The sequence below is a fragment of the Roseimicrobium gellanilyticum genome, from assembly GCF_003315205.1.
GTDB classification, from domain to species: Bacteria; Verrucomicrobiota; Verrucomicrobiia; order Verrucomicrobiales; family Verrucomicrobiaceae; genus Roseimicrobium; species Roseimicrobium gellanilyticum.
In genome coordinates this window covers 669,240-726,910 of record NZ_QNRR01000002.1, presented here as the reverse complement: position 1 = coordinate 726,910, position 57,671 = coordinate 669,240, and the positions used below count along the sequence as shown (strand labels likewise).

Sequence of the window (57,671 nt, the reverse complement as noted above, 5' to 3'; positions counted from 1 at the left end):
CATGTGAGTAACATCATGCAAAAACTCCAGGCGCAAGATCGAGCCCACGCAGTGACAGAGGCCATCCGGCTGGGATTGCTGGAGGTGTAGCGCGGACAATTTTTAGGGGAAATCGGTCATCCATGGTGTCCGACTTTCCCCCTTGCCAAGGCAAACAGCGCGTGACAGCATCGCGTCCCGGAAAAAACGCAACCGAACCTTTCCACTACACTTCACTCACAATGGCCAGACCCGTTACTCTTTTCACCGGTCAGTGGGCAGACCTGCCCCTGGACACCATGCTTCAGAAAGCCAAGACCTTCGGGTATGACGGCGTGGAACTCGCCTGCTGGGGTGACCATTTCGAAGTCGCCAAGGCCGACCAGGCCTACTGCGATGCCAAGCGCGCCGCCGTAGAAAAGGCCGGCCTGAAGTGCTTCGCCATCTCCGCCCACCTCGTGGGTCAAGCCGTGTGCGACAACATCGATGCGCGTCACAAGCAAATCCTCCCCGACTACATCTACGGCGATGGCGATCCGGAAGGCGTGCGTCAGCGCGCTGCGGAAGAACTCATCAAGACCGCCCAGGCTGCAAAGCGCTTTGGCGTGAGCGTGGTGAACGGCTTCACCGGCAGCAGCATCTGGCACCTCGTGTACAGCTTCCCACCGAACCTGCCGAACCAGATCGAAGACGGCTACAAGGACTTCGGCAAGCGCTTCAAGCCCATCCTTGATGCCTTCCAGAAGGAAGGCGTGAAGTTCGCCCTCGAAGTGCACCCCACGGAGATCGCGTTCGACATCGCCTCTGCGGAGCGCGCGCTTCAGGCGGTGGATTACCATCCTGCCTTCGGCTTCAACTACGACCCGTCCCACTTCGGCTACCAGGGCGTGGACTATGTGAAGTTCATCTACAAGTTCTCCGACCGCATCTTCCATGCGCACATGAAGGACGTGGCCTGGAACCTCTCCAATGACACCGGTGTCTTCGGTGGCCATGTGGACTTCCACCGTCCGAACCGCTACTGGGACTTCAAGTCCGTGGGCCGTGGCATGATCAACTTCGAGAAGATCATCCGTGCCCTCAACGACATCTCCTACGCCGGTCCGCTGAGCGTGGAATGGGAAGACGGCGGTATGGACCGCGAGTTCGGCGCGGCCGAGTCCGCAGCTTTTGTGAAGAAGCTCGACTTCCCAACTTCGAAGATCATCTTCGACGCACAGTTCGCCGAGAAGTAATCGCGACTCTATTCGTATTCTCACCCCGCTCTCTGGGAGGCAACTTCCGGGCAGCGGGGTGATTCATTTTGTACCTCGACGCTTTCGCTTCAAGCATCCATGTCCAGACCTGTCACCCTTGTCACCGGCCAGTGGGCAGATCTGCCCCTGGATGTCATGCTACAGAAGGCAAAGTCCTTCGGCTACGATGGCGTGGAGCTGTGCTGCTGGGGTGACCACTTCGAAGTAGCCAAGGCAGACCAAACATATTGCGATACGAAGCGCGCAAAATTGAACCTGGCAGGGCTCCAATGCTTCGCCATCTCCGCGCATCTGGTGGATCAGGCGGTCTGCGACAACATCGACGCGCGCCACAAGCAAATCCTCCCCGGCTACATCTACGGCGATGGCAATCCCGAAGGCGTGCGCCAGCGCGCTGCGGAGGAACTCATCAAGACGGCGCAAGCCGCGAAGCGTTTCGGCATCGACATCGTGACCGGCTTTACCGGAAGCAGCATCTGGCACCTCGTCTACAGCTTTCCGCCGAACCTGCCAAACCAGATCGAAGACGGCTACAAGGATTTCGCGAAACGTTTCACGCCAATCCTCGACGCCTTCCACAAAGAAGGCGTGAAGTTTGCCTTGGAAGTGCACCCTACCGAGATTGCATTCGACATCGCCTCCGCGGAGCGCGCGCTTCAGGCGGTGGATTACCATCCGGCGTTTGGCTTCAACTATGACCCGTCCCACTTCGGCTATCAGGGCGTGGACTATGTGAAGTTCATCCACAAGTTCTCCGACCGCATCTTCCACGCGCATATGAAGGACGTGGCCTGGAACCTGGCGAACGACACCGGCGTGTTCGGAGGCCATGTAGACTTCCACCGTTCCAACCGCTACTGGGACTTCAAGTCCGTGGGCCGTGGCATGATTAACTTCGAGAAGATCATCCGTGCTCTAAATGACATCTCCTACACCGGTCCGCTCAGTGTGGAGTGGGAAGACGGCGGGATGGACCGTGAGTTCGGCGCGACGGAATCATGCGCCTTCGTGAAGAAGCTGGACTTCCCGGCTTCGAAGATTGTGTTCGATGCGCAGTTCGCGGAGAAGTAAGTGCGAGGGCTGCTACTGCCTGGTATTTCCATTCTCTGTAAGGCAGTTCCGGGTGGCGAGGTGATTTTTGGCGAACCACGCATGAATCTCTCTGCGGAAGTTGCAATGCCTCCGCGACAACTTCAGTATCCCTTTGGCTTCATGCGGTCTGGCAATTTTCTCTCAGAAACCACCCGACCGTTTTGGAAGGCCAGTAGGTACAATTGTGCCGTGGTGTTGTCGCCGTCGTGGTCAGGTCGTTTCTGGAGCAACACCTCACGCATACGTACTCCCCCTTTGCGATCCAGATGCAGGAAAGCCATCTGCACCCTATAGGTCGTTTCCATACGCTTGCTGTCCTCAAGCCACGGACCAAGGGCCTTGCTATCCTCCATGTTTGGCGCGGTGTCCTTCCGGTGAATTTCAGAGAACATCACTCTAACCTCATCATCGATCCGCTCTGAAACGACGCAACCCCACACCGGGAGTAGCAACCCGAGCAGCAAAGCCCGCGCTCCAGTCTTGAAATGCCGCCGCCAAAGCAATGCGACACTCGCGATGACAACAAAGACAGACATGGCTACACACCCCATAACCGCCGGCACCTGATACTCAGGAACGAGTACCGCAAATCCCCCCAAGCCAACAGCCGCGCTGACCCAGAGCCGGAGCTGACGCTCTTCTCTGGCGCGGCGGACCTCATCATGGGAAGCCATACGAGGAATTGTCTCCAAGGCATCCCCTAATGTCAACAACGGTAATCAGGGCGGTGTCGCGCTACTTGCAGCGACTTCAAAAACACCACGATGTCAGCAATCGCCGCGCGTGGCGGCCTAACGACTGGCGTTTATGCACGTGGGAGCCGGTCATCCAACTCACTCCCTTTAAGTATCTCATGGCTGTGGCAGCTTCAGCGTCACGCCAGGCAATTGTTCACGGAAACGGGCGAGAACCTCCGGTGACCTCCACTCCTTCTCACCAGGGCCATACATGTCCCCGATCTCAAGCGTGTCCAAATTGGGTAGTGACTTCAGTGTGCGCAGAACGTCAGGGGTCAGGAATTCGCTGTAGGAGATGTTCAGTTTCTTAAGCTTGGAGTGCCCTGCCAGGGATGCGATGGCATCGTCATTGATCTGCGGGCCTCCCAACTCAAGCTCTTCCAGATTGCGCAACCGTCTGAGGCTCTCGCACAGCAGCTTGTAATCACCCTTGTGTGAGCTGTTTTCGAAGATCTCAAGCTTCTTCAACTCTGGGAAACGGAGCAACGCCGCGCCCAAGTCATTGCGAAACCCCTCGTGATAGTAAATGCCCATCTCCCTGATGCTTCCCCGGAAAATGCCGCGGACACGCTCCCCGTAAACGATTTCGGGATTGTACCGCTTCCAGGTCTCTCGCTTGCCAACCAGATATCGTTGCACGGCACTATCCAATGCCTCAGGCATCCCGAACGGCCGAGGCTCTCCGAAGGAAATTTCATAGTCCCGACTCAACGCGTCCTGCACCGCCGCAATACGGTAGTAACGCCACGCTGCCAGTGACCAGCAAAGCAGAATGACGGCCAGCGCTGCAAAGTAGTGCCAGCGGGGGCGGTGCCCGCGGGACTTCTTCTCAAGCAAGTCGTTGGAGTCGGACATGGTCTTGGAGGACATCCACGTGCTCCTCTATGGTTGCGGAAGTGTCAATGTTACCCCTGGCAAAGCTTCACGAAACTGTGCGTGTAGCGCGGGAGATTTCCACTCCTCCTCAGCTGGGCCATAAATGTCTTCTATTTCGAGTGTGGCAAGAGCGGGAAGTGTCTTGAATGTCTCAAGGACATCGACGGTAAGGCGGTAACTGCCTGAAATATTCAGCCTTCTCAGCTTCGGGTGCCCTGCCAGAGGAGCCAGGGCATCACTGGTGATTTGGCCACCTCCTAGTTCCAACTCTTCCAGGTTCTTCGAGCTCCGAAGCCGCTGGCACAGCAACTTGTAGGAAGCTTCCGCGGGAAGGTGTTCCTCATTCTCGAACACAACCAGTTTCCTCAACTCCCCAAACTTGAGCAGAGCCGCACCGAGGTCTCCCCGAATGTCCTCAGGATAGTAAATGTGGATCTCGTCGATGCGTCCGCGAAACATGGCCCGTACACGCTCTCGAAAAACGACGCAGGGAATCTGCTCTCCCCACCTGTTTTCCGTATGTCCCAACAGTTCTTGTACCTTGTCATCCAGAAACTTCGGCATCGCATCCGGTTTCCCATCTTTCTCGAACCTGATTTCCCAGTTCCGTTGAAGCGCATTTTGTACTGCCGCCACTCGGTAGTAGTTCCAACCGGGGGGCACGCAGGAGAGAGCCAGCACGAGTAGCGAAGCAAGTACCAGCAAGCGGCTACGCTTCCGGGTCTTCGATGCCTGTGACTCAAGCTCGGGCATACTGATTCAGGTGAGTAGACGGTATCCGTGCTGAAGTCTTCAAGGAATTCAGACGATTCCCGAATACACAGAATGAAGAAGACCATGCTGAAGGTCTACATGGGTTGGCGGTGGTCACCATCGCCACAGCAGGCTGTGGACTCTGGAAAGCGGCAGCAGGCTGCGCGCAGTCCAAGGTGGCTTCGCCACACAAGTTTCCCCGTGGGCAAAGTTTTGATGACAAGGGTCCTGTAATATCTATCTCTGAGCCACTTACAGGGACTTCAAATACGCCACGATGTCCGCGATGGCCTGCGCATCGAGTCCCAGCAACTGGGGCTCATACATGAGGGAGCGCGTCATCTTGTTCACGGAGGCGATCTTGGAGCGTGGGATGGTTTGCACCATGCCGCCCATGCATTTCATGATCAGCGGATCGCCATCGGAGAGGACCATGCCGGTGATGGTGAGGCCGTCCTTGGTCTTTACTTCCCGACCTTCGAAGCCGTGGGAGATATCGGCGGAGGGTTTGGCGATGCCGGTGATGATGACTTCCGCGGGCTGCAGTTTCCCGAAAGCGGTGAGGTCTGGGCCAAACTCCACGCCGCCCTTGTCCACCTTGTGGCAGGTATAGCACACGGCCACCCGGGCCTGGCCACTCGCGACATCGCCCTTGAGCTTCACGATTTCTGACACCTCTGGCAGCTTCGGACCGTCCTTCGGCTCAGGCGGCATTTCCACGGCAGTGAGTTTCACCTTGTCTGGATCGTAGAGGCCAAGGGCCTTGAGGCCACCTTCCACGTCGAAGCCTTTCCAGTCGCTATTCTTGCGATTCATGGCCCACCACATGGTTTGCTCCTTGAACGGGAAATCCTTCGTGTGGGTCAGCTCGATCATCGCACCTGCGGCCTCGCGGGTCTTCACGAAGGCCAGCGCGGTGATCATGAGCTTGCGTTGCTCATCGCTCAGGGTGGTCATGAGGGCGCGAGCCTTGAAGGCGTGCACGGCTTCCGCAGGATGGAGTCTCCAGGCCAGCCAGGCAAAGGCATCGGTCCACTCAGCTGCGGTGCCACCGAGGGCGAGTTGCAAGGCTTCGAAAGCTGCCTTTTCATTTCCTGTGCAGCCGAGACCAATGGCTTCAAGATAGCTGCGGTCCTTGCCATCGAACTGCTTGGCAATGTTCGTGAGCGCTTCCGCCTGCTTCGGTCCCCAGGAACCGCGCAGTGAGAGCGCGACCTCACGGCGCACCGCGGGAGACTTGTCATTGCTGAACTTCACCACATCAAGAGGATAACCCACGCGGCGCAGGGCACGATAGGCCACGAGTCGACGATAAGAATCCGGCAGCACGAGTTGCTTGGCCACGTTCTTCTTTCCGTCCTCACCCATCTGCGCGAGCAGCCAGATAGCGCGCGCCACGATGTAGGGATTCTCGTCCTTCAGCAGGGCGGTCACCGCTGGCACGGCCTTCGCGCCTTGCGCCTTCAAGCGGGTGAAGCCACCGTAGCGCACATTCACCGCAGGGCTCTTCAGCGCGGCGATCTGACCTTCCGTGGTGTTGAGATCAAACTTGGGAACAACCGGTTTGAATCCCTTCGGTGCGATGCGGTAAATGGATCCGGTGAAGGCATCATCCAGAGTGCCGTGCCCGCCCACGCGAGCATCGAACCAGTCTGCCACGTAAATGGCGCCATCCGGACCGACGCAGACATCGCTGGGGCGGAACTTGGTTTTCAGCTCGAAGCTGGGCTTGCCACCCTGGAAGTCGGAACCGGCAAATTCCTTCTCCTTATTCGAGGTGACGAAATCGAAACGTTCCAGCTTGAAGCCTGCACCATCCTGCTGCGGGAGGTAACCGTAGATCACGTTCTTGCCCGCCTCACAGGCGAGAAGAAGGCCACGCCATTTGTTGTCCAAAACGCCATTCTCATAGAAGGCCACACCCGTTGGTGAGCCGCCGCCGTACACATCACCCGAAGGCATGGTGCCGGGGTCTTCCTGACGCCACTCTGCGGTGGGTGTGTCCTGGCCAGGGCGTTTGTCAGCTCCCCAGGAGCGCAGGCCGTCTGCGGAGGCGAAGCCGGCGTTGCCTCCCTCCATGACTTCCGTCACGCGGCAGGCGGGCGGGTCATCGTTGTCGCTCTGGAAGATGTCACCGAAAGAGGTGATGGCCTGCTCGTAGCTGTTGCGGAAGTTGTGGCCGAGGATGGTCACGTTCGAGCCATCCGGATTCATACGTGCGAGGAAACCGCCGATCCACACATTGCCGTCATCGCTCTTCTTACCTGCGATCTCCGGCAGCATGTACGGGCTGCCCATGTAGAAGGTCTTGCCCGACTTGTCCGTGAACTGTGCCCCCGTGTTGCCCTGGTTCCAATACCACTGGCCATCGGGCCCCGCGGTTGTGCTGTGCAGGCTGTGGTCATGCTGCCTGCCATTGAAGCCCGTGAGAAGTACCTCGCGCTTGTCCACGGCTGGGTCGAACTTGCCATCGCCATTCACATCCGTGTATTGAATCAGGTCAGGTGGCTGGGAGACGATGTACTTGTTCTCGAATACTGCGACACCCAATGGCGAAGCGAGCGCAGGCTCCTGGACAAATGTGGTCACCTTGTCGGCCTTCCCCTCGCCCTTGGTGTCCTCCAGGATCACGATGCGATCGCCTTCCTTCAGGCGTCCACCTTTGCTGCGGTAATTCACACCTTCCGCGATCACCATGCGGCCCTGCGCATCAAAGTCGATGTTGGTGGGGTTGCGGAGCATCGGCGAACTGGCCCAAAGGGTGACTTCCAGCCCCTCCGGCACGGCAAATAGATCCGTGGGCACCAGCGACGGGCCTGTGTCCGGCTTGGGCAGCTCGGCAGGTTTTTCCGCATACACGTAGAACTTCATCCTGGCGTTGCTGGGTTTCCCGCCGCGCTCCATGCCACCGTCATCAATCGCTACCTTCGCGGTGAAACGCTCCGCCCCTTCTGGCAGTGCAAACACCACATTTGCCGGTGCGTGGGCACCGATGGCTTTTTCGTACGATTTGCCCTCCACGAGGATCGGCGTGCCGCTGTAGGCCTTGCCCACCTGAGCCTTGCCATGCGCGGACTCCGCCGACTTCCAGGGGATCTCCGCGAGGCTCTTCACCGATCCGTCCGCCATGATGAGCTGCGGCTCAATCCAGTCGGCCCAGTCGCAGCTGTCGCTGCCTTCATCCGAAACGATGAGGTGCAGCTCTTTCAAACCCTTCACCGGGATGTCGATGGGAACCAGACGCGGCTTGGCTTCACTGGTAAGCTCGGGGCTCTGGAAGAGAGGCTTGGGGGCTTCGGCGGCAGAGAGGTTGGCAGCACTGAGCACCAGAGAGCCGACGAGCAGGGTGACGGGGAAAGAACGGGTGAGCATTGGGACGAACTGAGTGAGCGAGAGCAAAGGGGAGAAACAAACGCGCGTCGGGCGTGGGATATTCAGGCGGCGGGATACTTTGCCATTCGATGGAATGTGGTGGATGACTTGGCCAAGTGCTCGGAACAGACCCGGCATCGTTCTCCTGGACCCCTTCAGGGTCCGAGTATTTTTACGTCTACCCAGGGTGTCGGTCGCTAAGGCTCCCTAACCCTGGGCTGGGCTGCCGCAGTCCTTCAGACTGCAACTTCGAGCCGGATTCAGATTAAAGGCCAGAGACATGTTTATAGCTGCTGGTTTGCTCGCACCAGGGCGCGAAGAGCCGGCGGCTAAAGCCGCCGCTCCTTGGGGGCAGCATTCGCATCAGATCACCCGGTCATTCCCGCCATCCACCGGAATCTGGGCGCCGGTGACCTTGAGGAAGAGCGGCGAGGCCATGGCGGAGACCATGTTGCCGATGTCCTTGCTCTTGATTTCCACCTTCATGAGGTTCTTCGTCTTGTACTCCTCCACGGTCATGCCGTAGCGCTCGGCGCTGCGCTGCAGGGCCTCGGGAGTCCAGAGCTTCGTGTCGAAGACGGCATCGGGGTGGATGATGTTCACGCGCACCTTGTTGGGGGCGAGTTCCAAGGAAGCCACCCGGCAGAGCTGGGTGAGCGCTGCCTTGGAGCACGAGTAGCTGGCCGCGCCAGGACCGGGGGCTTTCACATTGCGGCTGCCTACGAAGATGAAGGAGCTGTCCACCCCGAGCTTGAGATACGGAATGGTCTCGCGCATCAGCTTCTGCGCGCTGGTCAGGTTCACAGCGAGGGCCTTGTCCCAGTTCCCCTGCTCCAGATCTTCGAGGTACTGGCCGGCGGTGAAGATACCTGCGTTGGACACCACGATGTCCAGTCCACCGAAGCGGCGCACGGTGTCCTCCACCGCATCACGCACCGCGGCGTCATCGGTGAGGTTCACCACTTTTCCAAGGCCGCCAATCTTCGCCATGATGTCGGCGATTTCCGGGTTGAGATCGAGGCCCACGACGACGGCGCCCTGCTCCGCGAGGCTCTCCGCGCACGCAAAGCCGATGCCTGCCGCGCAGCCAGTCACCAAAGCCACCTTGCCCTGATGCACCTTGCGGGCCGGGCCCTTGCGCAGCTTGGCCTGCTCCAGTTCCCAGTATTCGATTTCGAAAATGTCCTTCTCAGGGAGCGGCTCCCATCCACCAGCCACTTCCCCAAGCTGCACAGTGGCAGCCGTGTGGGTGGCGATGTCGTGGACGATGCCAGCATCCTTCACCGTGTCACCGAAGCTCACGATGCCGCGTCCTGCCCAGATGGCGAAACGTGGGGCGGGATCCAGCATGGTGTGGTCCTTGGCATTGCGCTTGAAGTAGGCGGTGTATGCCTCCGCGTAGGACTTCAGTGCGGCGTCCATATCGTCGCCAATGAACACCGGAGCGCGCTTCGTGCGGATGCTGTGGTCCGGTGTGAGCGGACCCTTGGTGCCATAGGCGGCCACATCTTTGTTCAGGGTATATCCCACCGCTTCGGGGGAGGCGTTCAACCTGGCAAGCTGCGGATAACCGCGCAGACGGCTCACAGCCTGGCGCATCTTGGCGAGTCCCTTCAGGTCCTCGGCTGCCTGGGCCAGTTCCTGCACCTGCTTGCCTGAGACTTTCTTCGCGAGCCATTCCTCCGCCTGAGTCACCATCTCGATGTGCAGTTCGTAGCTCTTCCGCGCGTCATCCGCGAAGGTGAAAAGGCCGTGCTTCAGCAGGACCATACCCTCGATGCCTTCCGCGCGGAGGTCGCGTCCCTTGATGAGTTCGCACACCGTCTTCGCGAGAATGAAGCCGGGCATCACATACGGCACCACGAGCACCCGCTTGCCGAAGACTTCCTTCACGCGCTTCTCGCCATCTTTGCTACCAGTCAGCGCGGCGATGGCGTTGGCATGGGAGTGGTCCACAAACTTGAAGGGCAGGATGGCATGCAGGATGGCCTCAATGCTCGCCGCGGGCGCATTCGGATTTGTCATCGCCGCGCGCTGCTGCAGAACCATGTCCGGATCGCTCATGGTGGGCAGCTCGGCCATTTTCAACAGGGCGCTCATGCGCACGGGAGCAAAGCCTTCCCGCTCGATGGTGGCGAGGTCCCAGCCGGAGCCTTTCACGTAGCAGAGGCTCACCGGCTCGCCGTAGAAATCCTTCTCCTCCACCTTCACCGAGGTATTGCCGCCGCCGTGGAGCACGAGCGCGGGATTCCGGCCGAGCAGGCGGGAGGTGTAGACACGCTGTCCCAGCGGGTCAGTTCCGAAGGTGGCGGCTTCCTGGTCGTTCCAAAGGCTTTGCATGGCGGGTAAAATGAGGGCGCTAGGGTGCGGTGATTGAGGCCGCGTGCAAGGTGAAAATGCCTGGCCCGCATGGAACTAGAGTGCCACCCAGCGCCCCCTTCCCTCCCCCGAACGCAGACCGAATGCATGCACGGGGAAAACCGGGCGCGAACCAGAGACGAATGATGCGATTTCGGGTGAGATGCGAACTGGACTACAGCGCGGAAGCGCCGGTGGTATTTCTGTTGAATGTACGGGCCCAGGACAACGGCTGCCAGAAGGTGCTGGAGGAGAATTTTTCCATCTCGCCAAAACTGCCCCACACCTTGCTGACGTGTCCCGTGACCAAGAACCGTTTTGAGCGCATCGATGCGGAGGTGCCCGGCGTGTACAACATCGTCTATGAGGCTGTCGTCGAGACCCGCCTCCAAAAACTTCCTGCCGGAGATTTGAAGGAAACCTCCCCTGCCTCCTTCGGGCTCGATGTGCTGCCCTTCATCTACCCCAGCCGGTACAGCCAGTCCGACCGCATGGGGCGCCTCGCGGCGGATCACTTCGGGAAGGAGAATTCTGCCGTGGAGACCGTGCAGGAGATCGTGGCGTGGATCTCGCGCCACATTGCCTATGTGAGTGGCTCCACAGATGCCAACACCTCATCCGTGGACACCCTGGTGGAGCGTGCAGGTGTTTGCCGGGACTTTGCACACCTGGGCATCGCTTTCTGCCGCGCCATGAACATCCCGGCTCGCTACTTCACGGGGTATGCGTTTGAACTGGAGCCGCCGGACTTCCACGCGTGCTTTGAGACGTGGATCGGTGGGCGCTGGATCCTGTGGGATGCCACCGGCCTGGCCTCGCCGGATGGCGTAGTGCGCATCGGCACGGGACGGGATGCCGCGGATGTCTCTGTCTGCACGGCCTTCGGCAGCCTGAAACTCGAGCGGCAGTCCGTGGAGTGCCTCGCGCTTGACCCCTCCTACAAGAAGATGACTCCTGAGGAACTCGGCACCACCGTGGTGTGTCACGACGCTGCAAATCCCTCAGCTAACCGGGCCGCGTAATTCTCAGGTACTGGGTGATGGATCGCTTCCACATCATGCATCGCACCGTCTACCGGTATAAGGCACCGGTGCAGTTTGGCATGCACCGGCTCGTCCTGCGACCGCGGGAGGGGCATGAAATCACGGTGGTGAAACACCATCTCACCATCGTACCGCAGCCCCGCCTCTACTGGCTGAATGACATCTTTGGCAACAACGTCGCTCTGGCCCAGTTCGATGAAGCCGCAGACCGGCTGGAAATCAGGAACGAAGTCGTCATCGACCGCATGCCACGGGCTGAGGACGCTGCCCCACTAAAAGTGAGCCGTTCCTCGCTCACTCCCCTACCCGTCACCTACCCCCAGATGGAGCTTCCCGTGGTTCAGGGTTACATCGCGTCAGTGTATCCAGACGACCACGCGAAAGTCACCGCTTGGGTGGCTTCCCTGCCTCCTCCGGAGGAAGCTCATCCCACCGCGCTCGAGATGGTGGAGCACGTGGGACGTTGCATCTACGGCACCATCAAATACCGCCGCCGGGAAGAACCCGGCGTCCAGACACCGGTCGGCACCCTTGCATTGGGAACGGGCTCCTGCCGTGATATGGCCGTGCTGATGATGGAAGCCTGCCGCTCCATGGGCATCGCCACACGCTTTGTCAGTGGCTACCTCAGCACCAGTGCCTCGGCTGCGGGTCGGGGAGCCACGCACGCATGGGCGGATGTCTACCTGCCCGACAGCGGCTGGACGGGTTACGACCCCACTATTGGCGAACGCGTCTCTCGCAAACATCTCGCCATCGGCGTAAGTGCTCATCCGCGGGGTGTCATGCCGGTGAGCGGCATTTTCAATGGACCACCGGGCGCTTATGAAGGCATGGAAGTAGCCGTGACGATGAAGCAGGTGCCAATGGAGGAGATGGTGGACGCTGAAGACCTTGCCCAGAATTGATTCCATCGATTCGATTCATCACCGATTGGTGGCAAGAGTTCTTGTTCGCTCCATCGCCAGATGTTTGGATATCGCCCATGAAATCCATGCAGTGCTTTCTCACGATGCTCGGCATCCTCTCCAGTGCCTCCGGCGTCCATGCTGAGCCAGATCTGACCGAGGTATGGTCGACGCAGTGGATTGGACTCCGGATGCCGGTGGTGCAGAAGGGCATGGCCTCGCCATCCACGGATCTGGATGAGAAACATCTGAATCCGAAGGCATCGCGGCCAGCAGATGAAAACAACGATTCCGTCTACTGGACGGGCGCCATGCTCTTGCAGACAGCAGACAAGGCCTTCGAGGTTCCAAAGGCTTTGCGAAAGAAGGAGGTCCTTGAATTCTCCTCCATGGTATGGACAAGCGACAAGGAGGAGTTCCGTGATGTCGTCGGACTTGCTCCCGCAAATACGTTCATTGTCAGTGATGACGAGACCGAAAATGAATTCTGGATCATCGAAGTGTACGGAGATGAGAAAGGAGCCTCCGCCTACCTCAGCGTTGGCTACCACTGCGGTGCCAATCTTTACCAACAAAGGATGGATACCAAGTTCGCCCGCATCACGAATCAGGAGCTCATTCGCTCTCTGATCACATCAGGTAAAGAGACCGCCAAGTAGTCATCGCGCCAGGTCTTTGAGACACGGCGACCGGAATCGCAATCGCATCCACGGCTCAATCTACGAAGAATTTCGTTTACAACCACGAATACTTTCGTAGATAGTGCAGTCATGCCGGAAAATGCGTCGCAAAAGCCGACTCCCTCTGAACTGGTCATCCTGCGCGTCCTATGGGAGCGCGGTCCGAGCACCGTACGGGAGGTGATGGACTCCCTCACGGAGGAGCGTGAAATGGGCTACACCACTGTGCTGAAGTTCCTCCAGATCATGCTGGAAAAGAAGCTGGTCTCCCGGGATGGCTCCGGCAAAACCCACGTGTACAGGGCTGCCATCCCGGCCGAGAAGATGCAGCGCCGCCTGGTGGGCGACCTGCTGGACAAGGTCTTTGCCGGTTCCGTGAGCCGCCTCGTCATGCACGCCCTGGGCTCAAAGAAGGCCAGCGCCGCAGAGCTCCGCGACATCCGTCGCATGCTGGATGAGCTCGACACGGACAAACCGAATTCCACCACCAAGCCAAAGCCATGATCGCGTTGCTTGATCGATTCACGCATTCTGAAACGGCGCATGACGTTTCGCTCGTACTGGTCCATTCGCTATGGCAGGGGACGGTGGTGGCGGTCGCGCTCGCCATTCTGTTGCGTCAGATGCGGCGCTCCTCGGCTCAGGCCCGCTACCTGGCATCCTGCGTGGGCATGCTTGCGCTCGTAGTTTGGCCAGCAGTCACTTTCTGGCAGGTTACTGGAGAGCGGGGCAATGTGGTTCGCGCCCCCTGGCCGCATGCTTTGAATGTGTCTGCTCACGAACAGCCACTCCTGCATCTGAGGGCTCCTCAGGCACCGCCTTCCACGTCAACACCCAGCTTCAGCCCCTCGTGGAAGAATGCCGCCATTCAACCGCGTGCGGCATCGGACTGGCAGAGCTGGGCCACCCTGCTTTGGCTCACCGGCATGGCACTGCTGAGCGTCTGGCACCTCATGGGCTGGCTGAGCTTGCAGCGCTTGCGATATCAGGCTGCCTCCGCACTTACGGGAGAACTCGCGAGCATTTCCGCACGATTGGCCCGACACATGAAGCTCCCCTCCTCCACTCGAGTGCGCTGGTCGTCGCGCGTCACTGGAGCCATCTCCTTTGGCTGGCTTCGGCCCATGGTCCTGCTTCCGGCAGCCATGGCCACGGGATTCTCCACTCGGGAGATTGAGATGATCCTAGCGCATGAGTTCGCCCACCTGCGCCGCCATGACTATCTGGTAAATCTGCTCCAGTCTGCCGTGGAGACCCTGCTGTTCTACCACCCTGCTGTCTGGTGGACCAGTCGTCAGATGCGACGTGAGCGAGAGCATGCATGTGATGACATTGCCATTCGGGTCACTGGAGATGCCAGGAGCTATGCTCATGCCCTCGTCCGGCTTGCTGAGAGCGCCACAGCGTTTTCAGAAGGAACGCCGCGACTCGCCATGGCGGCGGGTGCACAGAGTGGACTGCGTGGCCGCATCGAGCGCCTCATTTGTCCCGCAACCCCATCCACTGCTTTCGTCCTGCGCCCTGCCTCAAGCGTGGTCATCCTCACGCTGGTGCTGCTCGGCGTGGGGATACCAGATGCTTCACGTCCCCTGCAGGCTCAGGACACGACGGCCACTGCCCTGCGCGGCACCATTCGTGATCGCAATGGCGTTCCGCTCGCCATCTCTGATCGGGAGGACAGGCAAATCATCTTCGACCTGGAGAAAGTGGTGGATGCCTGGCGTGCCAAGCCTGGGCGCGAAGTGCCACTCAGAATCTATCGCAAGTCTCCGACAGCCACCGACGATGGCCCTGACGAAGTGGAGGAGCCGGACATTGTCTACATGTTCGAGCAGCTGGCCCCTCCGGCTCTTGAACAACACCAGCTTGCGAGAAGCTTCAATGCCGGAGCGATGCGTCGCCACTACCGACAATACCGCGGGAGCAGGCCTTTTGCTTATGAAAAGGAGCTGTCGGAAGATGAATTCAAGCATGCCGCCTCTGTAAAAGACAAAGTGATAGGTATGGATGTCCGCACTGTCATGCTGCGCCACTATCCCTACAAGGCACTGGCAGGCCACATGCTTGGCTACACCCGCCACTCTGGAAGTGATGAACCCGAAGAGGGTGCCAGTGGACTGGAGAGTTCCCTGCACTCCCTCCTTGAACCTCAACCGCTGGAGGATGAATCCAAACCATCACCGGCACGCGGAGCCGATGTCTACCTGACTCTCGACGCCAGGCATCAGTACATTGCAGAGAGGGCTCTGCGAGACTGCGTGCCGGCCATTGGGAGAGGCACTGCAGTTCTCCTCGATGTGCAAAGTGGCGATGTCCTGGCCATGGCCTCAGTGCCGTCCTTTGATCCAAACGACTTCATCCCCTTCATTCGCAAGGAGAAACTGGAGAACTACAACAATAACACCACCAATCCCCTGCTGAACCGCGCGATACGCAGCTTCGTCCCGGGCGCCACCTTTCTGGTGGCCACCTCGCTTGCGGGCATCTGCGACGGGAAGGAAGGCTTCCAGCACACCTGCACCGGCGGCTCCACCTTTGGCAACAGGTACATGCAGTGCTGGATTGGCCAGAAAGGCAGCACGCATGGCGCGATGGATTTGCGAAAAGGGATACAAGAAAGCTGCAACCCCTACTTCTATAATCTGGGAAACGCGATCAACCCGGACAAGTATGACGCCATCGTCTCGTTGCTCGGCATCGGTCAGGACGTGGGTATTGAACTTCCAGAAAACGATCGCGGCATTTTCCCCAATCGGGCTTGGTGGGCAAAGTACAGGCCTCGCGAACCATACACGGCAGCGACGGTGGCGAATTGGTCCATCGGCCAGGGTGCGATGCAGGTCAGTCCACTGCAACTTGCGTCCCTCATGGTTCCTGTCGCCAATGGAGGGCTGGTCTGGCGTCCCCGTCTGGTGGATCGGATTGCATCAGGTGGAGAAGTTGCTCGCGAAGAAAAGCGTCCCCGGCAGCTCGTGGGCAACCTTCGTGACGAGGGGCTCACGGACACAGGCCTGCAAACCCTGCGCACCGCGATGCGAGCAACGGTGACTGACGGCGTTGCCCAGGCCGCGAATCTGCCAGATCTACCCATGGCAGGAAGGACCGGCACCGCGCAAAACTGGCGGCACGATGAGAAAGGAAACTCGGTGAAAGACAATCACACCATGTTCATCGCATACGCCCCGGTCGAGAGACCCAGGTGGGCCATTTGTGTCCTCGTGCAAGGAGGCAAGGGAGGCGGGACAACCGCCGCTCCCATCGCGGCCCACATTCTTCGCCAAGTGGCCGAGGTCGAGACCGGAAAGCGGAAGGTGGAAGTGCAGCCTGTGGAGCCGATCGAGGGCTCATTCGAGCCCATCGATCACGTGGAGTATCCGTCTGCCTCGAACTAGGCCTACTCTCTTCGCACCGCATCCAGCAATCGACCGCTCAGAGCCAGTCTCGCTGCCAGCCAGCACACGGCCACGCCGAAGGCCAGGATCCCCAGATTCAGCCAGAGCAAGAAGCCCAACGGCAGGGCCCCACCGGACTGCATCACATTCGGCCACACCGCCAGCGCGGCACTCACCAAGCCAAGGACAAGACCGGCAGCAAGCAGCGCAGCATGCTCGCTGAGCACCATGGCACGAAGCCGTCCCGGCAGGAAACCCAGCGCCTGCATGAGCCCGAACTCGCCTTTGCGCTCCAAGATGTTTCGTGCGGCCAGCACGCCGAGACCAGCCGTTCCCAGTAGCACGCCGAGACCACCCAGCACGGTGAAGATACCGATGTACGTATTCTGCACCGCCTGAAAGGCAGCGAGACGGTCCGCTGCAGGCTCCAAGGCGAGGCCACGGGTCTGGACCTGCTTCGTGAGCTGGCCACTGATGGCAGCCGCCGAGTCGGCTGGCGCATCAATGAGGAAGAAGCGGTAGCCCGCCGCATCCGGATAGCGCGCGAGGAAGTTCTCCTCACTGATGATGAGCTTGCCTTGGAGGACGCTTCCCGCGAGCAGAGCCACAAGCTTCACCTGGAATGTCTTCCCACTCGCATCCGTGTAGTCGAGCGTATCCCCCACCCCCTTGCCCAAGCCCCAGAGCGCCGTGGCCTGGTCAGCGATGGCAGGAATCGGCTCGCCTTCCGCCGCCTTGCCAGCAATGAGTGACCATGAACCGGAGGCGAAGGTAAAACGATCCTTCTGTTCTCCAGTCCCGGCCAGACGTGCCGGATTCACGGCTGAAATGACCGGGTTCTGCGCGCGGTTGAGGTTCAAGCAGCTCGCATCATCCCCTTCGCGAATGCGGAAGGGCACAACGCTGGCGTTTTTCATGAGCTTCTCATCCAAAGCAAAGGTATCCCACGCGGCCTCAGAGTTGAGGTCTTCATAAATGGGAAGGGTGCTCTCCCCGAGCAAGGCAAAGCCGCCCGTGCCGGTGTCGCGGCGGGTGGGGTCGTTGTTCGCGGAGAGGCGGAAGGCATTCACGGCAATAACCAGGAAGACACCGCCCGCCATCATGCCAATGACCGAGAGCGAGCGCCCGCGGCGGCGGGTAACGTTGCGAAGTCCAATCGCACCAAGCGAGCTAGCCACAGAGTTCGCGGACACAGACCCATCCGGCTCCAACCCGATGAGCCAGCGTCGGGCGACCAGCATTCCGGCGAGCAAAAGCAAAAATCCGGCGCCAAAGAACATGCCCGCCACTGCTTCTGGACTCCCGGCGGAGCCTCCCGCAAAGGACAATCCAATGGCCAAAATGACACACAAGATCGAGGGCCAATAGGCACCAAGGAATCCCAGCTTGGCATCGGCTTTGCCTGCCTCAAGAGCCTTGCCCTTTTTTCCGGACCTTGTTTCAGAAGCGGCAATCTCACCGGCCAGAAGCTCCCGCGCCGAGGTCTTCAGCAGACGGCGGCTGGCAAGCCAGAGGATGCCCATGCTGGCAAGAATGCTCGACACAAAGGCGATGGCCAGCGTGGCTGGATTGCCGTCATAGATGAGCTTCATGCCCACCGTGGCATCACTCCAAACGCCATTCAGTCCCGCCAATGCAAGCTTGGTATAAGCCACACCGCCGAGCAATCCGAGGGCGGTGCCGAGAAGGGCGATGATGCCAGCCTCGACCAAAAGAGAACGCCTCACCTGCTTCGGGGTCCATCCAATGGCGAGCAGGAGTCCGACCTGAGGCACACGCTTTTCAAGCGTGAAAAGAAAAAGCAGTGCGCTAAAAATGAGCGCTGAAGCAATTAAAAACATGCTCAATCCAACAAAAAGACCACCAAAGTCCACGCTCCCTTTAGCAGCCGCTTCAGCCTCAGAACTAAACTCACGCACAACCAAGCCAATGTCAGAAAGTTGGAGCAGTTTAACAAGCTCTACACGTAACGCTTTCTCATCTTCGCCCGCGTTCGGAAACCGGATCGAGGTCAGACTGCCGAAACGATTACCCCAAAGTTCCTTGCCCGTTTCCAGCGGAATAAATGCCTTGGGAGTTCCGTGGTAGTCGTCCCAGTACTTTTCATCCTTGTCGCGGATGGCATCAAGCTTCACCGGGATGCCAGGTTCCCAATCACGGCAGTTGTCGACATCGGAGACGCCCGGGAAGTTTGGCGTCCAGGTCTTGTTTAGTGCCGGCTGATTCATGGGGACAATGCCCCGCACCGTGAAAGTGCCGGTGCGCTCCTGTAGTTCCCGGCCAAGGCCGACACTGAAATAGCGTAGTTCGAAAGTATCTCCGAGCGCGAGGTTCAGATCTTCCGCCAGCCACTGGCTCACCGCCGCTGGCTTTTCAGACGAGCCTGCATGGTCAGCGCCCATGTTCACACCGAGGGCCGCAAAACGCTCAGCCGGGATTGCGGTGACCATGGAGTATGGCGTCCGTTCCTTGGACTTCGAGGAAGAGAGTCCATTGACCAAGTAAGTGAGCACCCCGTAGGAGTTGGCCCGGGCCTGCAGGACCTTGTCTGCAATCACCTCGTCAAGAAACACTCGATCGGTGCTCAGTTCCCATTCGGGACTGGCACCCTCCACTTTGGTAAGTTTCAGGGCGAAGTCTTCGAGGGTGGCCGCTTCTTCCAACCGGAATGGCGGGACCACATGCTTTGCGTGAGAAGGCACTTCGGGAAGCTCACCTAGAGTGATGTAGGACTTGCTCAAAATGGCATTCACCCTCCCCTTTTTCTCCAGTTCCGCCTGGAGCTCGCCAAGGGGCAGGTAAAGTGTGTCATTCCCCGTCTGCGAAGCGGTGAGTTGGAAATGCCCGAAGTCCTCTGCCGAAATGATGGCCGTTACCGTACGGCGCAAGGTGGTCTCATCGTTGGTGCTACCAGAGAGCGGCGCATCCTTGGAGATGGCGCTGGGGCGCTCCATGCGGACCACGATTGTATCTCCGACTTTCACCCCGAGCTTTCGGGCCAGCGATTCGTTGACGGCAAGAGGAGAGGATTTTTCTGTTTGAGACGGAAAAATCTGCCGACCACTAGGACTCAATTTCCAAAACTCCGTATCGACGCCGAGTACCTGCACCGCATTTACCCTTGCCTGTCCCGACGCCTCACTGACCGAGGCATTCAGAATGATGACCGGCGCCGCCCCATCTTTTCGAGCCAGATCTTCCGTGAACCACCGGTCGCCACCGAGCATTCCCGTCTCGATCTTTCCAAGCCGTTGGGCCGCCGCTTTCCGCAAGCTGGCGCGAACGGAGTCACCCACTACGAGCGATCCACTTAATATAGCGGAAGCGAGAAAAGCCCCAAAGAGGAGGCCCAAATGGCTCTTCCAGTAGTGCCGGACACTCTGCAGGATCAGAGAAGCGCTGTTCATAAGAACTTGTGATTCTGCTTAAGACTCGAGATTGCCGGTGTGCAACTTGAGAACTCGCTTCATCCTCTGGGCCTGAGCGGGTTGGTGGGTGACTAGCACTAAAGATATGCCGATATTCTCCACCAAGTCGATCATCAACTTAGTCAAAGTATCGGCATTTTCCTCGTCGAGTGCCCCGGTGGGTTCGTCCGCCAGGACGAGGTGAGGCGAGTTGATGAGGGCACGCACCACAGCCACGCGCTGACGCTCGCCACCGGAAAGTTGGGCGGGGCGGTAGCCGGCGCGAGGCTCCAGTCCCACCTTGGAAAGGAGGTCCATGGCGTGGTCGCGGACCACCTTGGGATTCGGCGCGGGTTTCAACGCCAACGTCGGAAGAAGGACATTCTCCAACACCGTGCATTGAGGAAGCAGGTGGTGGAGTTGGAATATGAATCCGATGTGTTTGCTCCGGAGCAGACTCAGCTTTTCCACGGATGCGCCTTTTAACGATTCTCCATTAAAAAGGTATTCCCCGCCATCGGGCTCGTCGAGGGTGCCCAGGATGTTCAGCAGCGTGCTCTTGCCACACCCAGACGGTCCGACGATGGCTACCGATTCCCCTTTTTCCAAGGTAAAGCTGATGTCCTTCAGCACCGGCACCGTCGCTCCCGCTGCAGGCTCGACATAAGATTTGGACACATGGCGAAGTTCGAGGAGTGGCATGGGGAAACGGTGCAACGGTGATCGAAGGGACTGTGTGACTGATGGCGACCACAAGATGATGAGACAGAGCTCACCGAAGAACAAGTGACACCATGGTGGTTACGCATCATGGGGCGGAGGAATCGCAGTTTTTGATCGGCGGCTCCTACTTCGCTAACCCGGCGTTTGCCGCAGTCCGCCCGCCGCTTATAATTCACTCATGTCGGCTCCTGAGCGTGATGATTCCAGAGGCGCTCGTATCTCCCGTTTTGGACCTGTGGCCATTTTGACGATCGTTGTCATCGGTCTGGCAGTAGTTCTTTACTACCCCATCGCCATGGAGAAATTCATGGCAAGGTACTCCGGCGTCTCACATGTGGTCGAGCCTGCCTTCGAGATCCAAGTCTTTGCGCAGAAGTATGACTGGCACTTCCACTACGCCGGGCCCGATGGAGTCTTCGGCGCTACGTCATCTTCGCAGGTGGCAAAGGACAATCCAATCGGTTTGGATGCGGGCGACCGGAATGCCCAAGACGATTTCGTCACCAGCGAATTGGTACTGCCCTGCGACATCAACATTCTCCTTAAGACCCATTCGGCGGACGTCATCCACACGCTCGGAGATGTGCACGGGGCTTTCCGAGTGGATGCCATACCGGGTGTAAATACCGATGGCTTGCTAGAGACTCCGGCATCTCCAGCCTCCGGCACCCTCCGATGCCTGACCCCGTGCGGGCCCAACCACAAACATCACCACGCACCGTTCCGGTTCGTCAGCGAAACGGTCTATGAGAGCTGGTTTGAAACTCAGCTGATGGCGGCTCAAGCGAAGAGACCCCCGCCCTCCCCCCAACCGGCCAGGTAGACTCCGCCCTCGTCAGCTTGGAGGGGCCCGTCACAGTCACCGGTGATGTCGACATGCAGTCTGCATCATCATGAATGCTCTTTTCTGTTCTCCGCGCCTTGCTGCCTGTGCCTTCGCCGTGCTGTTCTCCTCTCCCAGCGTGACCTTGGCCGGGGAGAAGAACCATAGCGATTTCGTTGCGGCGGCGCTGAAGCACTCTCGCGAAGTGGCGGCACAGCATCATTTGGTGGCCCAGGTGAACATCACCACACCCGAGGGTCGCACGCTGAAGTTCCAGTATGATCTGTATCCCGAAGTGGAGCGGATCAAGGTCTCTGAAGACGTCTCCTATGCCAGGAAGCGTGGCGCCGCCTGGCTCCTGTCAGACGACTGGGGCAAGACTGGCGAGGCGGTGGGTGCCGAGGAAGGCCTGGACTACGACACGCTGGTGAGCTTCGTCCATGCTCCGCTCAACAGCGTCACGGAGACGCGCGACGCCGCCCAAGGCGGCTCCTTCATGCGGCTCATTCATAGCAGCACGAAGGAAGGGCGCGAGCGCTTTGTATTCGAGCACAGCCGTGAGCAGCCGAAGAGCGGCCATGTGTATCCTTGTTTCCTGTTCGAGCGCTTCAAGGATAGCGAAGTACCTGAGGCATTGCTCTGTGGCTTCGAAGGCCCGCTGTATACGGGTGATCGCATCCTGATGGTTTCCGTCACTTACGATTACCGGCTCAAACACGCCGGAAGAACGAAGGTGCGTTTGGTCAGCTTGAACGCAACGGGCAATCGCGAAATGTAAGGTTCAGGTCGCTAGCGGAAGGTCCCGTCCTCTCCGATGCACCGTTGCATTTTGCCGTAGTGAGGCATGTTGCAGCTCACCATGAAGACACCTCTAGTTTCCATTCTCTGTTTTCTCGCCGCCTCCTTCCTGGGGGCAGCGGGGCAGTTCCTCTATCGAGAGGGAGCGAAGCAGGCCCATGGTGGATTGATGGGATACCTGCTGAATGCACGCATCCTGCTCGGAGTTGCGTGCTACATCGGTGTCATGACGCTTTTCGTAGCTGCGTTCAAGCGTGGTGGCTCATTGACAGTGCTCTATCCCATCTACGCTACGACGTTTATCTGGGCCGCCCTGTTGGCGATGTGCATTGACGGGCAGCCCATCAAATTCGTGAACATAGGTGGCATGGCATTGCTGGTGGGCGGCATGTATCTGATGGGAAAGTAGGTGCATCATTGCATTTCGATTTAAGGGGAATTCTTTTGCGATCAGTGCGCTAAAGAAGTATTTAGGGTGTGTTGAATTTTTTCCTAGACGACCGCTCCGCGGCGTGGAAATTATAATAATTACAACCCACTCCTGCCTATGTCCCTGACAACCAACACGCAGTCGTTTCTCTTTTTGATGGGTTCCCTCAATGATGCCACGGTTCTAGACGCCGCGATTGAATCCCAACATTTGGAATTTCAGAAACTTGGGGTGCTTACTTATTTAGGGCGTTTGGAAGAATCACCCGACGAGTTCTGCAATCGCCTCACGGAAGAGAGCGGCGTAGATTGCGAAATCCACTGGATGCGCCTGCCCTATCCATCCGAGCGCCCGTCGCAACCTCCAGCGATGGAGCTCCCCGAAGAGCCCGTGGAACTGGAGGCCCCGGCCTGTTTCATTGTGAATCATTGAAGCGGCCTTGCAGCTTGCGCGAGTGTTTCTGTCCCCTCGCAAGACCGGGTTTTTATGAGCGCATAAACAGCGCATAGCCCCCATAGAGCGCTCCAGCCGTAGCGAGGCATGCCAGCAGAATCGCGAGCGCCCGCGTCACCCACCCCGATTTCTTCCACCATCGGCGGGCCCAAACAAGCGCCTTGCGAACTTTGACCTCGGACCAGTCGAGAAAGCGCGCCAGAGTAAGGAATTCGCTCCCCAGCATCGAAAGACCTGCCACCGCCACCAGCATCCCGGGGCCCGGAGCCGCGAGCAGGAACACGCCGATGAGGAGCAGCAATGTGCCTCCCACAATGTTCAACCACCGTGCCCAGTGGAAGGCGCCACGATGCTCCTTCTTCCGGCGCTCATAACGTTCCTGAAATCGGCGTCCGGGTCGGCTGCTCTTGAGTTCGTTCCAATGTTCTTTGACGGCGGCAAGCATAGATCGGCATAGCAGATTCGCATTTGCCCGGGATTTTTGTGCGTTGGATTGCTGCCCTGTCTCCGTGGCTTGCACTCAGCTCCGTTTCGCAAAACCCACCGGATCCGCCACAAACTTTAGAATCGCCGCCCGTCCGGCGTCGCTCTCGTCTTGCAACTTGCCAAAGATACTCCCGTGCGTGCGATCTGGCACCACGATGAGCGTGGTATGCTCGTGCTTCTTCACCTTGAGCAACGCGGCAAAATACTGGTTCTCTTCCAGGCGCGCTGGCCAGTCCTTGTCTCCCATGAGCAGGAGCATGGGCGGAGCATCCTTCCGCACGAAATGGATGGGCGCGGCTTCATCCGCGATGACATCGTCCTTGGGCAGTCCCCTCTCCTCGCGCACCGTGAAGTGGGTCATGGTCTGGCCGCTCACGGGGATGAGCCCCGCAATGGAAGCCGGATTGACTCCCACTGCAGTCAGATACTTCGCATCGAGGCCCAACATCATCGAGAGATAGGCCCCTGCGGAATGCCCCCCGACGAATACCCGCTTCGGGTCGCCGCCGTGTGAAGCGATGTTCTTCTGCACCCAGGCAACCGCAGCTGCACCGTCCTCAACGTATGCCGGGAATTTCACCTTGGGGCTCAGGCGGTAGTTCACACTGGCCACCGCGATGCCCTTCTGGACCCAGCTGTGCACGACCTTGGGCGTATCCCCGCCATCCTTGTTGCCTCCAGTGATGCCGCCACCGTGGAACCATACAATCACCGGGAAGTTCTTCACTCGGGTGGGCAGATAGAGGTCGAGTTTGCAACGCTCTTTCTCGTAGTCGCCGAGGTTCTCTCCGGTTTTGTAGGGAAGGTCTGCCGTGAAAGTGAGACCCTTCATCTCAAGGAATTTCACCTTGATGGGCTCTTCTGCGGGAAGTGCCGTGAAGGCAAGGAGGAGTGAGAACAGGGACAACCAGCGAGTCATGGAAGCGCGCGACATGGTTATGGTTATAGCGGATTTTGCATCGTCGTCATGCGCGCGTTTCTGCTGTGCCCCTCGCGACAGAATCGCAAGCCAGACTGCGTCAACACGCCGGCCAGAGGCCAGCGCTCCCAGGGCCGAGTCGCTTTGTTGCAACTACGGGGTATCTTGTGCACCTAGGGAACTGACCCGATCGAGGACACCCTTACTTCATCGGCTCGATGTAGTACATCCCGGTGGTGATGGTCCATGCTTCATTCATGGGCATGCGCTTCAGGGCATGTTCTGCACCCCACGAATCTGAGTAGAGAATCTCCGAGGTCTTCGTATTGTAACCAATGATGAGGCGCATGTGGCCACCGCCGGGCTGCGGGATATCCCCCTCCTTAAAAATTCCGAGCTGCACTCCCCACATGATGGGCACACCGCGCTCAATCATCTCCACGACGGACCTCTGGAACTTGCCATAGCCTGCTTTGTCCTTCTCCGTGCGACTGACCTTGAACGAGCCAGGGTCCATGGAACCATAAACATCGGCAAGCACGATCATCCCACCGCTCGGCAGGTTGATCTCACGTTTGTCATTGCGTTTGGCCTCCCGATTGTAGTCATCGATCATGCTGAAGAATTCTTTCATATCCCATTTCTGGATGGCTCGCACCCGCACGCGCATGCGGCCTTCAATCTTTTCCAAGGCTGCAAACATCTCCGTCGGGCTGGTTCCACTCCCACCGTCAGAGGTATTGGCAATCTGCGCCATCTCATGTTGGTCCACGTTGAGTCCGTAGTAGCGGAAAACACGTTCGGTGGTGGCCACCGCGCAGTAGCCCTTGGGTCCCTGATCTACCATGGGCACGTTCTTGATGACCGCATCCCCATTGGACTCGTGCGTCACATTGGCGGTAAGGGTGGACTTGGCCACAGGCATGTTTCCATTGGCTCCGGGCTGGCTGGAGGCAAGAAGTCCCTGCTGTTTGGGGATCTCCGCCACACGCAGGCGGATGAATTCCGGACGAAAGTCCTGACCTCGAGACTTGAGTTCCTTCACGTAGCTGTACTCCAGCAGGTAGGCCGTGGGCGGCTTGACCCACATCCACCCCACCGCCTTCACTGCACTCTGGCCATCCTTGCCACGTTCGGCGGGCTGCACCCCCAGCATGGTGGTGATCTCCGTTTTGATCTCTTCCACACGCTTCTCAAATGCCTCACGGGTGTCGAGCAAGGCAGCACTGTCACCACGGGTGAACATGGCCAGATTCACCCGCGCCAGCTTCCCCGCCTGGAAGTCTACAATGGCCTCGGTCACCCCCAGATTGGAACTCCACACCGCGTACTTGCCAAAGAAACGCGCCTGCTCCTTGGAAGGAGAGAGCCACTCCATACCCATCGGGCGGAACTTCTGCTCGAACTGCTCGGTTGTCGCCGTCCAGAGCTGGTCACCCGTCACCATATCCGTCAACAGCGTAGCTGCGGGGGCACTGGCCTTTTCGGAGCCACTTTGACCATGCAGCGGGACTGCGGGAATGGTCATGCCCGAAAGCAGCAGGAGTGCAGGGAGGAGCGCGGTTTTCATGCGTGAAGGAAACGATTCAACGTCGAGAATATTGGGATTCTTCCCAGTGTCCAGCCTCCAATCCTTGCCCAGGGACGCCTCTGCCCAATCTTGCAGGACCCGCCCTTGTGGGAGCAAGGCAACAGGAATATGGAGTGTATATTCCTCCCATGAAACCGCCAGACGCGGTGGCACGATGACTCCAGACACTACGCGCAACAGTTCCAACTCATTACCGAGCAACCGGACGGATTCCCAGATACTTGCTCGCGGAGGGATGGCGCGATTCGCCAAGAGCTGGAAACCGTCCCTGCTGGTGATTTTTGCACTCGGCCTCTGCACGGCGTCGTGCCTTCGTGCAGAAGTTGCGCCTTCACCGACACCCGGGAGATCGGGGATGCCGTGGGAGAAGCTCACAAGCGCGTACCATCATGAGCTGTTACTGGGAGCAGGGCTCCTCGCGGGCGTGGTACTGCTCTCCGCCATCATTCTGGTGTTTCTCGTGCGACCCCTCAAGCGCCGTCAAGAATCAGACCTCGACCGAATGAGGACCTCCACACAGCCCGAACTGGGGCGTTCTGGTCTCGCTGGGAATCGGCGTGGAGCCAGGGCGTTTCCACACCGGAGTGCGGGAGGCCTGGAGAAGCCAGCCGCCTCCGGCGATACCACACGGCTCACTCCCGAGGGCCAGAGTTTGTCTTCCCACCGCCGGGGAGAAAGCGAGGGGCCGCGCGGTCTTCATGGGCGCGAGCTCATGATTGTACTTGCGGCTTGGAGTTGCCTCATCGCAGGCCTGGGGACCATGACGAGAGATGCCGAGAATTACGCGGTCAGCATTCCCCTGCTCATGATTGCCTTCCTTTTGGCCGTCATGGCCATGGCACAGAGGCTGGTGCTCCACGGCTCATTGCTCCTGGCTTCCCTCTACCTGGCTGCCCCGGCAATCTGGGTGGTGCATCGCATGAACAACGATGCAGCGCAGGAAAACGCCATGGTGCGCTCCCCTGCGAAACTCCAAAAACAGTCGAGGCAGGATGGGCCTGTGCCAAGCGCAGACACCTCTCCCCCGGCCACTGTCGCCGACGCCACCTCTCCAGAAGCGAAACCGCAAGAGGCACCCAGACTGCTCATTCCAGAAGACGACGCCTTGCCTGCTCCCATCGCTGCCACCGCTTCCGCGAAGCCTCCCAAGGCTCCGGCACCCCTACCTGCACTGCCTCCAATTCCCACAAAGGCGGCGGATTCCCTCTTCGCCTACCGCGCCAAGCTCAGCCGCGCAGATCACATGAATCAAGACGGAGTCGATTTGCGCACACTCGCCCGGACCAAGTTCAATGACGTCCTCCTTCAGGAACGCCTGCATGTGCACCAGAACGCGAAGCGGGATCCGGAAGACACCGTGGATGAGGCTTTCGGAGCCCACCCTTTGGAGGAATATCGTTCACTGCTGGAGGGCAAGCCGATTCGCATGCCCTCCAGCGTATCACTGATCCAACTGCTCAAGGACGACGTGATTGTGGATGTGCAGGTGTTTGAGAAATTCGTCCAGGTAGACCCAGTGACACCTCTCGCACAGCGTTGAGCTTTGGGATCCTGCCTTCCTCCAGAGTCAGACCAGGGCACTCTCGAGTCCGAGAAACGCCCCGTAGCGCGCCACCACTTTCTTTGCACCGCTGGCTTCCGTGGAGGTGAGCTTGCCAAAGGGCGTCAGGGATACTTGAACGGACTTCCCTTTCAGCATCCGCTTCCACAGACCCACCACCTGCCCCCGGCGCACAACAGTGGGCATGAACATGCCATTGCCACCCGGCACGATCTTGTTCAGGTGCTCTGGCGGAATCACCGTCGCGCGGTCCTTGTAACCGAGCACGAATTCATCAAAGCCCGACAACAGGTGGATGGTGTTGGGCTTCTTCGTGGCAGGTTTGTCCAGCACCGTAGACATCCAGTACTCCACGCCCTTGATGATTTCCCTGCGCAGCTCCTTGGAAACGGCTTCCAGGCCCTGTCGCCCCTCGGTAATCTTCAAGCCGGTCCATCCCACAAAATCCATGAGCGTCGCCGGACCATGGCCGATGAAGTAGCGGCGTGCAATTTCCGCGATGGCATCATCGCGATCCAGATGGCGGGACTCAGGCACCCAGTCATCCAGCAGCACAAAGGTGGGCTGCTTTCCTTCGCGAGGGCCAAAGCACAGCAGTCCTTCTTGAGCGAGCTTCGAGAGAATGTGGATGCCGCGCTGCCCGGAAGGATCGATGCGATTGCGCTCCAGTGCCTCAAACAGTTCTCCTCGCGTACGCACCTGGCCACCCTTCAAGGCGCGTGACAGCACCTTCTCACTGCGCTGGAAAACTGCCTCATCGAGTTCCAATTGCCGGTGACGTCCAGCACTGCCTGAAATGATGCGCGGGGTCAGCAGCTTCAGCATCCAGCGCACATCCGCTGCTGCCACAAAATGCAGCGTCCCTCGCATGGGCCAGGTGCGCACGATGCTGCGCTCTGCGATGGCACTCTCCACGGCAGCCTCCGTGCTCCCGGGAAGTCTCAAGCCAATCGACCAGAGCGCGCCCAGATAGTCCTGCGCCTGCATTGCCCCGAGAAGAGTGACAATGTCCGCAGGCGTTTCTCCAGCTGCGGTGCCGATTCCTTGTGCGCTTAGGCGCAGCGGGCCAATGTCACGCACCGTCATACGAATCTCTCCTCCTACCAGTTCCGCCAGTCGAACTCGTGGCCGAGGTTGTCATCCGTGATGATCTCGGCGTCCCCCACACGAGCCTCGATGCGGGCGCGGTCCTGCCAGCGCCAGTGATGACTGCGTTCCCAGGGACCTTCGAAATCAGGGAAGGCCACGCACTTTTCCAGATCCTCGCGTCCTTGTTGGGTCGTGAGGTCAAACACCGGCACATCATCCATGCGCCAGCGCTCCAGCAGGGAACGCCAGCGTCCCTTGTCCATCACCAGGGGAGCGTCGCTTCCAACGAAGAAGTTCATGAGCGTGATGCTCTCAGGAAACACCACCAGGCCAGTCTTTGCAGAACGGAGGGACTCAGTGGTGTTCCACGCAACAATGCCGCCCTCCGCGAGGTGGGATTTTGCCAGCTCAAGGAACTCCCGTGAAAGCAGTGCCGAGGCGAACTCACGCCAGTGATGCGTCGTGTTCATCATGATGAGATCAAAGCGTTCGTTGGGGTTTCGCTTCAACCATCGGCGGCCATCATCGATGACCAGCTTCACCTTGGGATTGTGATGCAGGCTGGCAACCGTGGGAGAATCATGAATGAGCCGCAGGTAGGGGTCACTGATCTCCACGCCAATCACCTCCTCCACGTCGGGATGATGCGCGAGAATTTGTGTCCACGCTCCGCCGGACACGCCGATGACAAGCACTCGCTTTGGCTTGGGGTGCAGCGCGGCGATGTAGTAGGGGCGCACCAGCCAGGAGTCCGGCTTCAGGAAAACCTCCAGCGATCCATCGTATGCGCCATTGCCGTAGATGGTGCCCTTGTCATCCACCAGGATCACGCCATGGCGGCTTTCGATGGCCTTGGCAAATTTCATCCCCCACTGATAGTCATCCCGGTAGTGGAGACGCTCCCACAGCCCCGCATAGCCGAGCATGATGGCCGGCACGATGAGCAGCAGAACCACATAGCCGGAGTACACCTCAGCACCCATGCCAGCGCGAAGCCGGAGTGCGATGGCAATCACGACTCCGCCAAGAAGCAGGAGGGTGCACAGCCACACGAGCGGAAGCCACTCCATCAGCACAAAGCCAGTCAGCAGACTTCCCAAACCGGAGCCTATGATATTGGCGAGATACACGCCCGCCATACGCTGCCCCGCCTGCGCATCCGGTGGAATGGCGAGATGACAGATGAGAGGCAGTATGGTCCCGAGTGCTGCCGCTGCTCCCATCACGATGAGGAGCGTCCACGGCCACCACATCACCATCACGAGCCAGGACACCAGCGGCACCACCAGGAAGGCAACCAGATTTGCCCGGCTGATAAGACCGGCGAGCGTGCCGAGTGGCGCCGTTCCATCCGTGCCCAGACGCTGCCATTTCCGGCTCCACAACGAACCTACGGCCAGCCCCAGCAGATACGCACCCAGCATGAGGCCAAAGGCCAGAGCCCGGGAGGAGGTCGTGAAATTGTACAGACGCATCCACACGATTTCCCAGGCAAGAGAGAGGAATCCTGTCGCGGCACTCAGCAGCCACGCCTGCCGCAGGGTCAACCGACGGCTTGAGGATGTGGAAGAAGCGCTCGCGTCCGTCATGACAGTCCACCAGCCGCCCTCCTGCGCAGCATCCAGGTAACGAGGACGAACACGGACACCAGCAAGTTCAGCCCGGCCGCTACCTTTACGGCTCCACCAAGTCCCGTCACGCGCAGCAGCCAGAGCGCCGCAAGGAAGGCGCCGAGGGCCGCGCCCAAGGTGTTCACGAAATAGAGCCAGCTTACAGAGTCACCGACATCTCCCGTCGTCCGGACCTGCTGCGCGACCAGCAGCGGCAAGGTGGAGCCCATGAGCAACGTCGGCAGGAAGACCAGGGCAAAGGCGAGCATTCCCGTCATCAGCGAACCCACCCCCACCGTGATGCCGCCCACCCACTGGAAAAGCGCCACGGAGCACAGGCCGTACAGACCCACTCCCAATTCTGCCGCGGAAAAGAAGAGTACGAGCGGCAGCCTCTCATTCTGGGAAATCCAGCCACCCAGCAGGCTGCCAATGCCCAGGCCCATGAGGAATGCCGCCACCACCATGGCTACGGATTCGGAATTGCTCCCGTAAATCATGAGCAGCATGCGCTGCCAGACGAGCTGATAGATGAGCGCGGACACCCCAGAAATGACGAACACTGGGAACAGCACCGCCCGGGGGAAGGAGGAAACGGGAAGAGCGGGATTGGCTTGCGGATGAGGCATCAGACGCGGAAACGGCAAACCCAAGCTGGAGGTCGCCCCATTCTAGACGTCTGTAGTTCAACAACAAGCAAATGACAACTGGGAGCCACTGCGATTTGCCTCACCGAGAATCCCAAACCACGCGAAAACGGCGTTTGGCCTTGTCCGCCTCGGACCCTGCTGCGGGATTGTGGTTGAAACGGGCGTCCCAAACCGCATTCGCAAAGTCAGCCAGCAATCCCCAAGCTACCGGGTGGCAAATGGCGAATTCCCGCTCAAGAGAGTCAAAGTCATCTCGCTGGGGATCGTTGATACCAACCTGTGCGGCAGTGTTTCGAATGAGAGCTAGCGCCCAAACTTCGAAACTGTGGAGGCGAACGTCCAATTGAGTCTTCATACTAAGAATACATAGGACGCAGATTCCGGAAGGGATTCCTTTTCACAGGTCCCCGCCCCAAGTTGGCTTCCGGGAGGCTCAAGATTGCCCTTTACCCTTTGCATGGTTGTTGCTTAATGTGCGCCCCCTGCCGAGCCGGTGGGGTCTCTCCCGGCTGTCTCCGCAGGCGTACGAATTCACGCAAAGCAAGACTTCATCCGCATCATGGCCTACACGACCTGCACCGTCCCCTCCGGGGAGAAGATCAGCATCAGCAACGGCAAGCTGAACGTCCCGAACAATCCCATCATCCCCTTCATCCGCGGCGACGGTACCGGACGTGACATCTGGGCCTCCAGCGTGCGCGTGTTTGACGCGGCGGTGGAAAAGGCCTCCGGCGGCAGCAAGAAAATCTCCTGGATGGAAGTCTTCGCCGGTGAGGCCAGCAAGACCAAGTTCGACAACTGGCTGCCCGATGACACGGTGGAAGCCTTCAAGGAATTCCTCGTAGGCATCAAGGGACCGCTCACCACACCCGTCGGCGGTGGTATCCGCTCCCTGAATGTGGCCCTGCGCCAGCTTCTGGATCTCTATGTCTGCCTTCGCCCTGTGCAATACTTCACCGGCGTGCCCAGCCCCGTGAAGCGCCCGGAAGCCGTGGACATGGTCATCTTCCGCGAGAATACCGAGGACATTTACGCCGGCATCGACTTCCAGGCTGGCAGCGAGCAGGCGCTCAAGGTGCTGAAGTTCCTTGAGACCGAGTACCCGAAGGATTTCAAGAAGGTGCGCTTCGGCACCGAAGACGTCTCCAGCGTGGGCGTGGGCATCAAGCCTGTGTCCAAGCCCGGCACGCAACGCCTCGTGCGCGCGGCCATCAAGTACGCGATCGAGCAGGGCAAGAAGAGCGTGACCCTCGTGCACAAGGGCAACATCATGAAGTTCACCGAAGGCGCCTTCCGCGACTGGGGTTATGAACTGGCCAAGGAAGAATTCGGCGCAGTCGAAATCGACGGCGGCCCCTGGTGCAAGCTGCCCAACGGCATCATCATCAAGGACGCCATCGCCGACATCACCCTTCAGCAGGTGCTGACCCGTCCGGAAGACTTCGACGTCATTGCCACCCTGAACCTCAACGGTGACTACCTCAGCGACGCCCTTGCGGCGCAGGTGGGCGGCATCGGCATCGCTCCTGGCGGCAACATCAACTACATCTCCGGCCACGCCATCTTCGAAGCCACACACGGCACGGCTCCAAAGTATGCGGACCAGGACGTGGTGAACCCCGGATCCGTGGTGCTGAGCGGTGAAATGATGTTCCGCTACATGGGCTGGAACGACGTCGCTGACCTCATCATCAAGGGCCTGAATGGCGCCATCGGCAGCAAGAAGGTCACCTACGACTTCGCCCGCCTCATGGACGGCGCCACGAAGATCAAGTGCAGCGAGTTTGGCGACAACATCATCGCGCACATGTAAGCGCGGCGACTTGCCTGACAGCAGACCAATAAGAAAAAGGCGCGGCTTCGGTCGCGCCTTTTTCGTGCAGGGGCGGGACTTTCAGCGCTCCGATGCCCGCATTCCGTTTTTGGCCTGAGACACTTGTCCATTGGAAGAATCCCGCTAGCATGCGGCCGTGGCGAGCAGCAATCCGACCCCCAGTGTTCCGAATGCCTTCCAGAAGAAAGCCATGTGGATGGCAATCACGGCTCTGTCCGTGGCGGTAATCGGTACGCTTCTGGTCGGATTCATCTGGATCATCACGCGGGTCCTTTCGTTCCTGCAGCCGATTTTGATTCCCTTCGCTGTGGCCGGGGTGATTGCCTACCTGCTGGAGCCCGTCGTGGTGAAGCTGAAGAAATGGGGCCTCTCCCGGCAGACAGCGGTTTGGGTGGTATTCACCGTATCCATCACCGCGATTGTCGGCATCAGCTTCATCATCGTTCCTGCCTTCGCTCATCAAGGGGCCGAGCTGGCGGGCAAAATGCCGGAGTACACCCGCACGGCGAAAAAGAACGTGACCGAGTTCGCCACCAAGTGGAATGAAAAGCTCAAGGAGTACGGCGTCGATCTGCTGCACTGGGAAACTCCAGCTTCCCAAGACGGGACAGATGGTCAGCCCGCACCCGTGGTGACACCCTCGCCAACCACGCCCCCCGTTGACACGGCCTCCCCCGATGGAAAGAACGGAGTCGCAGCCTATACCCTGCAGGATCTCCTCAGCGGTGACTGGGTCGGCAAGACACTGCCGGAAATGGGCCAGCGGCTGTGGGACTTCGTCCGCTCAAGCGTCGGCGGTTTCCTCGGTATCTTCGGCTTCTTCCTCTCGATGATCATCGTGCCGCTCTACCTCTACTACTTCCTCACGGAGAGCCCGAAAATTACCAACAGCTGGTCGAATTACGTGCCGCTCCGGGCCTCCGAGTTCAAGGATGATGTGGTCGACACGCTGACCGAAATCAATCGCTACCTGATCGCCTTCTTCCGTGGCCAGCTCGTCGTGAGTCTCATCAATGGCTTTGCCACCGGACTCGGGCTTGTGATTGTAGGGGTGAAGTTTGGCTGGCTCATCGGTCTGGTGTTGTGCGTGCTGGGTATCATTCCCTACCTTGGGATCATCATCTGCTGGATTCCCGCGGTCATTATTGCCTCCGTGCAAGGGGGCAGCTATCTGGTGCCAGCAGACAGCCCCTGGTGGGTCTTCCCTCTCGTGGTGACCGCCATTTTCGTGGTCGTGCAGCAGATCGACGGCCTCTTCATCACGCCGAAGATTGTCGGAGACAGTGTGGGACTTCACCCGATGACGGTCATTGTGTCGGTCTTTGTCTGGTCGCTCATCATGGGCGGCTTGCTGGGAGCCATCCTTGCTGTGCCCATGACGGCGGCAATGAAGGTCCTCTTCCAGCGCTACATCTGGCAGCGGGGCGTACAGAGGCGATGGTCTCGTGGCGGCGGCGGCAGAGGTGCGGCCCCATGAGGCCGGAGCAGTTCTCCAGGTGACGACGTTTTCACATGTCATGCCGGTGTGTGGCACGGGCGAAATTGTGGCAACTTCGTGATTTGGGCTCCCTGAAGAGCGGACGTATGGCGCGGAGAACATCCACCTCCCTCCGCCATGTCTGAAGAAACCAAGTCCCCTCTCGAAGCCCTGATTGAACCTCTCGAGGAGTTCGAATACTTCGCGGACCACCAGCCCGCTGCCGATGAAAGCGTGTTTGAGCGACTCTACATCTCGCTGAACGTCGACGATCCCCAGCCAGATCGGGAATACGGCGTGGAGGTCTTCTTCATCAACGACGTGACGGAGGCGTTTGGCGCTCAAGAGGAGGAAGAGGATGCCATCATTGCGCAGTTCATGCTCATCCTCCCATTTCGCATCCAGGTCGACGGCTACCTGGAGATCATGCGCTTCTGCAACCTCGTCAACCGCATGCTGCCCCTCGGGGCATTTGGCCTGAGCGAGCAGGATGAGGCGGTATTCCTGCGCTACTGCCTGGCCACGGAGAGCCGCGCCATCCCGCACGACGTGTTGCTGGAGGTGGTGAGCGCCATGGAGTACGCCTGCAAAGCTTATGCCTCCCAGTTTGAAGCCCTGAGCGCCGGCACGATGAAGTATGACGACATCGTCCGCGAGGTGGAGGAAAGTGGCCAGCAACTTCCCTCCGTGGGAGATCCTGCGCTCTTCGCCAGCGCGTAGCCATCACGCTCTGACAGATCCTGCAGCGCACTGATATACCACATCATGGTATATCAGTGTGCTCCCTTTATTTCCCCCGTTCGAGACCGCCTCAAGATTTATGCTGGACCTATCGCGCACTGAACCGGTGTGACATTTTGCTCACCATTTGGCACAGCGGTCCATCCATACCTGTACGAACCAAATTTTTACGCAGGTGATTGTGCCAACAACGTGATTTTGGATCGGTGCTGTCAGGGCGTATCGCGGAGACACACAGAGCATCCGCGGGTGCTGCATTGCCCCGGAGAGTGCTTCCACCAAGGCAGTCCCTACCCCTCCACCGCCATGCCCAAAGGTTCCAAGCAAGACGACGAACAGACCAATTCCTTCCGCACGTCCTCCGTCACCCTTTCCGACAGTGCCAAGGGTCGTCTGACGGGTTCCGTTGAGAAACGTCTGGAAAAGGAGCGGACCGCGAAGGTGAGCCGGTGGGAACAGTTCAAAGCCGTCATCACCAACAAGGACGTCAAGACCACAGTCAAGAACGTGGGCAAAGGCTACAAGGCGATCACCGACGCCGTTGCCAAGACGGGTGATCCCGACAAGCTCAGCTCCACCGCCCAGGGCTTTGGCCAGTCAGGCACCGTGGTCGGCGGCGTTACCCAACTCTTTGAAACGGGCGTCGACATCTACCTCGCAAAGCAGAAGGTCGACAAGGCAAAACGCGATCTGCAGACGGTGGAAAAGGGCGGCCTTCAAAAATTGCGCGAAGAGTCCCTGGAGAAACAGGTTGCCGAGCAATTGAAGGAAACCAACAAGGCCAAAAGGTCCCTCAGGACCAGCGAACGCGTGCTCCAGAAGCACAATGACACACTGCAGCAAACACGAGACACGCTCGGTGCAAAGGAAAAGGACATTGAGCATATCGAAGGACAACTGCGTGCCCTCGAAGAGAATCTCCGCCCCATCTCACGCGAATCGGGTGTGAGCACCGGTTTCCTTGAGCAGGTGCAAAGCAGGCTGGTGAAGGACTTGAGCAGCGCCGATGCAGCTCTGGGCAAATTGGAACAGGACTGGGATACCCGGGCAACCCCTCTGGTGGAAGAAATCTCGAAAATCGAGGGACAGCTTCGGGTGCTGGAGGAAAACATTCAGGATGCGCCTGGGATCGGTGTCGGCACAGACGTGTACGAAGGGGAGAAGCGAAGACTCAATGAGAAACTCTCCGTGGCGCAATCCAAGCTGGCCAAGGTCCAGGAGGAACTCGATCCTCAAATCGCCAGGAAGAAAGAAGAGATCTCCAATATCGAAGGCAAGCTCCGGGACATTGATGACAACATCCGTTCCCTCAAGCCCGAGTCCACCCAGATCTCCGGCACGAGCTTCTTCATGGAGCAGCGGGACAAGCTCAAGAATGACCTGACCGCCGCGAAATCAGAACGTCGACAACTCAAGAAGGACATTGAGGGGCTCGAAGATGACGGCAGGAAACTTGAACTCAGGGTCCAGAAGAAGAAGGCCACCTACCAGACAGAAAGAAAAGAACTGAAAAAGCTGCGCACCGAACTGGGCGAATCCCTCTCGACGGACAAGCTCAAGATGCGCATGGCGCAGAAAGATCTCAACCAGTACAACGATGACGTCCCTCTGGAGCGCGCGAAGCTGGTGAAGTCCCTCCTGGACGGCGAGTCCGCGACTGCGAACCTCATCTCCGTCGCATCCTCTGGTGCCAGCACCGTGGTCTCCGAAGGTGCAAAACTGGCCGGAGGCATGGTCGGCGTCGTGGTGGGGCCCCTGACCGCCGTGGTGAATACCGTGGATCTGGTCAACGACCACAAAGGCCGCATGACTGCCCTCAACCTGAAACACAAGGCCAGTGACGCCCTCGCCCAAAAGGACGGCATCAAGCAGGACGATGCCGAACTCCTTGCCATTGCCGAGCGACTGCGCCTCAAGCAAAAGAAGACCTCCGTGGACAAGGGACTGAGCGCCACGAAAAATTTCTTCGGGGCAGCAGGCGGTATTGGAACGGCTGCCGCAGGTGCCGCCACGATTGCCACCATCGTTGGAGCGGGCGTCGCGGCGGCTGGCGCTGCTGCCGCCGTGCTCACCCCCGTGGGCTGGGCTTTGGCTGGCGCAGCGGCGGCGGCGGCGATCGGGTACGGGATCTACAAGCTCGTCCGTCACGTGAACAGCCAGGCCATCAAGGAAGCGCTGAAGGAGACGATTTCGCTGACCAATAAAGAAGATGGGAACACCAAGCTCGGTGAGTTGGAAGGTCTTTCCAAGAAACAGCAAAAGGCGCTCGATAAGGTTGCGGAGAAATGCCTCGCGGCCCTGAAGAAAGAGGACCCCACGCTGGACCTCAAGAAGGAGGATCTCACGATGGACCAGCTCAACAGCTACGCTTGCAAGAAGCTGCTGGCTCGCGACACCGGCATCGCCACGGAAGCCCTGCTTGAGCGCTTCAAGACCGAAGTGAAAGCACACCTTGGTGACAAGCCAGTCACCAAGGAAGCGATGGAGCAATACCTCAAAACCGAGTCACAGAAGGTTCCAGTGGATAGCGCCGTGGGGTTGATGGCCAAGCTGGGCGTGGGATTGAAGGCCGAGGAGGCTGTGGATCTCTACCGGGACAAGAGCCAGTCAGACGCGATCAAATTCCTGAGCAAAAAGATCTACAGCCCCACCAAGGAGGCCCCGTCCCAGGAAGAGAACCTGAGCCAGGGCATGAAAGGCGCCAAGGTGACAGTGGATAAGAGCGGCTCCCAGGAGCGCAGTGTGGACTCTCCAAAGAAGGATGAAGTCTCCGTCGAACGGGACGACTCCCAGTTGAAGGTCGACAAGACCAACTCCGTCCGGAGCAAGATGACGAGCAGCGAGAAAGCTCCGAGCAAAACGGATCTCGGTATCGAGGACAGCCACGATGTCGGTATGGGCACCAAGAGCTCCAACAAGCTCCGCGATTCCCTCGGCTCAAGTAAATCCGAGAAGGTGGGATCCGAAGGCCCCAAGAACCCAAGGACCAGCGTCAGCAAGGTATGATGTGCCGTATCCCATCACACACACTTCGCACTTTCCAAGGCGCCCTCGGAGCAAGCATGGCGGAGGCTTCCACGGAAGCCATCCCCCCCTACTCCGGCTTCTGTCCCAGAAGAAGTTCACCCATGCCTTTTTCAGAATCCGGAATATCCACTGGCTCTGGTGCCGTGAGCGGCACGCCCATGGTCTTGAGCTTGGGCCGGGCCTCCGGCGGCGGGGCGCTGACCGGCCTGTCGACTCTTGGCGGCTCATGCTCGACGGCCGAACGCGCACGGCCAGCCATGTCTTCCGTCACCCGGGCTTCTGCCTGTGCTGCAATATCCGCCTTGCGCACCGCTTCGCTGCGTGAGCGCTCGTGCTCGAGGATGTCTGTCTTGAGTTCGGTGAGCTTGCGCTCAAGTTCGGCGAGGCGCTCGCGGCGTTTCTCCTCTTCCATCTCCGCGATTTCAATTTTCCGCTCAATGGTGGCGAGCTTCTCCTCCTCACGACGCAGCTTGACCTCCACCTGACGCTCTTGCTCTTTGAGCATCGGTTCGTTGGAGCTGCTGGCGGTCTTGCGGGTTTCCTCCCTGGCGCGTTCCTGACGCAGGAATTCCAGACGAGTCGCTTCACGTTGCACGCTCTCGCGCAGGCGGCTGAGCCGGGCGCGCAGGGCCATCTCCTGGCCTGTACCAGAGAGCATGGCTCCCGTGCCGGCAGGACCCACATTGCCCCGTTCCTCCGGAGTTTCTCCCTCTGTGAGCCCGAGCGGTGCGTGAAGCTTTGTCTTGCCCCTGCCCTTGAGTCCCGGCCGCTGGCCAGGAGCAGGCGTCTCGGCCGCTGCGGCACCTTCGCCAGCACCCGACATGCCGCGGAGAATCGACTCATTGAGGCTGACGCCACGCGTGCCTTTGCCGCCTGCACCAATCAGCTGACCGAGACCGGCTTTTTCGGCCTCGATTTCTTTCCACAGTTCCCGCGCTTCGGCGGAGTCTTCCGGTAGCGAAGCCAGGCGCGCATAGCGCTTGTCCATCGACTCCTTCCATTCACGCAACGGGGCGAGCTTCACCTCCATGTCCGCGAGCTCGCGACGAGTGAGCTCCAAGGTGCGGGAGAGCTCTTCCATGTGCGCCTCGTGTTCGCGATCTGCCTCTGTGGTGAGTCGCCGGAGTTCTTCGAAACGTACGCGATCTTCCTGCTCCTTTTGAGCAAGCTGATCCAGTTCGGAGCGCAGATCCTTTTCCTTTCCGCGCAACACTTCCAGGCGCCCCCGACTGGCCTCTTCCTCGTGATGCAGGCCGTCCAGGGCCTTCTGCGAAGCATCGCGCTTGGACTGCAGTTCCTTGATCCACGTATCCAGCTCGCGACGCTGCGCCTCGGTCTTTTGCACACCGGCCCTGGCTTCCGCCAGTTTCTTCTCGGTGTCCGCCAGTTCGTTGCACTGGCGCTCCAGTTCCTGGCGCTGGGCAATGGTTTCCTGCAGGCTCGCTGTTTCCCGCGCGAGCTCTGTCTGTCGTTTGGCGAGTTCCTCCTCGGCGGCGGTCCTCTGCTCGGTGAGCGAGGTGCGGACGGTATTCGTTTCCGTTACGAAGCTGTCGTAGTCGTCTGAGTGGCTCTGCTTGTTCTGCTGGAGTTCGGCAATGTTCGCCTCCAGCAGGGAGCGCGTCTCTGCACTCTGTGTCTCAAAGGCAGCCAGCTCTCCCTGCAGACGCAGCGTGTTCGCGGCGAGTGATTCGTTGTGGGATTCGCTTTCCTGCTGGCGCGTCAGCAGAGTGGCAATGGCAGCTGTGAGTGCCGCCTCGCGCAGTTCGCTTTCCTGCAACTGGGGTAGCAACGACTTCAGTCGATTCTCGCTGACGGTAAGCTCGCGGATGCTGGCTTCCAGGGCGGACCTCTCCTGCTCAATGCCCTGCAACCGGCGCTCCGCCACCTTCACCTGGTCTTCACGCGCTTCCACCAGTTCCTGCACCTTCCGGGACTGCGCTTCCGCGTCGCTGATCTGGCGGCGAAGCTCAATGAGGCGGGCGTCATGCGTCTCCTGCTCCTTGAGCAAGCTGAGCAGTTGCACGCTCATCTGCTCCTTGTTTGAAGTCATCGCCTCAAACTCACGAAGCGCCACGGAGTTGGCAGTGCTCAGGCGCTGCACTTCGCCCTGACGGAATTCCTCTTCCCTGCTCAACGCGTCGATACCGGCGAGCAGCTCCGCCTTCTTGGTGGTACACTCTTCGGTCACCTGGTCGAGTTCCGCGCGGATCTGGAGCATCTGCGCGTCTGCATCCTTGCCTGAGGCGTCGATGCTTTGCTGGAGGTCGGTGCGGACGGTCTCTGCCTGGAGGTTCATCGACTCCATGGCAGCCTGAATGTCGATACGCTTCGCTTCCAGTTCGGCAGCCAGCGCATCACGCGCCGACTCGGCCTGGAGTTTCATGGACTCCATGGCGGCCTGGAAATCGACTCGCTTGGCTTCGAGTTCAGCAGCCACTCCCTCGATCTCTTCCTTCAGCTTCGTCTTCTGCGCTTCGCCCTCAGCGGTGTGCTCTTCGATGGTCTTGAGGACTTGATCCCGGCGAGATTCGGTTTCCGCAAGTTGGGAGGTCACCACCGAGAGTTGCTTCTCCTCAGCCAGCAGTACATCCAGCCGCTCCTGGCCCTGGCGCAAGTTGGCCGCCATTTGCTGCATCTGCGTGTCCGCCGCCTTGTGCTGACCGCGCAGCGTTTCCAGTTCGCGATTCTCCGTCTGGATGGACTCCCGCAATGTCACCTGCTCCTGCGCGAGCCCGCGGCGCTCGCCTTGCATGCGGATGATTTCATCACGCAACCGCGTCACTTCGGTATCGAGGGACTTCTGGCGCTCCTCCAGCTTGGTGATGGCTTCCTTCGCTTCGCCTTCGAGGCGGTTGTAGACCAGATTCACGATGCGCTGATCCAAGGCAGGCCCAGCCGCGACTTTCACGGGAGTGGTGCTCTTGCTCGGCGCGAGCAACTGAACGGGGACCGCGCCGGAAACCGAGGCCGCTGCCTCTGGCGCCAGCGGGGTCGAAGCTGTCGGGGTTGCAGCCTGAACTGGTACCGCGGCGGGAACCGCTGCCTGCGCCTCAGGAATGGGTGCCGACTGTGCTGTAGATGCTGGCGTGGGTGCAACCGCAGGCGTCGTGGGGGCACTGGGAACCTCAGCCTTTTCCTGAGCTTCCTTGGGCCCGGGCGAACTTACCTGCGCCTCAGGCACTGGAGGTTCACTCTGTTCCTTGGGTGCTGCAGGCATCTCTTTCGCCGCTTCAGGAACTGCAACAACAACGGTTTCCTCCGCCTTGGGCTTCTCGCTTTTTGCCGGCTCTGCGGGTCTTTCCTCTGCCACCGCCGGAGCGGGCTTGGTAGGAGACTCCGGCTCCTGTGCGACCACAGGCTTGCTCTCCTGACGGGAGTCCTTCTCCCAGTCGACATGCCTGCCAGCCACCGGTCCTTGTTCCGACTTCACTTCAGCAGGCGGCGGAGTACCGACAGGAATAGCTGGCTCCGCCGGTTTCGGGGCTTCACTTACCACGGGCTTCGCCTCGGCATCGGGAGTTTTCGCAGATGGTGCTGGGGCAGGCTGCTCGGGAGCGGCCACGGGTGGATTGCTGGCGGCCGGTGCAGCCTTGTCTTCTTGGGGAGCTCCTCCCGGTAACGGGACAGCCGCGTCTGGCGCTTTGGCAGCAGGCTGCGGTGCGGCTGGCGTCGGCTTGGGAGCCACCGGTTTCGCGGCCTCGGACTTCGGCGGCTCGGCGGCGGGAGACGATGCCTTCGCCTGCGGTGTACCGGGAGCTCCTCTCGGAGGCGCCGGTCTCTCGGGCGATTTTGCCTTGGCTGCTGGAGCAGCAGGCGTCGCATCCGCCTTGCGCTCCGGTTTTCCACCTTTGGCATCGGCACTTTTGCCACCGTTGATGCTCTTCGCCCCCATCGCCGCGAGCACGGAGGAAAGGAAACTCTTCTCGGACTTCTCCTTCGGTTCGCCTGCGGGCTTCACTCCGGGACCTTCCTCGGCAGAGGCGTTGGCCGCACCAGGCTGTCCTCCTTCCTTGTCCTTGCTGGAAGGCGCAGTCGACTCGGGCGGCAGCACAATCTCGGTCGAGAACTCGCCTTTCAAGGGACCGAAGCTCACCTGGTCACCGTGCCCCAGAAGTTTGCGCTCCACACGCTCGCCATTGACGTAGGTGCCAGCCTTGGAAGCGAGGTCCCGCACTTCGAACTTTCCATCCGAGAGGAAATGCAGCTCTGCATGGCGGCTGGAGATGCGGGGGTCATAGACCACAACGTCATTGCCATCGGCACGTCCGATCGTCACGGAGTCATGCAGGGGTACCTCGATCGTTTCGCCGTCGTCGAGAATGAACGTCAGTTTTGCCATGCGCAGAAATCAAACCTCAATCCTGGTAAAGAATCAATGATTGGTTCAACGGAAACGGGGCTGGGAAGGCGATATGACAGCCATCTTGCACGGCCGAATTATTTGCGCAGACCGCACAAACCGCTGCCGGTCACCGTCCCGGTCACACCCCCTGTCGGGGCGTGGGAAAACGCGCCTTGCCCGTACGTGTTTCGCTGCTCCCTTTCGGGATGGAACTCCCCCAAGGCTGCAAGTTCATCGAGGGTCATGAGTCGATGGACTATCCTCTGGTCCACGCGTGGCTGAGCTCTTCCTACTGGACACCCGGCATCGAGCGCGAACGCATTGAGCGCGCCGCGAAGAACTCCGCCCTGGTGCTGGGAGTCGAAGATGCTGAAGGTACTCAGGTGGCCTTTCTCCGGATTGTCTCGGACAAGACCCGCTTCGCCTATGTGTGCGATGTCTGGGTGGCGGACAGCCATCGCGGGTTGGGCCTCGCCAGGACCATGGTCCGCCATGCCATGGAGCACCCCGAGTTCGCCACCGTCAGCACCTGGACCCTGGGCACCAAGGATGCCCAGGGAGTCTACGAGCCGCTCGGTTTCCGCGATGTGAAAGAGGAAGGCGCCTATCCTTACACTTGGATGGTCTGCCGGAAAAATTGACCCCTAAACACTCATTCAACCTCAGCCCCACATGACCTCGCCTTCCTCCTTTCAGCTCCGTCCCGCCACCCGGGAAGATGCACCCGGTCTCATCAGTCTCATCATCGCCCTCGCGAAATTTGAGGAACTGGAGCCGCCCGATGCCGAAGCCCAGCAGCGCTTGGTGGAGCACGCATTCGGCGAACGAAAGTACTTCGAGCCATGGCTCGCCTTTGCCGAAGGTCACCCAGAGCCGGTGGCATACGCCATTCTTTTCACCACCTACTCCACCTTCCTCGCAAAGCCCACACTCTACCTGGAGGATCTGTTCGTACTGCCTGAGTATCGGAAGCAGGGCATCGGTGGAGCCCTGCTTCGAAAAGTGGTGGAACTCGCCGATGAACGCGGCTGCGGTCGCGTGGAGTGGACCGCCCTCGACTGGAATGTGAATGCCCAGCAGGTCTACGAGCAAAAGGTCGGCGCCCGCCGCATGAGCGAGTGGTACCTCTACCGCATGACCCTGAAAGAAATTGCGAAGTACCTGGGCAAGAGCGAGCCAACCGAGCAAGCGTGAGCTGATTCATGGGCCGGGGCGCAATTAGTCTGTGCTTGCCAGCGTTGAACCGAACAACAACCATTCGCTGATGACTTTCTCTCGACGCCTCCTTTTCTCATATTCGCTCGTTGTGCTGGCGGGCATCCTGCCGGCTTTCGGCCAGTCCCCCGCAGGTGCCCCGGCCTCAGCGCCTGCCGCTGCACCAGCGACCAGGCCGAATGTGCTCATCGTCCTCTGCGATGACCTGCGTGCCGACCACCTGAGTGTGACCGGGCACCCGCACCTCAAGACACCAAACATCGACCGGGTAGCGAAGGAAGGCGTTCTCTTTCAGAACGCCTTCTGCACCACCTCGCTCTGCTCACCCAGCCGCGCGTCCATCCTGAGCGGCCTGTATGCTCACAAGCATGGCGTGCGGGACAATTTCACGGAGTTCCCAGCGGAGATTCCCAACCTCCCCAAGCGTCTCCAGGATGCCGGCTATGAAACCGGCTACGTGGGCAAGTGGCACATGGGCGAGGACAATGACGAGAAACGCCCCGGCTTCGACTACTGGGCGTCTCACAAGGGACAGGGCAAGTACTTCGACACGGAGTTCAACGTGGAAGGCGAACGCAAGGTGATTCCCGGTTACTACACCACCGTGGCCACGGACCTCGCGACGAATTTCATCAAGAAGGACCACGCAGGCAAGCCGTGGTTCCTCGTGCTCGGACAAAAGGCACCACATAGCTTCTACACACCCGAGGAGAAGTACAAGCATACCTTCGACGAGGTGCGCGTCCCCTACCCCAAGTCCGCCTTCATGCTGGATGACAAGCCCGCCTGGTACAAGGATCGCCTCTACACCTGGCACGGCATCTATGGCCCGCTGTTTGAATGGCGGAAGGAATTCCCCAACGACAAACCGGAAGCCGTGAGGGATTTCGAGAACATGATCCACGGCTACTGGGGTGTGATCCAAAGCCTTGACGACAGCATGGCAACGCTACTGAGGGTACTGCAGGAAAAAGGTGAACTCGACAAGACCATCATCGTCTTCATGGGCGACAACGGCCTGCTCAATGGCGAGAACGGCATGGTGGACAAGCGCGCCATGCACGACGCCAGCATCCGCATCCCCATCCTTGTGCGCTATCCGGGACTCGTGCCTTCAGACAAGGCGAAGGTCGTGACTCAACAGGTGCTCACCCTCGACATGGCTCCCAGCTTGCTGGAACTCTGTGGCGCGGAAGCCCTGCCAAACATCCACGGCAAGTCCTGGGTGAAGCTCGTGAAGGAAGGCGACAAGAAATGGCGCAAGGGATGGTTCTACGAATACAACTACGAAAAACAATTTCCCTACACGCCCAATGTCCGGGGCGTGCGTACGGATGACTGGAAGTACATCCACTATCCCCATGGTGATGACAGCGAGGATCGACACATGGCGGAACTTTATGATCTCAAAAACGATCCCGGTGAGACGAAGAACCTGATCAACGCCTCTGCGGACAACGCGAAACTCCGCGAACTGCAGGTGCTGATGGCCAAGCTCATGGATGATGCCGGGCTTGCGGAAGACAAAATGCCGATCGATGAAGGGGTGAAGAAGGAGCTGCCGGATCAGAAAATCAGGTAGCGATGCACAGCTACAAAATTCCGAAGATAACTCTCCGGCGTGGGTAAACTTTCCCTCCTGTACATCTCTCCTGTCAGTGATGAAAACCAGACTCTATCGCGGCGTCCTCGTATTCAGTATCCTCGCAGCCCTCTGCTTCGGACTTCTCTACGTTCGCGCCGACATGACGATGACCAAGTTTGCCAGACTACAGCAGACCTATGACGGCAACCCCCTCGATCCGGAGTTCTACGCGCCCCGCTGGATGCCCCGCTCCATGGACAGAGGGATAGCCTACCTGGTTGAGAAAGTGAGTGCGGATGAGGCGAAGGCCTATCACCTAAAAAACCGCCTCCGCCTTACCTTGGGTGCCGAGATTCCCACGATCCGGCTCACCGCAGTGAAATCCATCCGCCCCGAATTTGGCGATGCGATGCGGCAGTTCTCCAACGCGACCTCCGTCGTGGTCTGGTTCTCCACCAAGGCAGACAAATTGACTGAGACCGACGCCACCCAAGTCTGCAAGGTCCTGCGTGACATGCCCAGCCTTGAGCACCTCGACCTGGCAGGCATCCAGTTTACGGATGCAGCCATTGCTCCTCTGGCGAATCATCCGAAGCTCGCGGATCTCTGGCTCCCTGCCAGGCACGTAACCCGCACCAGCATTTCCACCTTCAGTTCCATGCCCTCACTGCGCACCCTGCTATTGATGACAGGTACAGGGAACACGCCCCCTTCAGATGAGACCCTGGCCATCACCAAAGCGCTCGCCGGGAAGGTCACCGTCCAGCAGCGCTGACGCCTTTGAAGCAGCGGATCGAAGCGAGGCCACGCAGGAACCTGCCAACAACGCAAACTCACGAGGCTATCTCCCCAGCCCTTTTTCGGCATGGTTTGACAAACCGTGATTGCGTTGACATCACGATCTGGCCAAAATTCCCTGAAAGCCCAACAATCGACGAACGCATAGCTCTACGGTCGAATGAAACTCTACTACGCCCTCTCCCAGATTCCTGAAGTGGCGGACCTGAGAGGCGCGGCAAGGCGCTCTGTCCTCAAGGCTGCTGGAAAGATTCTACAGCGGGAGGACCCGTGGTTCACCCCGTCCATCATCTGGTTGTTCTCTCTCTGCTGCGGTGCCCTGACCTCCCTCGCAATCACGGTTTCGATGATCTTCGAGCCTTGGTTGGGATTGAGAAACTCGGCCGTCATCGGATTCGCGGCGATGATTCTGCCCGCTATCTTCTCAGCATTCGCAGTGGGGCACGTCAATCTCTCCCGCATCCGACCGTACATCCGGCAGGCGAGAAACGATCGCGAGGCGCTGCATCCGGTCGGCCAACAGGAGGACACGACTGTCCGTGAAGGACAACCCAAATAGAGCGCATGGTTTTGAAATGCCTGGATAAGCATGCCATGGCTGCTGTGATCGCTGGATATCCATGAATACCCTCACCCCCTCCGAACCCTTCGGGGTAGTCTTACTGGCCGTTTTCTTGCTCACGGGCATCGTGCATTTGTGCTTTGCATTTGCGGTGTGGAACGATGCCGGGCTGATGGCAAAACTTCACCACCGCGGCACTTTCCTCGTAGGCGGTTTCCTGTGGGCACTGGCCACTTTGGTGGGCGGCGTATTCGTAGCAGGAGTGTACTGGGCCATACACCATTCCACGCTCCGTCCGCAGCATCCCCCAGAGCAGGGCTAGTCGGAGTTCTTGACGTGCCTACACCAGCCGCGACGTCTCCTGAGTGTCGCGACTCCTCCCCTTGTAGGCCACGGCAAAGAACACGAACACTGCCACGGTGAGCAGTGTCATACCGGCCCAGAACTTCGGCCAATCGGTGCGACCATCCTGCATGCAACCCATGCGCCACCAGCCGATGCCGAGGTAGCCCAGCAGGTTGCCAAAGCCACTGGTCATCAGGGTCATCAACGCCTGGGCACGCGCACGCATGCTGGTGGCCACACGCTGCTCCAGGTAGATCTGCGCCGTGATGAAAAAGAGCGTGTAGCAGAACCCGTGCAGGAAGATGCCCACGACGAGGGAGGAACTCGTGTTCAGGAAAAACAACGCATAGCGCGCCACCCCGAAGCCGATGCCCGCCAGGAACACCCATTTCAGGCGCAACCGCGTCAGCACGGCCGAGAGCGCGAGCATGGTGATGATCTCCGAAATCTGGCCGATGCCCATGACCATGGTGGCACTCTCCACCCCGAGATCCTGCAGATGCAGTACGGTGAACGGGTAGAACGCAGCCAGGGCCATGTTCAGCAGGCCCGAAGTGATGAAAACCACACGGTGGTCCGGGTGCGTGAGCAACGGCAGCGCATCCAATCCGAGGACCTCCTTGATGCTCCGGCGAGCCCTGGGCAGTTCCAGCCGCTTCTTCTCGGGCAGAATGAAGGTGATGGCGATGGTGATGATCCAAGTCACGCACGCCGCATAGCCGGAGGCTACGGATTTGTCCGCATGCAGCACCGAACTGATGATGATGCCTGCCGCCATCCAACCCACCGTGGCCCACAATCGGACAGGCCCGAACTGCTCCTTGGGATTTTTCAACCGGGAGAGGATGAGACTGGTGCTCAGACCGAAAGTGGGCACTGACCACAGGGCGTGAATCTGGGTGAAGACCAGCACCCATCCAGCGCCCCACCCCCGCTGGATGGCGAGATACATGAGGAAAAGGAAAATCGTGGAACCGATGCCCAAAAAGCGCAGTACCCGCTCCGGAGCCATGCGCTCGTCCGCAAGCGCTCCCATGGCCAGGGGTGAGATGAAGGCGGCAATGGAGGAGCACGCAAATGCATACGGCACGATGTGCTCCAACCCGTACGCCTTGAGCACGGCACCAAGATTCACCCCCCAGAAGCCCAAGGCACAGGCATGGACCGCGTATAGCACGCACAGCCGCGTCCTGCCTCCGCTTCCGTCCTGATCCATCGTATTACAAGAGACGGGGAAAATCGCCGATGCAATCCTAATTACTGCTTCAGGCAAAATGCTTTGCTTGCGCGGCAGGGTGAGCACGTCTTAGCATGGCCGCCGCATGCCCCTTCCGCTTCACCACCTCCGCGCCGGCATTATCGGCACCGGCTTCATCGCTCCTGTCCACATCGAAGCCCTGCGCCGCCTGGGCATCCAGGTCACCGCCATCTGTGGCTCGACCAAAGCCGCAAAAGCCACGGCGGATCAGTGGGGCATTCCCGAGGTGTACGGCGACTACGACTACGCCGCCATGTACCGCTCGCCCAATGTGGATGTAGTGCACATCACCTCCCCCAACCGCGTGCATGTGGAGCAATCCCTGGCCGCCCTCGCCGCGGGCAAGCACGTCATCTGCGAAAAGCCGCTGGGCATGACCTCCGAGGAGACTGCGCTTTGCGTGGCAGCGGCAGCGAAGTCGGATCGCGTCTTTGCGGTGAATTACATGTGCCGCTATTTCCCCGCCATCCTCCAGATGCGCGCCATGATTGAGCGCGGAGAGCTGGGGCGAATCATCCACGTGCAGGGGCACTTCTTCCAGGACTGGCTGCTGCATGAAACGGACTACAACTGGCGCGTGCTCGCCAGCGAGGGCGGAAAGCTGCGCGCGGTGGGTGACATCGGCACGCACTGGATCGATGCGGTGTCCTTCGTGCTCGGCGCGAAAGCGGAGTCTGTGTTTGCCACGTTGGAAACCTTCCACAAGCAGCGCCTGCGTCCCAAGGGTGAGGTACAGACCTTCACGAAGGCGGACCCGGCCGACATGGAGCCATATGAAGTAGATACGGAGGACTTCGGCAGTGTGCTGCTGAAGTTTGGCAAGAGTGCCCACGGTCATGCCGATGGCGTGCATGCCAGTGCCGCCATCTCGCAGGTCGCTGCCGGATGGAAATGCAGCCTCTACTTCGGTATCTACGGCACCAAGGGCAGTGTGCAGTGGGAACTGCAGGAGCCCAACCACATCGTGCTTGGCCGCCGCGATGAGCCCAACCAAATCCTGCAACGCAACACGCCTGGATTCGACAAGGACATCGCAGGCTACACGGACTATCCCGGTGGGCATCCGGAGGGCTTCTCCGATGCGCACAAGATGCACTACCGTGCCGTGTATGAGCGCATCGCCAGCGGCGGGAAGTCCCCTGCCCTCTTCGCCAGCGCCGAAGATGGCCACCACGAGGTGAAGCTCTGTGAAGCCATCCTGAAGAGCCACGAAAAACAGACCTGGGTGAAGGCCTAGCCTGATTCCTTCGTACCACCTCCCCTTTATCAAATCATTTCACTTCAACCAACACGAGCCATGAAATACTCCTACGAAGACCTTGCCGGGATGATCGATCACTCTCTCCTGCAACCGTTCATGACGGATGCGGAACTCAAGGCAGGATGCGAACTGGCCAAGAAATACGCTGTCGCCTCCGTGTGCATCAAGCCCTACGCCGTGAAGGACGCAGTGAAGTGGCTTGCGGGCAGTGACGTGAAGGTGGGAGCCGTGATCGGATTCCCCCACGGAAACAGCACTACCGAGAGCAAACGCTACGAGACCGAGCTGGCGTGCAAAGATGGCGCCGTGGAGATCGACATGGTGATCAACATCGGCAAGGCCCTCAGCGGCGAGTGGGGCTATGTGCGCGATGATGTGCAGGCCGTGTGCGAAGAAGCCCACAAGCATGGCGCGAAGGTAAAGGTCATCTTTGAAAACGACTTCATCTCCGACGACGCCGTGAAGGTGAAGCTCTGCGAAATCTGCGCTGGCGCCGGTGCCGACTGGGTGAAAACCTCCACCGGCTACGGCTTCGCCAAGCAGCCCGACGGCAGCTACAACTACAAGGGAGCCACGGAGCACGATCTTGCTCTCATGCGGAAGAATTCACCCGCCAACGTGCAGGTGAAAGCCGCCGGTGGCGTGCGCGATCTGGATGGCCTCATTCGCGTGCGCGAACTCGGGGGCACGCGTTGTGGAGCTTCCGCCACGGCAGCGATGCTGGATGAGTATCGTCGACGCGAAGCTTCCGGTGAGAACGGCAATGGCAAAGCCGTGAAGATTGGTGCGGGTGGGTATTAGACCCGAACCCTTCAACTGTGAGCGAAGAGCTGCCACTTCGTGATGGTTCGAACTTCTTCGGCTCCCTCTTCACCAATCTGGAGAAGAAGGAGATAGCGGAGAAGTTCGCCGTACAGGGGTGGTCGGCTCGCAAAGCCACCTGGCATGATTACGAAGTACTCTGCGAATGGGCGGAGTTAATCATAGAGGGCAATGAACCCATTTTGTTTCACGGGCCCATCGAAAATCCAGACACCAATATTGACCGCATTCTCAAAACTCTGAGAGACGCAGGCATCGGGTACAGCGGAGAATACTACGACGAAACAGGGGGACTCGTGATGGAGTACGCGTGGTCACCAGACCCGGCCAGCAGATAGCTCGTAGTGTCCACGCTGGAGCATTTTCACTAACATTGTAGTCCAATTCAGGAGTACGCCGAAGGCGTTGTACATTGTCCAGCCCAAGGTAAGCTTCGCCGCGAAGCGGCAAGCGCCACCTTGGGTTGTGACATCGAAATGCCGAACGCTGAAAGCGTTCCACAGAAGCGTTGCGAGGGATAGGTGCTAACGTCAACGTTGGCCGTGTCTTTGTAGAACTCTTTCAGAGTTCCGATGGTTCCTTCATCTCACCCAAGGTGGCACCTGCTTCGCAGGCTGACCTTGGGCTGGACAATGTACAACGCCTTCAGCGTAAAAACGGCTACGGTTCAACCTAAAACGCTCTTAAACCTCAACCCGCGATGGCGATCCGTAGCATCCTTCTCGTCAGGCCACGCCGTCACAACCCCAAAATCACCCGATGCCAGTGGATGCCGAGCTCCCGGCAGAGCCACTGCAGCCCATCAACGGTCATTTCCTCAAGCAAACGCTCGGGCGGCTCCATGCACGCACTCAACCGCCAACCGACAGCATCTTCGAACTGCTCCAACGTGACTCCACGGGCAAGACACTGTTCATGTATCAGTTGCACCAGTCCGATGGCTGAGACTGGCGATTCTGCAGTCTCGACAGCAAACAGTTCGCACGGATGGATGCCGAGAACCCGACAGAACTGTTGCACCTGGCTCGGGGAGTAACAGGATGAAAGCTCATTCTCATGACTCTCCATATCCCAAACCGATGCCGGCGAAATGCCCATCTGTCGTGCCGCTTCATCGTGCGTGAGTCCCGCACGCTCACAAAACATGCGGAAGCGAACCTCTGGAGTCGTGGTAGCGGACATGGCGTGTGAAGTGGCCTGACAAGATGGTGGCCACCATGAAAGGCTTCTGGAGAAGCCTTCTACTTTACGGGAGCCACTAAAACCTGAACCCACGCGGCCGCTTGCGGATCTTCGGCATCTTGCCGCCACCCATGCCGCCCATGCCTCCACCGCCGCCACCTCCCATGAGGCCAGCCATGTCAGACGGCATGCCACCGGCACCGCCCATCATGGAGCCCATGAGGCCTTTCATCATGCCCTTGTTGCCCATCACCTTGCGCATCATCTCGAATTGCTTGATGAGCTGATTCACCTCCACCACGGGACGGCCACAACCACCGGCAATGCGCTTGCGACGGCTGCCGTTGATGATTTCGGGATGGCTGCGCTCCTTCGGAGTCATCGAGAGAATGATGGCCTCCGTGTGCTTCATGCGGTTCTCATCCACATTGAGGTCCTTCAGCTTGCCCATGCCTGGCAGCATGCCGAGGATGCTCTCCAACGGGCCGAGGCGCTTCATGAATTTCATCTGCCCCAGGAAGTCATTGAAGTCGAACTTCGCCTGCTGCACCCGCTTGGCGAGGCGCTCGGCATCTTCCATCTCGATGGCTTCCGCAGCCTTCTCCACGAGCGACACCACGTCGCCCATGCCGAGGATGCGTTGCGCCATGCGGTCCGGATGGAACACTTCAAGCTGTTCCATCTTCTCACCCACGCCAACGAACTTCACCGGGCAGCCGGTGACCTGCTTCATGGAGAGCAGCGCACCACCGCGAGCGTCACCATCCAGTTTCGTCAGGATCAGGCCGGTGACTTTGATGGAATCATTGAACGTCTTGGCCACGCTCACGGCCTGCTGGCCGGTGGCGGCGTCCGCGACGAGGAGCACTTCCTGCGGCTGTAGGGATTCGCGGATCTTCACCAGCTCCGCGAGGAGTTCATCGTCCACTTCCTGGCGGCCAGCGGTGTCATAGATGGCAATGCCGCCGCCCTGCTGCTTCACCCACTCCATGCCCTGCTGCGCGGCACGCACCGCATCCTTTTCATCCGGCGAAGGCTGGAATACAGGCACGCCGATGCTCTCACCGAGTACGGCAAGCTGCTTCACGGCGGCGGGACGGAAGACGTCACACGCCACGAGCAGCGGACGCTTGCCCTGCTTCTTCAGCAACAGAGCGAGCTTTGCGGAGGTGGTCGTCTTACCCGCACCGTTCAGACCGGCGACGAGGATGCGCTGCGGCTGGCCGAGATCCAGCGGAGCGGTCTCCCTGCCGAGGAGCTCGACCATTTCGTCATGGAAGATCTTAACAATCTGCTGCGAGGGCGAAACGGTGCGCAGCACCTCCTCGCCCAGCGCCTTGGTCTTGATGTTCTCGATCAGGTCCTTGGCGACCTTGAAGTCCACATCCGCCTCCAGCAAAGCCATGCGGATCTCGCGCATGGACTCGGAAATGTTGGACTCGCTGATCTTGGCATGACCGCGGAGCTTCTTGAAGGCGCCCTCGAGTTTTTCTTGGAGCAGGGAAAGCATGTGATGTGGAGATGATGTCGAAACGTTGAGCCCCTGAGCGAAAGCTCTAGGCCTTGGGCGAAGCAGGCGGCGCGGGAGATTGAGGAGCGGGTGCGGAGGGCGCGGCCTCCGCGGCTTGCGGCAGATAGGCAGCCTTCTTGTCGATCTTAAACTGCCAGCTCACGAGTTCATCCTTGTCGGCCCCCTGGCGGCGGAAGCTCAGCATCACATTGCAGGAGTCGAGACGGATCTTCTGCGGTACCCGGAAGCTGACGACCTGGGTGTTGGGATCGTACCTTGCAAGCACGGTGCCAAAGCCACCCACCTTCAACACCAGAGTCTCAGGGATGATGGGACCAATCTTTGCGAGGTTCGCCTCAATCAAGGGAAGCCGATCCGCGATGGTCGCATTCGGCTCGGGCTTCAGCGTCACCAGCTTCTCACCTTGTTCATTCACCGCGTCCGTCTTGATGAAACGGCTGTCCGCAATGCTCTTGCCACCGCCATAGAAGCTGGTCGCCACACGGAAGTTCGCGTCCTGGTCGCCAAGCTGGGTGAAGCGAGGAAGCTCTCCCGCGTGGGTGTCCCAGTTCAGTTTTTGAGGGTTCACCGTCACGGCAGCATCATAGCCAGCCTCCATCACCTGCCGCACGATGTCCGCATTCTTGTCACCATAGGGATAGGCAAAGGTGCGGCAGGGCAGCTTGAAGGTTTCCTCCAGCCAGCGCTTCGACTCGTGGATCTCGTCGTGCAGCCAAGCCTGATACTGCTCTGGTGACTTGCTGCGACGCATCTGGGCCATCGCCTGGTGGGAGACACTGTGGCTTCCAAGTTCACCCCCATTGGCCAGCATCTCCTTGATTTGATCCACCGTCATGCTGCGTCCGGCGCCACCCACATATTTCTTGTACAGGTACAGGGTGAAGGGATAGCCAAACTCCTTGAGAATCGGATACGCGATCTCATGCACGCCCACCCAGCCGTCATCGAGCGTGATGACCACGGCAGCCTCGGGGATGTTCTTCTCACCCTTCTTCCACGCCAGCAGATCAGACATGGGGATCACCGGGATGTTTGCATCCTTGAGCGCCTGCATCTGCGCGCGGAAGACCCCCTTGCTCACCATCATCTCGTTGCGCGGGATGCGCTCCACGAAATCGTGATACAACAGAATCGAGACGACCGAGGAGCGATTGAGCTCAAAGGGCAATGCCTTGGGCACCTCGCCGAAGTCCACCTTCGCGGAGAAGGTACCTTCGCCTTCCATGCCCTTTTGCAGCTGCTCCTCCTCAGCGGTGAGAGGATTTTCCACAGGCGCGGGCGGAGCCTCCTGCTGCGGGGGCTGCTTGGGCAGCAGCTCCTTCAGCTTGTCGCAGGCAGGCACCAGCATGAGCAGACCCGCCATCGCGATGAGCGTGGCGAGATGAAACAAAGATGGGGGGCGGCGCTTCATTTCAGCAGAACGCTGACCATAGCACAGCGGCCGGTCCACGAAAGCGAAACGGGCGCTTAATATCCACGCTGCCGAAGCAGCCTATCCAGTTCGCGCTGAAAGGCCGGAATGTCCGTAGGCGGGGGCTGATATCCGGGTTCCGGCGGCTGGAGACCCAGCCTGCCGAACTGGTCTACGTACCAGCCACCCGTCTTGCCATCGCTGAAGGTCACCTTGCCGCTGACCATAGTCCCGGGCACCGTGATTGCGTCCAGGGAGACAGTCAGGGTGCTGGCCCCGCCGTCGGCAGGCAGCGCCTCGTCCTGCAACAGCTCCGCTTCGGCCTCGGTCAGTTCTTCGGGATACTCCTCATCCCCAGGCCCAGCAGCTTGCTGGGGCGCCTGGGCAGGAGGAGGTTCGGGCTTCGGTTCCTCCGGCTGCTTCTTTTCCTGAATCTTGAGGCCCAGCTCCAAAATGAGCAGACGCGCGTCCAAGTAGGTCAGCGTGATGTCGAACTCGCGCTTGAGCCGATCCTGCACCTCATTGAGGGACGCACCCTCCGCCGTCCATTGGGCGACGGTCTTCTTCTGTTCTTCCGTGAGTTGAGCCATAAGAGGGAAACTAGGTCGTGGGAGTGGTGGAAGCAACCAGCGCCTGCTCCATGATCCGGTGCATGCGTCCAATCATGGTCTGCGGGTCATCCAGCAGACCGGCGGCGAGCAGGGCATTGTCCAGGAGCTGCTCTCCCAGCAGTCCAGCGAGCTCCGGATTGCTGTCCTTCACTGTGGCGAGCTGACGCACGATGGCGTGTGCCGGGTTGATCTCAAGCACCACCTGGGCATCGCCGTATTCACCTTCCTTCTTCATGGCGCGCAACATCTGGCGGAGCTGCGGGCTCATCTCACCATCGGGCAGCACGGCCATGGCAGGGCTGTTCACCAGGCGCTTGCCAGTACGTACTTCCTTCACACGATTGGTGAGGAGTTCCTTGAGCCAGGCGGTGAGCTTTTCCGATTCTTCCTGGGGCAGTGCGCCTTCCTGCTCAGCCGTGTCGCCCAGATCCACTTCGCTGGAGTTCACAGCCTGGAGGTCCTTGCCCTCGAACTGGCCCAGCGCATTCACCACATAGTCATCAATGGTCTCGAAGAGATAGATGACTTCGAAGCCCTGCTTCTTGAAAGCTTCCAGATAGGGCCCCTCCTCGATGGCCTTGCGGCTTGGCGCAATCTGGTAGTAGATGGCTTTCTGACCTTCCTTCATGCGGCCCACGTACTCTTCGAGGCTCACGGTTTCCCCTTCCCCGGTCATGGAAGATTCGAAGCGCAGGAGCTTGGCAATCGCGGCCTTGTTTTCGAAATCGGTGGCCACGCCTTCCTTCAGGAAGCGGCTGAAGTCCTTGTAGAAGTCTGCATACTTCTTCGCGTCATCAGCGGCCTCACGCGCAAGGAACTTCAAGAGACGTCCCTGCACGGTCTGGCCCAGCTTGCGGAAGAGCGCGCTGTCCTGCATGGATTCACGTGAGATGTTCAGCGGGAGGTCCTCGCTATCCACCACACCACGGATGAAGCGCATCCACTCGGGGAGGAACTTCTTGGGCTTCGGATCGATCAGCACGCGGCGGCAATAGAGATGCACGCCGGGCTCCATCTGTCCCATGCCGAACTGCTCCATGTTCTGCGTCGGCACGAAGAGCAGCGCATTGATGTTCAGCGGAGCATCCGCATTGAAGTGGAAGGTGTAGCGCGGCTCATCAAAGGCGTGCGCGGTGAACTTGTAGAACTCCGAGTACTGCTCCTCCGTCACCTCGCTCTTGCTCTTGAGCCACAGCGCCTCGACGTTGTTGATGCGCTCCCCATTGAGGTGCACGGGGAAGCCGACGAAGTTCGAGTACTTCGTGAGGATCTGCTTGATGCGCGCAGGCGTGGCAAATTCCTTCGCGTCCTCCTTGAGCTTCAGCACGAGCTTCGCGCCACGGTGCTGGCCGGGAGCTTCCTCAATCGAGTAGCCCGTGGTACCATCGCTGGTCCACACAAGGTGCTCGCCTTCATTCCGCCAGGAGTGGGTGTAGACCTGCACCTCGGAGGCAACCATGAAAGCGGAGTAGAAGCCCACGCCGAACTGGCCAATTACGTTGCCACCTTCCTTGCCACTCTGCTTCATGGCTTCCACGAAGGCCTTCGATCCTGAGTGCGCGATGGTGCCGAGATTCTCCACCAGTTCCTCGCGGGTCATGCCGATGCCGTGGTCGGAGATGGTGATGGTGCCGGCGGTCTCGTCCGTGGTGATGTGGATCTCCAGCGGCAGGGCCTCATCGAAAATTTCCTTCTCCGTAAGCTGGAGAAGGCGGATTTTTTCGAGTGAGTCAGACGCGTTGGACACCAGCTCGCGGACGAAAATCTCGCGGTCGGTGTACAGGGAATGGGTGACGATGTCGAGAAGCTGGCCGACTTCGGCCTGAAATGCGTGCTTGGCGGTGCTCATTATCCAAATCTATAGGTGAAAAAACAGGGTTAGCAGCATAGCCGGGGTACCGGTCTTGTCAAAACGGAGAGGCAAAGCGCTTGACGCTGCCCGGTAGGAAAGCACCTTGAGACTGTGTTACGCCACCTCCTCAAATCCAAGATCCACCGTGCGACAGTCACGGACTCGAACGTCGAATACGAAGGCAGCATCTCGATCGATACGGCGCTGATGCGCCAGGCGGATCTATGGGTGGGTGAGCGCGTCCTGGTGACCTCCATCACCAATGGCGCCCGCCTGGAGACCTATGTCATTGAAGGCCGGGAAGGCAGTGGCGACATCGTCATCAACGGAGCCGCCGCCCACCTCATCAGCAGGGGCCACCGCGTCACCATCATGGGATGGACCCTCTCCGAGACTCCCGTGGAGTCCAAGCGTCTGCTTATGAACGAGAAGAACGAAATCGTCTCCACGACCTCGCACTGAGGCGGAGAGAGACGTCTCCCATTTTGGGTAGCCACCCTGTCTAGGAGTGGGAGCATTCCTGCTCCCATTGGTGGTATGCAATGCACCACTCGCTCGGGGCTACTGCGACACTGATTCATCAACTTCGCTCGCGCATGTGGAGCAATCGGTAGCCTCCACGGACAGCAACGCTTTTCAATGGGAGCAGGAATGCTCCCACTCCTTGAGGGGCGCGACTCCCGGGAGTCAGGCCCAAAATAGAAAAGCTGGCGGAGCATGCACCCCGCCAGCGTAGTGTGAGCTCACATGGGAGGAGTCGGCTTACCGGCCGCGCTTGCCCTTCTCGTCCTCATCCTTCTTGTCGCCCTTTTCCTTGTGCCCCCCACCTCC

General features: G+C 59.4%; 48 protein-coding genes (2 of these 48 cut by a window edge). 27 read left to right on the top strand and 21 right to left on the bottom strand.

The window, feature by feature from the left end:
- From DES53_RS08225 to DES53_RS08215, 3 genes are all read left to right on the top strand, one after another.
- Nucleotides 1-90 carry the 3' portion of a response regulator gene (locus DES53_RS08225; RefSeq protein WP_113957747.1) on the top strand. The gene continues 546 nt to the left of window position 1, outside the view, so the window shows 90 of its 636 coding nt (coding positions 547-636); the start codon falls outside the window, past its left edge; the stop codon is at nt 88-90.
- A gap of 131 nt (nt 91-221) precedes the next feature.
- Nucleotides 222-1,214 (top strand): TIM barrel protein, encoded by a 993-nt coding sequence (locus DES53_RS08220; protein ID WP_113957746.1) that lies wholly within the window; start codon nt 222-224, stop codon nt 1,212-1,214.
- Nucleotides 1,215-1,313: 99 nt separating this feature from the next.
- Entirely contained in the window at nt 1,314-2,306 is a 993-nt protein-coding gene (locus tag DES53_RS08215; protein WP_113957745.1) for a sugar phosphate isomerase/epimerase family protein, read from the top strand.
- 122 nt (nt 2,307-2,428) lie between these two features.
- Here DES53_RS08215 and DES53_RS08210 read toward each other — a convergent pair whose 3' ends face one another.
- From DES53_RS08210 to DES53_RS08190, 5 genes are all read right to left on the bottom strand, one after another.
- Complete coding sequence (locus tag DES53_RS08210) at nt 2,429-3,001, bottom strand: hypothetical protein (RefSeq protein ID WP_113957744.1); 573 nt, start codon at nt 2,999-3,001, stop codon at nt 2,429-2,431.
- Nucleotides 3,002-3,178: 177 nt separating this feature from the next.
- The gene (locus DES53_RS08205; protein ID WP_170156950.1) at nt 3,179-3,919 is read right to left on the bottom strand and encodes a leucine-rich repeat domain-containing protein; all 741 of its coding nucleotides are present in this window, start codon (nt 3,917-3,919) and stop codon (nt 3,179-3,181) included.
- A 27-nt stretch (nt 3,920-3,946) separates the two neighbouring features.
- On the bottom strand, nt 3,947-4,693 hold the full coding sequence (locus DES53_RS08200) for a leucine-rich repeat domain-containing protein (protein WP_113957742.1): 747 nt from the start codon (nt 4,691-4,693) through the stop codon (nt 3,947-3,949).
- Between the two features lie 252 nt (nt 4,694-4,945).
- The gene (locus tag DES53_RS08195; RefSeq protein WP_170156949.1) at nt 4,946-8,065 is read right to left on the bottom strand and encodes a PVC-type heme-binding CxxCH protein; all 3,120 of its coding nucleotides are present in this window, start codon (nt 8,063-8,065) and stop codon (nt 4,946-4,948) included.
- Nucleotides 8,066-8,428: 363 nt separating this feature from the next.
- The gene (locus tag DES53_RS08190) at nt 8,429-10,405 is read right to left on the bottom strand and encodes a bifunctional aldolase/short-chain dehydrogenase (protein WP_113957740.1); all 1,977 of its coding nucleotides are present in this window, start codon (nt 10,403-10,405) and stop codon (nt 8,429-8,431) included.
- 176 nt (nt 10,406-10,581) lie between these two features.
- On the opposite strand from DES53_RS08190, the gene DES53_RS08185 reads away from it, so the two are divergent.
- The 5 genes from DES53_RS08185 to DES53_RS08165 all read left to right on the top strand — a co-directional run bounded on the left by DES53_RS08185 (nt 10,582) and on the right by DES53_RS08165 (nt 16,446).
- Nucleotides 10,582-11,445 carry a transglutaminase-like domain-containing protein gene (locus DES53_RS08185; RefSeq protein ID WP_211325482.1) on the top strand — a complete coding sequence of 288 codons (864 nt, stop codon included), beginning with the start codon at nt 10,582-10,584 and terminating at the stop codon, nt 11,443-11,445.
- Nucleotides 11,446-11,480: 35 nt separating this feature from the next.
- Complete coding sequence (locus DES53_RS08180; protein ID WP_170156947.1) at nt 11,481-12,374, top strand: transglutaminase family protein; 894 nt, start codon at nt 11,481-11,483, stop codon at nt 12,372-12,374.
- Nucleotides 12,375-12,460: 86 nt separating this feature from the next.
- A complete protein-coding gene (locus tag DES53_RS08175; protein WP_170156946.1) occupies nt 12,461-13,033 on the top strand; it encodes a hypothetical protein in 573 nt (190 codons plus the stop codon).
- 111 nt (nt 13,034-13,144) lie between these two features.
- A complete protein-coding gene (locus DES53_RS08170; protein ID WP_113957736.1) occupies nt 13,145-13,558 on the top strand; it encodes a BlaI/MecI/CopY family transcriptional regulator in 414 nt (137 codons plus the stop codon).
- A complete protein-coding gene (locus tag DES53_RS08165) occupies nt 13,555-16,446 on the top strand; it encodes a penicillin-binding transpeptidase domain-containing protein (protein WP_113957735.1) in 2,892 nt (963 codons plus the stop codon). Before DES53_RS08170 ends, DES53_RS08165 begins: the two co-directional genes overlap by 4 nt.
- Nucleotides 16,447-16,448: 2 nt before the next feature.
- Here the strand turns inward: DES53_RS08165 and DES53_RS08160 are convergent, their stop codons facing one another.
- Entirely contained in the window at nt 16,449-19,853 is a 3,405-nt protein-coding gene (locus DES53_RS08160; protein WP_113957734.1) for an FtsX-like permease family protein, read from the bottom strand.
- Nucleotides 19,854-19,871: 18 nt separating this feature from the next.
- On the bottom strand, nt 19,872-20,555 hold the full coding sequence (locus tag DES53_RS08155; RefSeq protein WP_113957733.1) for an ABC transporter ATP-binding protein: 684 nt from the start codon (nt 20,553-20,555) through the stop codon (nt 19,872-19,874).
- A gap of 199 nt (nt 20,556-20,754) precedes the next feature.
- On the opposite strand from DES53_RS08155, the gene DES53_RS08150 reads away from it, so the two are divergent.
- From DES53_RS08150 to DES53_RS08135, 4 genes are all read left to right on the top strand, one after another.
- Nucleotides 20,755-21,399 carry a cupredoxin domain-containing protein gene (locus DES53_RS08150; protein WP_113957732.1) on the top strand — a complete coding sequence of 215 codons (645 nt, stop codon included), beginning with the start codon at nt 20,755-20,757 and terminating at the stop codon, nt 21,397-21,399.
- A gap of 70 nt (nt 21,400-21,469) precedes the next feature.
- Nucleotides 21,470-22,177, top strand: coding sequence for a hypothetical protein (locus tag DES53_RS08145; RefSeq protein WP_113957731.1), 708 nt, complete (start codon nt 21,470-21,472; stop codon nt 22,175-22,177).
- A gap of 81 nt (nt 22,178-22,258) precedes the next feature.
- A complete protein-coding gene (locus DES53_RS08140; protein ID WP_113958136.1) occupies nt 22,259-22,606 on the top strand; it encodes a hypothetical protein in 348 nt (115 codons plus the stop codon).
- A gap of 138 nt (nt 22,607-22,744) precedes the next feature.
- The gene (locus DES53_RS08135) at nt 22,745-23,059 is read left to right on the top strand and encodes a hypothetical protein (protein WP_113957730.1); all 315 of its coding nucleotides are present in this window, start codon (nt 22,745-22,747) and stop codon (nt 23,057-23,059) included.
- A gap of 52 nt (nt 23,060-23,111) precedes the next feature.
- On the opposite strand, the gene DES53_RS08130 is transcribed toward DES53_RS08135, so the two are convergent.
- From DES53_RS08130 to DES53_RS08120, 3 genes are all read right to left on the bottom strand, one after another.
- Entirely contained in the window at nt 23,112-23,525 is a 414-nt protein-coding gene (locus DES53_RS08130; RefSeq protein WP_113957729.1) for a PGPGW domain-containing protein, read from the bottom strand.
- 75 nt (nt 23,526-23,600) lie between these two features.
- A complete protein-coding gene (locus DES53_RS08125; protein WP_113957728.1) occupies nt 23,601-24,500 on the bottom strand; it encodes an alpha/beta hydrolase in 900 nt (299 codons plus the stop codon).
- Between the two features lie 187 nt (nt 24,501-24,687).
- Nucleotides 24,688-26,055 (bottom strand): cysteine peptidase family C39 domain-containing protein, encoded by a 1,368-nt coding sequence (locus DES53_RS08120; RefSeq protein ID WP_113957727.1) that lies wholly within the window; start codon nt 26,053-26,055, stop codon nt 24,688-24,690.
- A gap of 256 nt (nt 26,056-26,311) precedes the next feature.
- Between DES53_RS08120 and DES53_RS08115 the strand changes: the two genes are divergently transcribed.
- Complete coding sequence (locus DES53_RS08115; protein WP_147263277.1) at nt 26,312-27,616, top strand: hypothetical protein; 1,305 nt, start codon at nt 26,312-26,314, stop codon at nt 27,614-27,616.
- 27 nt (nt 27,617-27,643) lie between these two features.
- On the opposite strand, the gene DES53_RS08110 is transcribed toward DES53_RS08115, so the two are convergent.
- From DES53_RS08110 to DES53_RS08100, 3 genes are read right to left on the bottom strand one after another with little or no spacing between them, the layout of a single operon-like run.
- A complete protein-coding gene (locus tag DES53_RS08110) occupies nt 27,644-28,723 on the bottom strand; it encodes a winged helix DNA-binding domain-containing protein (protein WP_113957725.1) in 1,080 nt (359 codons plus the stop codon).
- Between the two features lie 14 nt (nt 28,724-28,737).
- A complete protein-coding gene (locus DES53_RS08105) occupies nt 28,738-30,315 on the bottom strand; it encodes a spermidine synthase (protein ID WP_113957724.1) in 1,578 nt (525 codons plus the stop codon).
- Nucleotides 30,312-30,965 (bottom strand): spermidine synthase family protein, encoded by a 654-nt coding sequence (locus DES53_RS08100; RefSeq protein ID WP_113957723.1) that lies wholly within the window; start codon nt 30,963-30,965, stop codon nt 30,312-30,314. Before DES53_RS08100 ends, DES53_RS08105 begins: the two co-directional genes overlap by 4 nt.
- A 580-nt stretch (nt 30,966-31,545) precedes the next feature.
- Between DES53_RS08100 and icd the strand changes: the two genes are divergently transcribed.
- The 4 genes from icd to DES53_RS08075 all read left to right on the top strand — a co-directional run bounded on the left by icd (nt 31,546) and on the right by DES53_RS08075 (nt 38,044).
- Nucleotides 31,546-32,799, top strand: coding sequence for an NADP-dependent isocitrate dehydrogenase (gene icd, locus DES53_RS08090; protein WP_113957721.1), 1,254 nt, complete (start codon nt 31,546-31,548; stop codon nt 32,797-32,799).
- Between the two features lie 217 nt (nt 32,800-33,016).
- Nucleotides 33,017-34,297 carry an AI-2E family transporter gene (locus DES53_RS08085; protein WP_170156945.1) on the top strand — a complete coding sequence of 427 codons (1,281 nt, stop codon included), beginning with the start codon at nt 33,017-33,019 and terminating at the stop codon, nt 34,295-34,297.
- 138 nt (nt 34,298-34,435) lie between these two features.
- Complete coding sequence (locus tag DES53_RS08080) at nt 34,436-35,017, top strand: YbjN domain-containing protein (RefSeq protein ID WP_113957719.1); 582 nt, start codon at nt 34,436-34,438, stop codon at nt 35,015-35,017.
- Nucleotides 35,018-35,344: 327 nt separating this feature from the next.
- Nucleotides 35,345-38,044: a coiled-coil domain-containing protein gene (locus DES53_RS08075; RefSeq protein WP_113957718.1), complete on the top strand. Its 2,700-nt coding sequence runs from the start codon at nt 35,345-35,347 to the stop codon at nt 38,042-38,044.
- Nucleotides 38,045-38,132: 88 nt separating this feature from the next.
- On the opposite strand, the gene DES53_RS33840 is transcribed toward DES53_RS08075, so the two are convergent.
- Nucleotides 38,133-42,404, bottom strand: coding sequence for an FHA domain-containing protein (locus DES53_RS33840; protein ID WP_113957717.1), 4,272 nt, complete (start codon nt 42,402-42,404; stop codon nt 38,133-38,135).
- A gap of 209 nt (nt 42,405-42,613) precedes the next feature.
- Here DES53_RS33840 and DES53_RS08065 point away from each other — a divergent pair, with 209 nt between their 5' ends.
- From DES53_RS08065 to DES53_RS08040, 6 genes are all read left to right on the top strand, one after another.
- Nucleotides 42,614-43,048 carry a GNAT family N-acetyltransferase gene (locus DES53_RS08065; RefSeq protein ID WP_113957716.1) on the top strand — a complete coding sequence of 145 codons (435 nt, stop codon included), beginning with the start codon at nt 42,614-42,616 and terminating at the stop codon, nt 43,046-43,048.
- A gap of 31 nt (nt 43,049-43,079) precedes the next feature.
- Complete coding sequence (locus tag DES53_RS08060; protein WP_113957715.1) at nt 43,080-43,601, top strand: GNAT family N-acetyltransferase; 522 nt, start codon at nt 43,080-43,082, stop codon at nt 43,599-43,601.
- Nucleotides 43,602-43,671: 70 nt separating this feature from the next.
- Nucleotides 43,672-45,204, top strand: coding sequence for a sulfatase family protein (locus tag DES53_RS08055; RefSeq protein ID WP_113957714.1), 1,533 nt, complete (start codon nt 43,672-43,674; stop codon nt 45,202-45,204).
- A gap of 79 nt (nt 45,205-45,283) precedes the next feature.
- Nucleotides 45,284-45,982, top strand: coding sequence for a hypothetical protein (locus DES53_RS08050; RefSeq protein WP_113957713.1), 699 nt, complete (start codon nt 45,284-45,286; stop codon nt 45,980-45,982).
- Nucleotides 45,983-46,165: 183 nt separating this feature from the next.
- Nucleotides 46,166-46,564: a hypothetical protein gene (locus DES53_RS08045; RefSeq protein WP_113957712.1), complete on the top strand. Its 399-nt coding sequence runs from the start codon at nt 46,166-46,168 to the stop codon at nt 46,562-46,564.
- A gap of 61 nt (nt 46,565-46,625) precedes the next feature.
- The gene (locus tag DES53_RS08040) at nt 46,626-46,889 is read left to right on the top strand and encodes a hypothetical protein (protein ID WP_113957711.1); all 264 of its coding nucleotides are present in this window, start codon (nt 46,626-46,628) and stop codon (nt 46,887-46,889) included.
- Between the two features lie 18 nt (nt 46,890-46,907).
- Here the strand turns inward: DES53_RS08040 and DES53_RS08035 are convergent, their stop codons facing one another.
- Nucleotides 46,908-48,089, bottom strand: a complete 1,182-nt coding sequence (locus tag DES53_RS08035; protein ID WP_170156944.1) for an MFS transporter — start codon at nt 48,087-48,089, stop codon at nt 46,908-46,910.
- A 145-nt stretch (nt 48,090-48,234) separates the two neighbouring features.
- Between DES53_RS08035 and DES53_RS08030 the strand changes: the two genes are divergently transcribed.
- From DES53_RS08030 to DES53_RS08020, 3 genes are read left to right on the top strand one after another with little or no spacing between them, the layout of a single operon-like run.
- Nucleotides 48,235-49,407 carry a Gfo/Idh/MocA family protein gene (locus DES53_RS08030; protein ID WP_113957709.1) on the top strand — a complete coding sequence of 391 codons (1,173 nt, stop codon included), beginning with the start codon at nt 48,235-48,237 and terminating at the stop codon, nt 49,405-49,407.
- Between the two features lie 60 nt (nt 49,408-49,467).
- On the top strand, nt 49,468-50,232 hold the full coding sequence (gene deoC / locus DES53_RS08025; RefSeq protein ID WP_113957708.1) for a deoxyribose-phosphate aldolase: 765 nt from the start codon (nt 49,468-49,470) through the stop codon (nt 50,230-50,232).
- A gap of 17 nt (nt 50,233-50,249) precedes the next feature.
- The gene (locus tag DES53_RS08020) at nt 50,250-50,591 is read left to right on the top strand and encodes a hypothetical protein (protein ID WP_113957707.1); all 342 of its coding nucleotides are present in this window, start codon (nt 50,250-50,252) and stop codon (nt 50,589-50,591) included.
- Between the two features lie 400 nt (nt 50,592-50,991).
- On the opposite strand, the gene DES53_RS08015 is transcribed toward DES53_RS08020, so the two are convergent.
- From DES53_RS08015 to htpG, 5 genes are all read right to left on the bottom strand, one after another.
- Nucleotides 50,992-51,435, bottom strand: a complete 444-nt coding sequence (locus DES53_RS08015; protein ID WP_113957706.1) for a helix-turn-helix domain-containing protein — start codon at nt 51,433-51,435, stop codon at nt 50,992-50,994.
- Between the two features lie 76 nt (nt 51,436-51,511).
- Entirely contained in the window at nt 51,512-52,945 is a 1,434-nt protein-coding gene (ffh, locus tag DES53_RS08010) for a signal recognition particle protein (RefSeq protein ID WP_113957705.1), read from the bottom strand.
- Between the two features lie 46 nt (nt 52,946-52,991).
- Complete coding sequence (locus DES53_RS08005) at nt 52,992-54,377, bottom strand: polysaccharide deacetylase family protein (RefSeq protein WP_113957704.1); 1,386 nt, start codon at nt 54,375-54,377, stop codon at nt 52,992-52,994.
- 56 nt (nt 54,378-54,433) lie between these two features.
- On the bottom strand, nt 54,434-54,967 hold the full coding sequence (locus DES53_RS08000; RefSeq protein WP_113957703.1) for a hypothetical protein: 534 nt from the start codon (nt 54,965-54,967) through the stop codon (nt 54,434-54,436).
- 10 nt (nt 54,968-54,977) lie between these two features.
- Entirely contained in the window at nt 54,978-56,837 is a 1,860-nt protein-coding gene (gene htpG / locus DES53_RS07995; RefSeq protein ID WP_113957702.1) for a molecular chaperone HtpG, read from the bottom strand.
- 114 nt (nt 56,838-56,951) lie between these two features.
- On the opposite strand from htpG, the gene DES53_RS07990 reads away from it, so the two are divergent.
- Nucleotides 56,952-57,302: an aspartate 1-decarboxylase gene (locus DES53_RS07990; protein ID WP_113957701.1), complete on the top strand. Its 351-nt coding sequence runs from the start codon at nt 56,952-56,954 to the stop codon at nt 57,300-57,302.
- A 300-nt stretch (nt 57,303-57,602) separates the two neighbouring features.
- Here the strand turns inward: DES53_RS07990 and DES53_RS07985 are convergent, their stop codons facing one another.
- On the bottom strand, nt 57,603-57,671 hold the 3' end of the coding sequence (locus DES53_RS07985) for a DUF6600 domain-containing protein (protein WP_170156943.1). Its footprint extends 1,857 nt past the window's final position; the window shows 69 of its 1,926 coding nt (coding positions 1,858-1,926); the start codon falls outside the window, past its right edge; it ends in the stop codon at nt 57,603-57,605.

Excerpts from the sequence above, each read along its gene's own strand:
- DES53_RS08220 (WP_113957746.1), top strand. The coding sequence starts at position 222 with ATGGCCAGACCCGTTACTCTTTTCACCGGTCAGTGGGCAGACCTGCCC.
- DES53_RS08215 (WP_113957745.1), top strand. The coding sequence starts at position 1,314 with ATGTCCAGACCTGTCACCCTTGTCACCGGCCAGTGGGCAGATCTGCCC.
- DES53_RS08210 (WP_113957744.1), bottom strand. The coding sequence starts at position 3,001 with ATGGCTTCCCATGATGAGGTCCGCCGCGCCAGAGAAGAGCGTCAGCTC.
- DES53_RS08205 (WP_170156950.1), bottom strand. The coding sequence starts at position 3,919 with ATGTCCGACTCCAACGACTTGCTTGAGAAGAAGTCCCGCGGGCACCGC.
- DES53_RS08200 (WP_113957742.1), bottom strand. The coding sequence starts at position 4,693 with ATGCCCGAGCTTGAGTCACAGGCATCGAAGACCCGGAAGCGTAGCCGC.
- DES53_RS08195 (WP_170156949.1), bottom strand. The coding sequence starts at position 8,065 with ATGCTCACCCGTTCTTTCCCCGTCACCCTGCTCGTCGGCTCTCTGGTG.
- DES53_RS08190 (WP_113957740.1), bottom strand. The coding sequence starts at position 10,405 with ATGCAAAGCCTTTGGAACGACCAGGAAGCCGCCACCTTCGGAACTGAC.
- DES53_RS08180 (WP_170156947.1), top strand. The coding sequence starts at position 11,481 with ATGCATCGCACCGTCTACCGGTATAAGGCACCGGTGCAGTTTGGCATG.
- DES53_RS08175 (WP_170156946.1), top strand. The coding sequence starts at position 12,461 with ATGCAGTGCTTTCTCACGATGCTCGGCATCCTCTCCAGTGCCTCCGGC.
- DES53_RS08170 (WP_113957736.1), top strand. The coding sequence starts at position 13,145 with ATGCCGGAAAATGCGTCGCAAAAGCCGACTCCCTCTGAACTGGTCATC.
- DES53_RS08165 (WP_113957735.1), top strand. The coding sequence starts at position 13,555 with ATGATCGCGTTGCTTGATCGATTCACGCATTCTGAAACGGCGCATGAC.
- DES53_RS08160 (WP_113957734.1), bottom strand. The coding sequence starts at position 19,853 with ATGAACAGCGCTTCTCTGATCCTGCAGAGTGTCCGGCACTACTGGAAG.
- DES53_RS08155 (WP_113957733.1), bottom strand. The coding sequence starts at position 20,555 with ATGCCACTCCTCGAACTTCGCCATGTGTCCAAATCTTATGTCGAGCCT.
- DES53_RS08150 (WP_113957732.1), top strand. The coding sequence starts at position 20,755 with ATGTCGGCTCCTGAGCGTGATGATTCCAGAGGCGCTCGTATCTCCCGT.
- DES53_RS08145 (WP_113957731.1), top strand. The coding sequence starts at position 21,470 with ATGAATGCTCTTTTCTGTTCTCCGCGCCTTGCTGCCTGTGCCTTCGCC.
- DES53_RS08140 (WP_113958136.1), top strand. The coding sequence starts at position 22,259 with ATGAAGACACCTCTAGTTTCCATTCTCTGTTTTCTCGCCGCCTCCTTC.
- DES53_RS08135 (WP_113957730.1), top strand. The coding sequence starts at position 22,745 with ATGTCCCTGACAACCAACACGCAGTCGTTTCTCTTTTTGATGGGTTCC.
- DES53_RS08130 (WP_113957729.1), bottom strand. The coding sequence starts at position 23,525 with ATGCTTGCCGCCGTCAAAGAACATTGGAACGAACTCAAGAGCAGCCGA.
- DES53_RS08125 (WP_113957728.1), bottom strand. The coding sequence starts at position 24,500 with ATGTCGCGCGCTTCCATGACTCGCTGGTTGTCCCTGTTCTCACTCCTC.
- DES53_RS08120 (WP_113957727.1), bottom strand. The coding sequence starts at position 26,055 with ATGAAAACCGCGCTCCTCCCTGCACTCCTGCTGCTTTCGGGCATGACC.
- DES53_RS08115 (WP_147263277.1), top strand. The coding sequence starts at position 26,312 with ATGGCGCGATTCGCCAAGAGCTGGAAACCGTCCCTGCTGGTGATTTTT.
- DES53_RS08110 (WP_113957725.1), bottom strand. The coding sequence starts at position 28,723 with ATGACGGTGCGTGACATTGGCCCGCTGCGCCTAAGCGCACAAGGAATC.
- DES53_RS08105 (WP_113957724.1), bottom strand. The coding sequence starts at position 30,315 with ATGACGGACGCGAGCGCTTCTTCCACATCCTCAAGCCGTCGGTTGACC.
- DES53_RS08100 (WP_113957723.1), bottom strand. The coding sequence starts at position 30,965 with ATGCCTCATCCGCAAGCCAATCCCGCTCTTCCCGTTTCCTCCTTCCCC.
- icd (WP_113957721.1), top strand. The coding sequence starts at position 31,546 with ATGGCCTACACGACCTGCACCGTCCCCTCCGGGGAGAAGATCAGCATC.
- DES53_RS08085 (WP_170156945.1), top strand. The coding sequence starts at position 33,017 with ATGGCAATCACGGCTCTGTCCGTGGCGGTAATCGGTACGCTTCTGGTC.
- DES53_RS08080 (WP_113957719.1), top strand. The coding sequence starts at position 34,436 with ATGTCTGAAGAAACCAAGTCCCCTCTCGAAGCCCTGATTGAACCTCTC.
- DES53_RS08075 (WP_113957718.1), top strand. The coding sequence starts at position 35,345 with ATGCCCAAAGGTTCCAAGCAAGACGACGAACAGACCAATTCCTTCCGC.
- DES53_RS33840 (WP_113957717.1), bottom strand. The coding sequence starts at position 42,404 with ATGGCAAAACTGACGTTCATTCTCGACGACGGCGAAACGATCGAGGTA.
- DES53_RS08065 (WP_113957716.1), top strand. The coding sequence starts at position 42,614 with ATGGAACTCCCCCAAGGCTGCAAGTTCATCGAGGGTCATGAGTCGATG.
- DES53_RS08060 (WP_113957715.1), top strand. The coding sequence starts at position 43,080 with ATGACCTCGCCTTCCTCCTTTCAGCTCCGTCCCGCCACCCGGGAAGAT.
- DES53_RS08055 (WP_113957714.1), top strand. The coding sequence starts at position 43,672 with ATGACTTTCTCTCGACGCCTCCTTTTCTCATATTCGCTCGTTGTGCTG.
- DES53_RS08050 (WP_113957713.1), top strand. The coding sequence starts at position 45,284 with ATGAAAACCAGACTCTATCGCGGCGTCCTCGTATTCAGTATCCTCGCA.
- DES53_RS08045 (WP_113957712.1), top strand. The coding sequence starts at position 46,166 with ATGAAACTCTACTACGCCCTCTCCCAGATTCCTGAAGTGGCGGACCTG.
- DES53_RS08040 (WP_113957711.1), top strand. The coding sequence starts at position 46,626 with ATGAATACCCTCACCCCCTCCGAACCCTTCGGGGTAGTCTTACTGGCC.
- DES53_RS08030 (WP_113957709.1), top strand. The coding sequence starts at position 48,235 with ATGCCCCTTCCGCTTCACCACCTCCGCGCCGGCATTATCGGCACCGGC.
- deoC (WP_113957708.1), top strand. The coding sequence starts at position 49,468 with ATGAAATACTCCTACGAAGACCTTGCCGGGATGATCGATCACTCTCTC.
- DES53_RS08015 (WP_113957706.1), bottom strand. The coding sequence starts at position 51,435 with ATGTCCGCTACCACGACTCCAGAGGTTCGCTTCCGCATGTTTTGTGAG.
- ffh (WP_113957705.1), bottom strand. The coding sequence starts at position 52,945 with ATGCTTTCCCTGCTCCAAGAAAAACTCGAGGGCGCCTTCAAGAAGCTC.
- DES53_RS08005 (WP_113957704.1), bottom strand. The coding sequence starts at position 54,377 with ATGAAGCGCCGCCCCCCATCTTTGTTTCATCTCGCCACGCTCATCGCG.
- DES53_RS08000 (WP_113957703.1), bottom strand. The coding sequence starts at position 54,967 with ATGGCTCAACTCACGGAAGAACAGAAGAAGACCGTCGCCCAATGGACG.
- htpG (WP_113957702.1), bottom strand. The coding sequence starts at position 56,837 with ATGAGCACCGCCAAGCACGCATTTCAGGCCGAAGTCGGCCAGCTTCTC.